Raw genomic sequence first — 57,671 nt, 5'->3', positions numbered from 1 at the left:
TGCACGGCGACCCGTGGGTCCAGTTGGCGGAATACGGCATCCACCCACGCAGTGCCGGCGATGACGGCGGCGTCGCGGGTAATGATGGTGGCCGTGGCCAGCCGTTCGGCCGGGATCAACTGTGCGGTGATGTCGCCGCTGCCGATGTCTTCCAGGAGCGCGCGGCGCACGTTGGCTTCGATTTCGGCGGTGAGGTCGGCTAGACGGAGGTTCGGCATATCAGGCTCCACAAACAAAGTGTCCCGATTATAGGGGCAGCGTGCGTTTGAACCCAGGCTCACCACTCATTTACAGCGCAATGTCAGAGTTTGCTGGCGCAACGGCACTCATTTGCAAGATAATCTCGCGCCTTGCAATTGGCGTCATAGCTTTGACGTCCTGGTGATAACCGGTTATCCACAGCCTTATTGGGCCTGTACCCGATCTTTCCCCAACGCTTTACCGCCGTTTCAGGAGGCCAGGATGCACAATGACGGAAAGGTGGTGCCAATCAATAAGGCACAAGCCACGCCATCGCCGCTCGCGCGCCTGCCGGTGGTGCTGCTGCAGGTTCGCGACAAGGCGGCGCAGCAGTTGCAGCAGGGTTTACAGGAACTGTTCGATAACGCCGACGACACCTTGTTCGAAATGGCCGACAAGGCCCGCAACAACGTGGACCACCATATCTTCTTTGAAGCCATGCGCGACCTGCGCCTCAAGCGCAAGAATTTCGAGCGTGTGTTCATGGAGCGGCTGTTCGAAGCCTTTGGCAACCTGAGGCTGGCGGGCCGTGGTGAACTTCAGTTGGTGCCGGTGGTGTCCTATGACGCGGCCTCAGGCACGTCCAAGGATGACCTGGAAAAAGCCGTCGCGCTTGAAGCCATGCTGGGCCGGGTGCGCCACCGCGACGGCCTGGCGCTGTCGCAACTCACGGCACGCCTGAGTGTCTTGCTCGGCAATCGCCTGGACGACTGTGAAAACCCCCTGGGTCCGGCGCTGCTGTGCGAGTTTTTCCTGCGTGCCGGGCGTAGCCTGGGCGTGGAGATCCGCGTCAAGCTGATCATGCTCAAGCTGTTTGAAAAGTACGTACTCAGTGATGCTGACCAACTGTACGGTGAAGCCAATCAGCTGCTGGTCGCGACCGGCGTGTTGCCGGAACTCAAGGCCGCGCCGTCCCGCCGCCCCTGTGGCCGTGCCGCCCGTGATCATCAGCGTGAAGAGGTATTGCCGAGCACCGACCAACACGTCGACGAAAATGGCCAGCAAGCCTTCAGCGCCTTGCAGGCGCTGTTGACCGTCGTGCGTGGTAGCGTGTCGCCTACCCTTGAAGCCAGTGCCGAACCCCAGCCTATCGCCACCCGCGACCTGCTGCGGCTGTTATCCCACTTGCAGCAGTACGTCCCGGAGCCGGAAGCCGAGGATGATTTCGACCTGTGTAACCAACTCGAGCAGTTGCTTACCCGTGTCAGCGTCAAGAGTGGCAAGTCGCGGGTGGTGGAGGATGCGGATGAAGATGTGATCAACCTGATCGCCCTGCTGTTCGAATTCATCCTCAATGACCGCGCAGTGCCGGACGCCTTCAAGGCCTTGATCGGCCGCCTGCAGATCCCGATGCTGAAAGTGGCGGTGCTGGACAAGAGTTTTTTCAGTCGCCCCGGTCATCCGGCGCGGCGCCTGTTGAATGAAATCGCTACCACCGCCATGGGCTGGAGTCCGGTCGATGACTTCCAGCGCGACAGCCTGTACCTGCGCATAGAGCAGGTGGTTCAGCGTTTACTCAATGATTTTGTTGAAGACCCGGCGATTTTTTCCCAATTGCTGACTGAATTCACTGCGTTCACCGCCGATGAGCGTCGTCGCAGCGAATTGCTTGAACAGCACACCCGCCATGCTGAAGAAGGGCGCGTGCGCACAGAAGCGGCGCGGGCACGGGTGGCCGAGGTACTGAATCGACGGATGCTGGGCAAGGTTTTGCCGCAGGCGGTGGTGCAGTTCCTGCAACAGGCCTGGAGCCAGGTGCTGTTGCTGGCCAGCCTCAAGCACGGCGAGCAGTCGGTGCAATGGCAAGCAGGGCTGCGCACCATGGATGAGCTGATCTGGAGTGTCAGCCTGCCGGCAGACACTGAAGCCGGGGTGCACTTGCTGGAGCAGTTGCCCGGGTTGCTCAAGGCACTGCGCGACGGGTTGACCAGCGCTGCATTCGACTCCTTCAGCACCCGTGATTTTTTTGTGCGCTTGCAGACCCTGCATGTCCGGCCGCCAGAGGGGGGCGATGGATGGCTCGAAGTGCGTGAACCCTTCGTGTTCAGCGTACTGCCGCTCGATCCCGTCGAGGGCCTGCCGGAGGATGATCCGGACCTGGCCAAGGTGCACCAATTGCGAGTCGGTGACTGGATCGTGTTCCAGCAGGGCCCGGCAGGCACCCTGCGGTGCAAGCTGACGGCGATCATGGCGCCGGCCAACACCTACGTTTTCGTCGGCCGTACCGGGCTCAAGGTTCTGGAGAAAAGTGCGGGCCAACTGGCAATGGCGCTCAAACGTGGCGCGCTGCATCACCTCGACGACGAGCCGCTGTTCGAGCGGGCGCTGGCGGCGGTGGTGGGCAAGCTGCGTCAACTCAATCGCGGCAAGTGATCGCAACCACGGGGTCGAACGCGGCATACTGGTCACACTTAGTCACGTTCAAGGATCCTGTATGCAGTTGGACCCCGCCAGCGGCTGGTGCCAGGGCATTCGCCATTGCCCTTCACCCAACTTCAACGAGCGCCCGGCAGGCGAAATCTCACTGTTGGTGGTGCATAACATCAGCCTGCCACCCGCGCAGTTCGCTACCGGCAAAGTGCAGGAGTTTTTCCAGAATCGCCTGGACGTCACGGAACATCCCTACTTTGAAGGGATTGCCGACCTACGGGTGTCTGCGCATTTTCTGATTGAGCGCGATGGCACCGTGACGCAGTTTGTGTCCTGTATAGACCGGGCCTGGCATGCCGGGGTCTCGTGCTTCGAAGGGCGTGAGACGTGCAATGACTTTTCCTTGGGGATAGAGCTTGAGGGCACGGATGATTTGCCGTTCACCAACCCCCAGTATGTATCGCTGATCGACCTGACACGGCAGTTGCTGGCAGCCTACCCAGGTATTACGCCGCAACGTATTTGTGGCCATAGCGACATCGCTCCGGGGCGCAAGACCGATCCCGGCCCCGCTTTTGATTGGGCGCGCTTTCGCAGCGCCCTGCAGGATGGAGGACACGCACGATGAGTTTTCTGGTGTTGGTGTTGGCCGTGTGGATCGAGAAGTTCTCGGCCCTGCGCCAGCGGTTGCAGCGTGATGGCGGCTGGTTGCGCGAATTGGCCAAGTTGGAGTCGAGCCCGCGCATGGGCAAGCAGCCGTGGCTGATTCTGGTCCTGCTGGTGTTGCTGCCGGTGGCGTTGCTGGCGTTGTTGCTGCTGGTGCTGGAACCGGTGGCCTATGGTTTGTTGGCGCTGCCGGTGCACTTGCTGGTGGTGATCTACAGCCTGGGCCGTGGCGATCTATTGGCTGGGCTGGGGCCATTTCGCGATGCCTGGCGCCGTGGTGACCTGCAGGCGGCCGAACATGTGGCCGAGCGTGACCTGAAGTTGGGCGCCGACAGCGGCGAGCAACTGTTGGAGCGCGTCCAGGGCCATCTGTTGTGGCAGGCCTACCAGAGCTTCTTTGCCGTGATTTTCTGGTACTTCCTGTTGGGGCCGGTCGCCGCGCTGGCCTATCGACTGCTGGCGCTCGCCAGTGAGCACAGCCAGAACCCTCTGGTGGCTGAGCGCGCCGGGCAGCTGCGTCACGCGTTCGACTGGCTGCCGGTGCGCCTGCTGGCGGCCAGTTTTGCGCTGGTGGGCAACTTCGTCGCGGTCAGCCGTGTCATGCTCCACGAGTTGCTGAGCTGGGACATCAGCGCCGCGCAATTGGTGGAAAAAGTCGGCCTGGTCGCCGCTGAAATCCCACCGCCCGTAGTGGGTGCAGACGGTATCAACAGCCTGGATCGCCTGTGGGAACTGCTGCTGCGTGCGGCGGTGCTGTGGTATGCCGGGTTTGCGATCTGGACCGTGCTCCCCTGATTCCTGTGGTGAGCGGGCTTGCCCCGCGACGGGCTGCGCAGCAGCCCCCTGCCACCCTCACTCGTTAACTTTACGTTACAAAACTCCCTTTCAAATTGAGCTATACAGACAGAGCGCCAAATAGTGGCTTTCTGCCGCCGCCCTGCGCCTGAATAAAAATAAAACAAAGGGGAGGTCACCTGTGAAGAGCTTGCTCTATCCCGCCGTCGCGCTGATGAACCGTCTTAGCTTCGGCCTGAAGTTCAGCCTGATCAGCGTGCTGTTCCTGCTGCCGATGCTGGCCACCAACTATTACCTGGTGCGTGATTCCTGGCGCGAATTCCAGGGCACCCGTGTCGAGCTGCAAAGCCTGGATTTGCTCGGCAGCAGCCTGGTCCTGCGCCGTGACCTGGAAACCCTCAATAACCAGGTGCAGATCAACGCAACGCTCGGTCAGTCCGGCAAGGCCGCTGACCTTGAGGGCAAGATCAGCGCCTTGGAGCAGAGCGTGCTCGCCCGTCTGCAAGGCCTCAACCCGATGGCTGCCGAACCTGAGCAAATCGCTGCCTTTGAAGGTAAGCGTGACGAACTGATCACGGCCTTCCAGGCCCAGCAACAGGAAAGCTCGCTGCAGAGCAAAAGTGCGTTGATCGGCAAGTTGCTCAACAAGGCACAGATGCTCAGCCAGATCATTGCCAGCCAGTCCGGCTTGAGCCGCGACCCCCAGAGTGACTTGCGCCAGCTCAGCGAGCTGATCACCAGTGTCACCCCGCAGGTCACCCAGACCCTGGGAGAAGGCCGGGCGATGGGGGCCTACTCCCTGGGCCAGGGTTTTCTCAACTCATCTTCCAGTACCCGCTTCGACGAACTGCTGCAACAGTTGGAAAAGCTCCAGGGCGAATACGCCTTGAAATTGCAGGACGTCCTGGGCTCCAGCAACGCCGCGCACGCGGCGCTCGACAGCCTGGCCAAGGCCAGCAACGCCAGCCTCAAGCACGGCAGTGAATTGTTTGAAGAGCAGGTGGTGATGGCCGAAACCCTTGACGCGCCGTGGCAGGGTTTCTATGACAGCGTCAGCCAATTGATGGAGCACACCTATCAGCTCGATGACGCCACCCTGACGTTCCTCGGGCAGCAGCTGGAGCAGCGCCTGGCGCAGAACCGTACGCACATGGTGGTGCTGGTCTCGGCGCTGACGGCGGTGTTTTTGCTGATCTTCTACCTGTATGCAGGGTTCTACGCGTCTACGCGCACCACGTTACGGCGCCTGGGGGCGATGATGGACAAGGTGGCCGCCGGCGACATGACCGTTACCTTTGTTGCCCAAAGCCGCGATGAGTTGGGCGACCTCGGCCAAGTGTTCAACGGCACCGTGGCGAAAATCCATGATTTGATCGAGCGCGTCGGGCATACCGTCAGCCAGGTCGAGTTGCAGGCCGGCCAAGTGGAAACGGTCTCGGCCCGGAGCAATCAGGCGGTCTCTGGCCAGCGCATGCAGATTGAGCAGGTGGCGACGGCCATGAACCAAATGTCCTCCACCGCCCAGGAAGTGGCGCGCAGTGCCGCGGCGGCGGTCAGCAGTGCCCACAGCGTCAACGATGAAACCGTCAATGGCCGTGGCCTGGTGCAATCCCAGCAGGGCAGCATTGCGCGGCTGGCCTCGGAGATCGACCAGTCGGTTAGGGTGATCAACCAGTTGGCCACCGACAGCCAGTCCATCAGCAGCGTCCTGGAGGTGATCAAGAGCATCGCCGAGCAGACCAACCTGCTGGCACTCAATGCGGCCATCGAGGCCGCACGGGCGGGTGAGCAGGGACGCGGCTTTGCCGTGGTGGCCGACGAGGTGCGAACCCTGGCCCGGCGGACCCAGCATTCCACCGAAGAAATCGAGCAAATGATCAGCCGCCTGCACAGCGGCGTGGCCGCAGCCGTGAAGGCCATGGGCACCAGCCATGAAATGGCCAGCGGCACTGTGGAACAGTCGGACAAGGTCCAGCAAGCCCTGGAAAATATCCTCGGTGCCGTGGGCATGATCGTCGATCAGAATCAGCAGATCGCCGCAGCGGTGGAGCAGCAGACCGCCGTCGCCCATGACATCGACCAGAATATCGTCGAAATCAATCGTGCCGGCGAGCATGCTGCCCAAGGCGCGCATCAGACTGAAGCGGCGAGCCGGCAGCTGTCGATACAGGTGATCGAGTTGAAGCAACTGATCGGGGCCTTTCGTGTGTAAGGCGGTGGTGTAGGATTGGTCTTGGGTTGGTGTAGTGCCTGTCCTGATTTCCTGAAGTACCTTTTTTGCGCGGGTGAATGAGTGAAAATTTGTGTCACTCAATCAAGGTCCAAGGGAGGCATGACAATGACCACTGCAGTCGGCGTCAAGGGGCACTGCGCCCATTGCGACATCACGTTCGAACTCAAGCCTTGGCAGTTAAATGCCATCGCCATTGAAGAACCCTTTGATTGCCCGTATTGCCAGCGCGTCCTGGAGCTGAACTGCCCCCGGCAGTTGCGACATTTCAAGGCGCTGGACCATTGGGCGCTGGTACGCCCGAGCATGGCCGTGCTGACGTGTGTGGTGCTGATCGTGGCGCTGGTGACGGAGTGGATTGGCCTGATCAGTGTGGTCGGGCAGCTCAACGTGTCATTGATGGTGCTGCTGGTGCACTTCCTGGTGCTGCGCTATGTCCGTCATCGGCAGCGAATGACCTTGAACCTGCAAGCGGTGACCCCGGTACTACCAATTGAACAGCTCGCACGCATTGCGTGTGCTCGCCTCGGCCAGCGCTAGGGGGCTGGTGCCCATGCGCTCGGCCAGGGCGGTGCAGATCGCCGGCAGGTGCTGCGGGCTGTTGCGCTGGCCCGGGTACATGGCCGGCGCCATGTCGGGGGCGTCGGTTTCCAGTACGACCGCGTTCAACGGCAGCTGTGCCAGCACTTTATGCATGCGCAGGGCCTGGGGCCATGTGGCTGCGCCGCCCAGGCCGAGCTTGAACCCGAGCTTGATGTATTCGTGGGCTTCTTCCCGGCTGCCGGCAAACGCGTGGATGATGCCGCCCCGTGGCAGGCGGATGCGCTTGAGCGTGGCGATCACGGCCGCGTGGCTGCGGCGTACGTGGAGCAGCGCCGGCAGTTGGAAGTCCACCGCCAGTTTGAGCTGGGCTTCGAACAGGCTTTGCTGGCCTTCGCGATCCAGCTGTTCAACAAAGTAATCCAGGCCGATCTCACCTACCGCGCAGAGCTGTCGATGGCCGTGGAGGCGGGTCAACCAGTCTCCCAACTCCGTCAGGTCGGCGGGCTTGTGCTCATCGAGGTACACCGGATGCAGGCCAAAGGCCGCGAACAAGCCGGCATCCGCCTGCACCAGATCCCACAGCCGCTGCCAGTTCTGCTGATACACCCCCAACACCACCATGCGCCGCACGCCCAACTCACGGCTGTGGGCGAGGACTTCCCGGCGATCGCTGTCGAAGTCCGGGAAGTCCAGGTGGGTGTGGGTGTCGATCAGCTCCACGCTCAGGCCTCGTGGATACGCTGCTTGAAGGTCCGGCCGATGGCGTGCACGCCCGGTTGGTACTGTTCTTCTTCAATGGCGGCCAGGGCCAGGCGCAGGGCGGTGTCGGCAATCAGCTGATGTTGCTGGGCCATGGCGTTGACCGGCAGCGGCAGGAAGTCCAGCAACTGGGTGTCACCAAACGTGCCCAGGCGCAGCGGGCGTGACTTGAGCGGGAAGTCATGCAGTGCGTCGAACACGCCTTGCAGCAGCACGTAGGACGTGGTCACCAAGGCGTCAGGCAAGTGCCCCAGTTGATGCAGAAGTTGCTCCATCAGCTGTCGGCCACAGTCGCGGCTGAAGGCTTCGCCGTGTTCGACGATGACCTCGCCGGTGAAACCGTCAAGCGCTTCACGGAAACCGGCCGCACGCTCCTGGCTGATGCTCAGCTCGGGCCGCGCGCCAATCAGCACGATCTGCTTGGGCAACGGTTGCAGCAAGCTGCTGGTCAGTTGCTGGCAGGCCTGGCGGTCGTCGCTGACCACCGAGCAGAACTGGTCCGCCCCCATCACCCGGTCGATGGCAATCACCGGCAAACCCTTGGCTTGCAGCTCGCGGTAACTGTCATCGCTGGCCGGCAGGCAACTGGCGACGAACAGCGCGTCGCAACGGCGGGCGCGGAACAGTTGCAGCAGTTGGCGCTCGCTCTCGGCTTCATCGTCTGAACTGGCGATCAGCAACTGATAGCCGCGGGCCCGTGCACCTTGCTCCAGCAGCTTGGCGATGCGTGCGTAACTGGGGTTTTCCAGATCCGGGAGGATGAACCCCAGGGTACGGGTATGCCGGCTGCGCAGCCCGGCGGCCTGGGGGTTGGGCGTAAAGCCATGGGCTTCAACCACGGCACGCACGCGCTCGACGGTCGCGCTGCTGATGCGTTGCTGTGCGGCTTTGCCATTGATGACATAGCTGGCGGTGGTCACGGACACACCGGCCAGACGTGCGATATCACTGAGTTTCAAACCGGGATTTCCTTGTTTTTTGGAGCTCGCCCCGACATTTTGTCCAATCGTAACCGATTCCTGCACACGACTAATGTCTCAGCTCAAGTGCCGAGTGGTCCTTCAAGGATGCGCAATTAACGCGTAACCTGCCATAAATTCTAGATTAAACGTTTCAGCCAGCGTATTTTTACGACGTTAGCTACTGAGTACCTACTGCCAATTGACTACTCAGTCAGCTGTCCCGGAACACCATTACACTGTTTTATTCAAAACAATACCTAGTGCGTCCATCGCACTAACTAGGAGAACGGCATGCTTGAGCTCACTGTAGAGCAGATTTCCATGGGCCAGGTGGCTGTGGATAAATCTGCTGCCCTGCACCTGCTCGCTGACAAACTGGTGGCTGATGGGCTGGTCGCCGAGGGGTATCTCAGCGGCTTGCAAGCCCGTGAAGCCCAAGGCTCGACCTTTCTTGGCCAAGGTATTGCCATCCCCCATGGCACCCCCGAAACCCGCGACCAGGTGTTTTCCACTGGCGTGCGCCTGTTGCAGTTCCCCGAAGGCGTGGACTGGGGCGATGGGCAGATTGTGTACCTGGCCATTGGTATTGCCGCCAAATCCGACGAACACCTGCGCCTGCTGCAACTGCTCACCCGCGCCCTCGGTGAAACCGACCTGGGCCAGGCGCTGCGTCGCGCCGGCACGGCTGAAGCCTTGCTGAAACTGCTGCAGGGCGCACCTCAGGAGCTGGCGCTGGACGCGCAGATGATCAGCCTGGGCGTGTCTGCCGATGACTTCGAAGAGCTTGTCTGGAGAGGCGCACGCCTGCTGCGCCAGGCCGATTGCGTCAGCAATGGGTTTGCCGCAGTGCTGCAACAGGTCGATGCGTTGCCCCTGGGTGATGGCCTGTGGTGGCTGCACAGCGAGCAGACGGTCAAGCGCCCGGGCCTGGCGTTTGTTACGCCCGACAAGCCCATGCGCTATCTCGGCCAGCCCCTTAACGGCCTGTTCTGCCTGGCCAGCCTGGGTGAAGCCCATCAGGCCTTGCTTGAACGCTTGTGCGCCTTGTTGATTGAAGGCCGTGGCCAGGAATTGGGGCGCGCCACCAGCAGCCGCGCGGTGCTCGAAGTGCTCGGCGGTGAGCTGCCACCTGACTGGCCCAGCGCCCGCATTACCCTGGCTAACGCCCACGGCCTGCACGCACGGCCGGCGAAGATCCTCGCGCAATTGGCCAAAAGTTTTGAAGGCGACATCCGCGTGCGCATCGTTGACGGCCCGGTAGGCGCCGTGTCGGTGAAGAGCCTGAGCAAGCTGCTGAGCCTTGGCGCCCGGCGTGGCCAGGTGCTGGAATTTGTTGCTGAACCGACGATTGCCGGCGATGCGTTGCCCGCGCTGCTGGCCGCCGTCGAAGAGGGCCTGGGCGAAGAGGTCGAGCCACTGCCGACCGTGAGCGCACAGCCCGAAGCCCTTGATATTGCGCCAGTGATCAGCGCGCCACAGGCCGGCAGCCAGCTCCAGGCCATCGCCGCGGCGCCGGGCATTGCCATTGGCCCTGCACATATCCAGATTCAACAGGTGTTCGATTACCCCTTGCGCGGCGAGTCCTCGGCCATTGAGCGCCAGCGCCTGCAAGATGCCCTGGCCGATGTGCGCCGGGATATCCAGGGCCTGATCGAACGCAGCCAGGCCAAAGCCATCCGCGAGATTTTCATCACCCACCAGGAAATGCTCGACGACCCGGAACTCACCGACGAAGTCGACACCCGTCTCAAGCAAGGTGAAAGCGCACAAGCGGCGTGGATGAGCGTGATCGAAGCCGCCGCCAAGCAGCAGGAATCGTTGCAGGATGCCTTGCTTGCCGAGCGCGCCGCCGACCTGCGCGACATCGGTCGCCGGGTGCTGGCGCAATTGTGCGGCGTTGAAACCGCCCAGGAACCGAGCGAGGCCTACATCCTGGTGATGGACGAAGTCGGCCCTTCCGACGTCGCGCGCCTGGACCCGGCCCGCGTCGCCGGCATCCTCACCGCCCGCGGCGGCGCGACGGCCCACAGCGCTATTGTCGCGCGGGCCCTCGGTATTCCCGCGTTGGTCGGTGCCGGCCCGGCGGTATTGCTGCTGGCCGCCGGCACGCCGTTGTTGCTGGATGGCCAGCGCGGTCGCCTGCATGTAGACCCCGATGCAGCCACCCTGCAACGTGCCACCGTCGAGCGCGATACCCGTGAGCAACGCTTGCAGGCCGCCTCGGCCCAGCGCCACGAACCGGCGCTGACCCGTGATGGTCACGCCGTGGAAGTGTTCGCCAATATCGGCGAAAGCGCCGGTGTGGCCAGCGCCGTGGAGCAGGGCGCCGAAGGCATTGGTTTGCTGCGCACCGAACTGATTTTCATGGCCCACCCCCAAGCCCCGGACGAAGCCACCCAGGAAGCCGAGTACCGCCGTGTGCTCGACGGCCTCGGTGGCCGCCCGCTGGTGGTGCGCACCCTCGATGTGGGCGGCGACAAACCGCTGCCGTATTGGCCGATTGCCGAGGAAGAAAACCCCTTCCTCGGCGTACGCGGTATTCGCCTGACCCTGCAACGCCCGCAGATCATGGAAGCGCAATTGCGCGCACTGCTGCGCTCGGCGGATAACCGCCCGTTGCGCATCATGTTCCCGATGGTCGGCAGCGTGGATGAATGGCGTGCCGCCCGCGACATGACCGAACGCCTGCGCCTGGAAATCCCGGTGGCCGACCTGCAACTGGGGATCATGATCGAAGTGCCGTCCGCCGCACTGTTGGCGCCGGTGCTGGCCAAGGAAGTGGACTTCTTCAGTGTCGGCACCAACGACCTGACCCAGTACACCCTGGCCATCGACCGTGGCCACCCGACCTTGTCGGCCCAGGCCGATGGCCTGCACCCGGCGGTATTGCAACTGATCGACATCACCGTGCGTGCGGCCCATGCCCATGGCAAATGGGTCGGCGTGTGCGGCGAACTGGCGGCGGACCCGCTGGCGGTGCCGGTGCTGGTCGGCCTGGGTGTGGATGAGTTGAGCGTGTCGGCCCGCAGCATTCCCGAAGTGAAGGCGCGGGTGCGTGAATTCAGTCTGAGCGAGGCCCAGGGCCTGGCGCAAAAAGCACTGGCGGTGGGTTCGCCCGCCGAAGTGCGTGCCCTTGTGGAGGCCGTGTAGATGGCAAGGATTCTGACCCTGACGCTGAACCCGGCGTTGGACCTGACGGTACGCCTGGCGCGCCTGGAACCGGGTGAAGTCAACCGCAGCGAAACCCTGCTCACCCATGCCGCCGGCAAGGGCGTGAATGTGGCGCAAGTCTTGGCCGACCTGGGCCATCAAGTGACCGTGGGCGGTTTTCTCGGCGAGGACAATCCCCAAGCCTTCGAGGCGCTGATTGCACAACGTGGTTTTGCCGACGCGTTTATCCGCGTGCCCGGCGAAACCCGCAGCAATATCAAGATTGCCGAGCAGGACGGCCGGGTCACCGACATCAATGCGCCGGGGCCGTTGGTCAGTGAGCAGGCGCAGCAAGCGTTGCTCGACCAATTGACGCGCATTGCGCCGGGCCATGATGCGGTGGTCGTCGCCGGCAGCTTGCCGTGTGGCGTCAGCCCGCAGTGGTTGCAGGGGCTGTTGGAACACCTGAAGCGTCTGGGCTTGAAAGTCGCCCTGGACACCAGCGGCGAGGCGCTGCGTGCCGGTCTCAAGGCGGCCCCGTGGTTGATCAAACCCAATACCGAAGAGCTCGCCGATGCCCTGGGCAATGCCACCAACGTCATCAGCCAACTGCATCAGCAGGGTGTTGAACATGTGGTCGTCTCCGACGGTGCCGCGGGCGTGAGCTGGTACAGCCGGGCCACCACCCTGCATGCCACGCCGCCCAAGGTGACGGTGGCCAGTACGGTAGGTGCCGGCGATTCGCTGCTGGCCGGGATGCTCCATGGTTTGCTTGAGTCTGAAGCGCCTGAACAAACCCTGCGTCGCGCCACGGCAATTGCCGCCATGGCGGTGACACAGATCGGTTTCGGCATCCGCGACGCCGCGCAGCTGGCGCGTCTTGAAAGCGGCGTCGCTGTACGCCCGCTGACAGAACAATAAGAGGGTTTGTCATGAAGTTAGCCATTGTTACTGCCTGCCCGAACGGCATGGTCACCAGTGTGCTGTGCGCCCGCTTGTTGGACGCCGCCGCTCAACGCCAGGGCTGGAGCACCAGCGTCGAGGTGGTGGATGTACAGCGCCCGGAGCGCCAGTTGTCCCAGGCCACCATCGACGCCGCCGAATGGGTGTTGCTGGTCAGCAGCACGGCGGTGGATATGCAGCGGTTTGTCGGCAAGCGGGTGTTCCAGAGCACACCGGCCCAGGCGCTGGCGGATGTCGAGGCGGTGTTGCGCCGGGGCGCTGAAGAAGCCCAAGAGTATGTCGTCAGCCAGGCAGCGGCTGCGTCGAAGCATGCCCCGTGCATCGTCGCGATTACCGCATGCCCGACCGGCGTGGCCCATACCTTCATGGCCGCCGAAGCCTTGCAACAGACCGCCAAGCGCCTGGGCTATGACTTGCAGGTCGAGACCCAGGGCTCGGTCGGTGCGCGTACGCCGTTGAGCCCCGAGGCCATCGCCAATGCCGACGTGGTGCTGCTGGCGGCCGACATCGAAGTGGCCACCGAGCGTTTCGCCGGCAAGAAGATCTACCGTTGCGGCACCGGTATTGCGCTCAAGCAATCCGAGGCCACCCTCAACAAGGCCCTGGCCGAAGGCGCGGTGGAAAGTGCGGGCAGCGGTGCCGTGGCCAAGAAAGAAAAAACCGGCGTCTACAAACACCTGCTGACCGGTGTGTCGTTCATGTTGCCGATGGTGGTGGCGGGCGGGTTGCTGATCGCCTTGTCGTTCGTGTTTGGCATTCATGCGTTTGAACAGGAAGGCACCCTGGCCGCTGCGCTGAAAACCGTCGGCGACCGCGCCTTTATGCTGATGGTGCCGTTGCTGGCGGGTTACATCGCTTACTCGATTGCCGACCGCCCGGGGATTGCTCCCGGCATGATCGGTGGTCTGTTGGCGGGCACGTTGGGAGCCGGTTTTATCGGCGGGATCTTCGCCGGGTTTCTCGCCGGTTATTGCGTCAAGCTGATCACCCGTGTGGTGAAGTTGCCGCAGAGCCTGGAAGCACTCAAGCCGATCCTGATCATTCCGCTGCTGGCAAGCCTGTTCACGGGCCTGGCGATGATCTACCTGGTGGGACCGCCGGTGGCGCGCATGCTCACGGGCCTGACCGATTTTCTCGCGACCATGGGCACCACCAATGCGGTGCTGCTGGGCATCCTGTTGGGCGGCATGATGTGTGTCGACCTGGGCGGGCCGATCAACAAGGCGGCGTATGCGTTTTCCGTCGGCTTGCTGGCGGCACAGAGCGGCGCACCGATGGCCGCGACCATGGCGGCGGGCATGGTGCCGCCAATCGGCATGGGCATCGCCACGTTCCTGGCGCGACGCAAGTTCGCCCAGACCGAACGCGAGGCCGGCAAGGCCGCGATGATCCTGGGCATGTGCTTTATCTCCGAGGGCGCGATCCCGTTTGCCGCCAAGGACCCGCTGCGCGTGATCCCGGCCAGCATCGCCGGTGGCGCGTTGACCGGGGCGCTGTCGATGTACTTCGGCTGCAAACTGGCGGCGCCCCACGGCGGCCTGTTTGTGCTGGTGATCCCGAATGCGATGAACCATGCGCTGCTGTACCTGCTGGCAATCGTTGCCGGTAGCCTGCTGACCGGTTTGGTGTATGCGCTGATCAAGCGTCCTGAAGTGGTGGAGCTTGCTGTCGCACCGGTGTCATAAGCGCATGCTTTAGTGGCCCTTTTGATACTCAAGAGGGCACCTGCATGAGCCACTTCGATCTCGGCCGTCGCCGTGTGATGCAAGCCGTCGGCGCCGGTCTGCTGCTGCCGGGCCTGGCCCCGGCGGTGATCGCGTCGATCAAGGACCGGCCGCAACTCACCGACGGCGTGCAGTCCGGCGACCTGCTCGGTGATCGCGCGATGATCTGGAGCCGCAGCGACCGCCCGGCGCGCATGGTGGTGGAGTGGGACACCCGCAGCGTGTTCAGCAACCCGCGCAAATTCGTCTCGTCCCTGGCCGACAACCGCACCGACTTTACCGCCCGCGTCGAACTCACCGGGCTGCCCGCCGACCAGGCGATTTTCTACCGCGTGCACTTTGAGGACGCCCAGACCGGCGTCGCCAGCGAGCCGTGGTTCGGCCACCTGCGCAGCGTGCCGCAACAACGCCGCGACATCCGGTTTGTGTGGAGCGGCGACACCGTCGGCCAAGGCTTTGGCATCAACCCGGACATCGGCGGTATGCGCATCTACGAAGCCATGCGCCTGCGCCTGCCGGACTTCTTTATCCACAGCGGCGACACCATCTACGCCGACGGCCCGGTGCCCGCGCAGTTGCCCACCGAGGGCGGGCGCATCTGGCGCAATATCACCACCGAAGCCAAGAGCAAGGTCGCCGAAACCCTCGACGAGTATCGCGGCAACTACCGCTACAACCTGCTGGACGAAAACGTGCGTCGCTTCAATGCCGAGGTGCCGCAGATCTGGCAGTGGGATGACCATGAAGTGGTGAATAACTGGTCGCCCGGCAAGCAACTTGACGAGCGCTACCAGACCAAGGACATCAACACCTTGGTGAGCCGCGCACGCCAGGCCTGGCTTGAGTATTCACCCATGCGCCGGCAAAGCGCAGACGGCGGCGGGCGGATTTATCGCACGCTCAGTTATGGCCCGTTGCTGGATGTATTCGTGCTCGACATGCGCAGCTATCGCGGCCCCAACGATGACAACCTGGGCGGTGAAAAACCCTTCCTCGGCCGCGAGCAGTTGGACTGGCTCAAGCGCGAACTCAAGGTCTCCCAGGCGCGGTGGAAGGTGATCGCCGCCGACATGCCCATCGGCCTCGGCGTGCCCGACGGCGAAGTCAGCCCCGGCGTGCCGCGCTGGGAAGCCATCGCCAATAATGATCCAGGCCCGGCGCAAGGCCGCGAGCTGGAAATCGCCGAATTACTCGGCTTTCTGCGCGCGCAAAAGGTACGCAACCATGTGTGGTTGACGGCGGATGTGCATTACTGCGCGGCCCATCACTACCACCCGGATCGGGCGGCGTTCCAGGATTTCGAGCCGTTCTGGGAGTTTGTCGCCGGGCCTCTGAATGCGGGCAGCTTCGGTCCGAATCCCTTGGATAAAACCTTTGGCCCTGAGGTGGTGTTCGAGAAGGCACCGCCTGCGCAGAACACCTCGCCGTTTGCCGGGTTTCAGTTTTTTGGCGAAGTGCAGATTGACGGGCAGACAGCGGAGTTGACCGTGATTTTGCGCGACCTGGACGGGGTCTCGGTATTCGAACAGAAGCTGCAACCGGTCTGACCTGAAATGCAATGCAATGCAAATGTGGGAGGGGGCTTGTCCTAATGCCAGTCAGTTAAGGAGGAACACTGTAACTGTGGTGAGCGGGCTTGCCCCGCGTTGGGCTGCGCAGCAGCCCCAAAACACAGCCCCGGACCTGCCTGGCACACTGCAGCGCTCTTATTGGGGCTGCTGCGCAGCCCAACGCGGGCGGTGCGACGATTCGACAAGCCCGCTCGCCACAGGTTACTGTTTGCCCGTTCTATCTCTTAACTGATCGGCATTAGGACAAGCCCCTTCCCACATTGGATCACATCAGTAGACATCCCGGCGGTAGCGCCCCTGTTCGATCAAGCGCTCCACTGCTTCACTCCCGAGGATGTCGACCAGCGCCTGGTCCACGCCCGTCGCCATCCCCTGCAAGCTGCCGCACACATAAATCGCCGCGCCGTCCACGAGCCATTTACGCAGGACATCGGCGGATTCACGCAGGCGATCCTGCACATAGATTTTCTCCTCCTGATCCCGGGAAAACGCCAGGTCCAGCAGGGCCAGGTCACCACTGGCCAGCCAGCCTTGCAGCTCGTCCCGGCACAGGTAGTCGTGGGCGATGGTGCGTTCGCCGAACAGCAGCCAGTTGCGCTGCTGGCCATCGGCAATGCGCGCCTTGAGCAAGCTGCGCAAACCGGCCAGGCCGGTGCCGTTACCCAGCAGGATCAATGGCACCGGCGCCTCCGGCAGGTGGAAGCCACTGTTACGGCGCAAGCGCAGGCTGATCGCCGAACCAATGGCCGCATGCTCGGTGAGCCAGCCCGAGCCCACACCCAGGCTGCCGTCGAGGTGGCGTTCCTGGCGCACGATCAATTCCAGCACGCCGTCGCTGGCGATCGAGGCGATGGAGTATTCGCGCATGCCCAGGGGCGCGAGCGCGTTCACCAGCGCTTGAGCGTGCAGGCCGACCAGGTGCGCCCGGTTGTCCGGCAGTTGGCGGGTCGCAAGGGCCTGGTTGAGTGTGTGTGGCAGGCCGTCGATCAGCACGCCGTCGGTGCCGATCAGCCCCAGGCCTTCGAGGAAGTGCTCGATGGCCCACGGGCAATTGCGCGGCAGGATTTCCACCAGGTCGCCGGCCAGCCAGTTTTGTTTCGATGGCGATGTGAGGCCCAGCAGGTAGACGTCCGAGCTGGCGCTGCCGGGGTTGAGCAGGGTGCGCTGGCTCAGCGTCCAGTTTTCATACTGGGCGGTCGGCCAGGCGGCGGCGGGTGCCTGGCCCGTCAGCTGTCCAAGCTGTTGTTGCCAGTGCAGCAGGGCGGCACTGTCGCCGCTGTCCACTTCCACCGGCGCGAACAGTGGGTTACCGCCCTGGTGGGTCAGCCAGAAATGCAGGCGCCGGGCAAAGCCACAGAAGTGTTGGTACTGGCGATCACCCAGGGCCAGTACCGAGTAGTTCAGGCCTTTGAGTGACAGATCCTGGCCGAGCACGCTGCGCTCGAAACTGCGGGCGCTGTCGGGCGCTTCGCCGTCGCCGAAGGTGCTGACTACGAACAGCGCATTTTCCGACTGGCGCAAGTCGTCCTGGCTGACACTGCCCAGAGGCTGCACCTTCACCGGCAGGCCGGCCGCCTGCAATTGCCCGGCGGTCTGCCAGGCCAGTTGCTCGGCAAACCCGCTCTGGCTGGCAAAGCCGATCAGCCAGGCCGGGGCATCACTGTGGTTGGTACTGAGGCCTTTGCGCGCGTCGCGCACCTGGCGCTTTTTGCGGCGACGGTCCAGGTACAGCAGCCAGCCGGTGATGAAGAACAGCGGCATGAGCAGCGAGCTGACAGTGAGGATAATGCGCCCCGCCAGGCCGAAATAACTGCCGGTGTGCAGCGCGTAGATGCTGGTGAGTAACTGCGACTTGAAAGTTTTGCCGGCGTACGTGTCATGGGATTTGACCTCGCCGGTGGCCGGGTCCAGGTTGATCTGGTTCAGTGCGCGGTCGTGGGGGGAGTCTTTGAGCAGGTAATAGACGATGGCGGGTTGCCCGGCGACGGCTGGCATGCGGATGTTATAGGCACTCAAGCCTGGGCCGGCGTTGCTGTAGATGCTGCTCCAGATCGCGTCGTAGTTGGCCACCGGTGCCGGGCCTGCGGGCGGTGGGCCGCGCTTGCGCATCCGTTCATTCTGCGGCGCGTCGGACAGCAGTTTGGTCAGGCCCTGGCTGTACCAGTCGTAGGACCAGGACAGGCCGGTCAGCGCCGCCAGCAGGTAGGCCAGCAGGCACCAGGTGCCGAACACCGAATGCAAATCCCAGTTGAAGCTGCGGCCCTTTTTGCGCCAGTCCAGCGTCAGCCAGGCACGCCAGTTGGCGACCTGGCGCGGCCAGCGCAGGTACAGGCCGGACAGGCAGAAGAACACCAGGATCAGCGTGCAGGCGCCGGTGATCTGCCGGCCGGTTTCGCCCATGGCCAGGAAGCGGTGCAGTTGCAGGATAAAACCGAGTACATCCTGGCCGACCGCGTCGCCCATGTAGTCGCCGGTGTAGGGGTCGAAATAGCGCATCTGGCCACGGCGCTCGCCCGGCGGCGGGGTGAAGAACACGCGGGCGGCATTGCCGCTTTCGCTTTCCACCCACAGCATGGACACGGCCTTGCCTTCGGTGGCTTCCAGCTTGCGCACCAGCTCGGCGGGCGGCAGCACGCCGGCTTCGCGTTTCTCCACGCTCAACACGCTCGGGTTGAGCGCCCGCAGAATCTCATCCTGAAACGAGACCGCAGCCCCGGTGATCCCCATCAAGGCCAGCACCAGCCCGGCAGTGATGCCGAAGAACCAGTGCAACTGGAACAGGGTTTTCTTCAACACGTCGGACCGCCTCGTCTATCTGAATATGTAGGGCACGGCGCGCATTATGCCGTGGGTTGTCGAGAAACATTCTGTTTGACATGCAAAAGCCCCACGCATCCGATGCGTGGGGCTTTGTGGGCTGCTGACCGTTTAGAAGTGGAAGCTTGTGGACAGCAGCGCCGTGCGGCCCGCCGCCTGGTTGGCGAAGTGCGAGGCGTAGGCTTTGTCGTAATAGGTCTTGTCTGTCAGGTTCTGCACGTTCAATTGCAGGTCGACGTTTTTGCTCAGCTTATAGCTGGCCATGGCGTCGTAGCGGGTGTAGGAGGGCACATACACGGTGTTGGCCGCATCGCCGTAAACCTGATCGACGTAGAACGCGCCACCGCCGATGGTCAGCTTCGGGGTCACGTTATATGTGGTCCACAGGCTGAACGAGTTCTCCGGCGTGTTGGGCATTTGGTTGCCTTTGTTGGAACCGGCCTGGACGACGCCCTGGCGGTTGCCGTTTTTGCCTGGGTCAACCAGTTCGGCTTTCAGGTAGCTGTAGCCGGCGAATACTTGCCACTGTTCGGTGATCTTGCCGCTGGCGGACAGTTCCAGGCCATCGACCCGCGACTCGCCTGCCGTTTCGTAGGTGTTGGAGTCCACCAGGATGCGGGTGTTTTTCTTCTCGGTACGGAACACTGCGGCAGACAGGGACAGGCGGTTGTGGAACAGGTCCCACTTGGTGCCCAGCTCGTAGTTGACGGTTTCTTCGGGCTTGAGGTCGCTGGTGTTGATGCCGGTAGGAATCGCATTGCTGTCGACTCCTTCGCCCACCAGTCCACCTGCCGGTGAGGCCGAGGTCGCGTAGGAGGTGTAGATGCTGCCGTTCTCCAAAGGCTTCCAGACCAGGCCGGCCTGCCAGTTGAAGAACTGGCTGTCGTCCTTGACCTTGCTGCGCGCCCTGACCGTCGAGGTCGGTACGGCGTTGGTGTTGGCTTCGGTGTCGAAGGTGTCGTAGCGCAGGCCGACGTTCAGCAGCCATTTCGGATCGAGTTCGATGGTGTCGAAGACGTAGGCGGCACGGCTGGTGGCCTTGGTGTTGGTGCCGTTGTAATTGCGCGCGATGCTGCCGGTCCAGGCGTCGTCCGGATTCGGGTTGCTCAGCGAGGTGCACTGTCCACCCCGGCCGCCGCCGGCCACGGTGCACGTCGGGTTGCTGTTCGGTGTGACGGTGTAACCGCTGACGCGGGTTTCTTCGCCGGTGAATTCCAGGCCGGTGGAGTAGCTGTGCTTGAAGCCAAGCGCCTGGAAATTGCCGAACAGATCTGTCTGGTTGGTGGTGGTCGTGGTGGTGGAGACGCGAGTGTTCGCGCGACGCCACACGGTGCCGAAACGGTTGACGTTGCGTTGGCTATCGTCCGGCTGCGTGAGCACGTAGTCCTGGCCGGTGCTGCCATGGCGCAGGGTGTTTTTCAGCGTCATGTCGTCGTTCAGGTCGTGCTCGATGGAGAACGTGCTGATGTCCGCGCGGGTCTTGCGGAAGTCGCGGTCCTTGAGACCGTAGAAGTTATTGCTGTCGCCGCCGTCGGTGGGTTTGTCGTGCACGTGAGTGGTGGCGGTCGAAGAGCTGTAGCCATACGGAATGCCCGAGTCCGGCAGGTCATTGCTTTCCATATGGTAGTAGCTGAGGTTGACGCGGGTCGGGGTGCCCAGGCCGAAGGTCAGCGATGGGGCCACGCCCCAGCGGTCGTAATTGACCGCGTCACGGCCAGCCACGTTCTGTTCGTGGCTCATCAGGTTCAGGCGGAACGCGGCGCTGTCGTCGAGGAACTGACGGTTCACGTCGAGTACATAGCGGCGGGTCTGGTCGGAACCGTAAGTGAAGCCGCCGTTGGTGAAGTCCCGGGCTTGCGGGGTCTTGCTCACCAGGTTGAGGCTGCCACCGGCCGAGCCACGACCGCCGAAGGAGGAGTTCGGGCCTTTGCTGACTTCGATGGACTCGATGTCGAAAATCTCACGGCTCTGGCCGCCGGTGTCGCGCACGCCGTCCAGGTAGGTGTCGCCCTGGGCGTCGAAACCACGGATGAATGGACGGTCGCCCTGCGGGTTGCCGCCCTCGCCGGCGCCGAAGGTAATCCCCGGTACGGTGCGCAGGGCATCCTGCAACGAGGTGGCGGCGGTGTCCTTGAGGACTTGTTGTGGCACCACGGTCACCGAGCGCGGCGTGTCTACCAGCGGCGCGGTGTATTTTTGCGACGAGGCTTTTTCGACCTGGTACGCGGTGTTGTCCTGTTCTTCGCCGGTGATGCTGGTGGCGCCGAGGGCGATGCTGTTGCGCTGGCCTTTTTGTTCAGTGTCTTCGGCCGCCTGCGCCAGATGGGCAACAGAGCTGGCGCTGAGCGCAACGCCGATGGCCGAAGCCAGCATACGGGGTGAGCCAACAGGTGTTTTTGTGGTGGTGCGCGACATGACGTGTCCTTTCCCCAAGGAGGTGAGGCGGCGGAATATAGGGCGAACAAGACTTTCTATCAATTGCGATACATTACTATTCGCACTGAATTTACATTCTTTACACTTTTGCCTTACGGTTTTTACGTTCTCGTTCGTCTCCGGCGTTTTACAGGGCGGATAAGAATCAATACCATTGGCGCCTCTTTGCCTACAGGTATTGCCCCATGCTGCTGCACATTCCCGGCCTGTTCTCTCGCGAGGAAGTGCAGCGCATCCGCCACGCCCTGGAAACCGCCGATTGGGCCGATGGCAAAATCACCGCCGGGCACCAGTCCGCCAAAGCCAAGCACAACCTGCAATTGCCCGAAGGCCACCCGCTGGCCAAGGAGATCGGCGCGGCAATGCTCGAACGGTTGTGGAAAAATCCTCTGTTTATGTCAGCGGCGTTACCGCACAAGGTCTTCCCGCCGCTGCTCAATTGCTACACGGCTGGTGGCAGCTTCGATTTCCATATCGACAATGCCGTGCGCCAGGCCAGGGGCAGCCATGAACGGGTGCGCACGGACCTGTCGTCCACGCTGTTCTTCAGCGACCCGGACGACTATGACGGCGGCGAACTGGAGATCCAGGACACTTTCGGCCTGCAGCGCGTGAAGTTGCCGGCCGGCGATATGGTGTTGTATCCAGGCTCCAGCCTGCACAAAGTCAACGCCGTGACCCGAGGTGCGCGCTATGCCGCGTTTTTCTGGACCCAAAGCCTGGTGCGCGAAGACAGCCAGCGCACCCTGCTGTTCGAGATGGACGGCGCCATCCAGCAATTGAGCCGTGATGTACCCGACCACCCTGGGTTGATCCAGCTCACCGGCACCTATCACAACCTGTTGCGTCGCTGGGTCGAGGTCTGACATGGGCTTTTTATTGCGCCGCGAAGAAGTGCTCAACGTTGAGCAATTGCAGGGCATGCTCGACGACTCGCCGGTGCGCGCGGCCCAGGCGATTTTGATCGCGGCCAAGGAGGGCGTGGTGGATGCCCAGGCCTTGCTCGGGCAAATCCTGCTGGAAGGCCGCGGTATTGCGCGCGATGAAGCGCTGGCGCTGCGGTGGTTCCAGATTGCGGCGCAGGGCGGGCATTTAATGGCGCGCAATATGGCCGGGCGTTGCCTGGAGCATGGCTGGGGGTGTGCCATCGACGAAGCGGCGGCTGCGCGGGAATACCGCTTGGCGGCAGACGCGGGATTGGATTGGGGCCAGTACAACTATGCCAATCTGCTGGCGACGGGCCGGGGTGTTGCCGAGAACCCGCAGCACGCGCTGGCCCTGTATCGGCAAGCCGCAGAACAGGGGCATGCCAAGTCGATGAACCTGCTGGGGCGCTACCTGGAAGACGCTCAGGTTTGCCCGAGGGACCTGGAGGCGGCTGTGGAGTGGTATCGACGCTCAGCCGAGGCCGGGGATTTTCGCGGGCAGTTCAGTTACGCGGCGGTGTTGGCCGACAGGGGCCAGGTCGAGGCGGCGCTGGAGTGGTTGCGCAAGGCGCTGGCGGGCGGAAATCTCAAGTTCCTGCGAACAGCCCACAAGGCCTTGGCGGCGGCGAGTGATCCGCGGGTTCGAGCGCTGGCCGAGGCCTTCCGCCAACGGGCCGCGAGCCTTGCCTGAGGCATAAAAAAACCCATGACATGTCATGGGCTTCTTGTGTGCGGCCGTCTTACACGTAGAACGACTTCAACGGCGGAAAGCCATTGAACTCAACCGCGCTGTAGCTGGTGGTATAGGCACCGGTCGACAGCCAGTACAAGCGATCACCGATCGCCAGGTTCAGCGGCAGGCCGTACTTGTAGTTTTCGTACATGATGTCGGCGCTGTCGCAGGTCGGGCCGGCGATGACCACTTCTTCCATCTCGCCTTTCTTCTCGGTCCAGATCGGGAACTTGATGGCTTCGTCCATGGTTTCGATCAGGCCGGAGAACTTGCCCACATCCGTGTACACCCAACGCTCGACGGCGGTACGGGATTTACGTGCAACCAATACCACTTCACTGACCAGGATGCCGGCGTTGGCGATCAGCGAACGGCCTGGCTCGAGGATGATTTCCGGCAGGTCATCGCCGAAGTCTTCCTTGAGGAAGCGGATGATTTCTTCGGCGTAGGTTTCCAGGCTGTTGGTGCGGGTGATGTAGTTGGCCGGGAAGCCGCCGCCCATGTTGATCAGCTTGAGGTGGATGCCGTCTTCTTCCTTCAGGCGCTCGAAGATCACCTTGACCTTGGCGATTGCCGCGTCCCACACGCTGATGTCGCGTTGCTGCGAGCCAACGTGGAACGAAATGCCGTAGGGCACCAGGCCGAGGTCACGAGCGAGGATCAGCAGGTCCATGGCCATGTCGGTCTGGCAGCCGAATTTGCGCGACAGAGGCCAGTCAGCCGTGGTCGAGCCTTCGGTGAGGATACGTACATACACTTTCGACCCCGGCGCGGCCTTGGCGATATTGCGCAGGTCGGCTTCGGAGTCGGTGGAGAACAGGCGCACGCCCTTCTCGTAGAAGTAGCGGATGTCCTTGGATTTCTTGATGGTGTTGCCGTAGCTGATACGGTCGGCGCTGACGCCGCGGTCCATGACCTTGTCCAGCTCGTAGATCGAGGCGATATCGAAGCTCGAGCCTTTGTCTTTCAACAGGTCGATGATCTCCACGGCCGGGTTGGCCTTGACCGCGTAATACACCTTGGCGAATTCGAAACCGGCGCGCAGGTCATCGTAGGCCTGGCTGATCATCGCGGTGTCGATCACCACGAACGGGGTTTCCTGTTTGTCGGCGAACGCCTTCATTTTGTCAAAAGTGGCGCGCGCGAAATAATCTTCGACGTTGATCGACATGCTGGGAACTCCTAAGGGCAAACTAAATTGATCAATGGGTGCAAATGAACGTCCTCCGTATCCCCACTTTGGTTCGCCTACTTCCCAAGGCATGTCGCCGAAAGCAAAAAGGCCATGGGAATAGTCGCTTCCCTTGGCCTTGCTGTCTCGTCGTCAGTACTTGAGCCGGATGGATCGTTTCCAGCATGGACGTTCGGCGCGAACTTTAGGACGTGAGGGGCCATAGATCAACTAAAAATGTCGCGTTTTTGCACGCGTTCGTCGCGCGATGGCGTGCAGCTACTTATGTAACCGACAGGTGTGACGGATTGATGTTCCCCAAAAGAGGAAATTTGAAGGCGTTTCAGCGCTTTCGAGGCGAAGGAGCAAGTGCCTTCGCCACGAAGGCTAACAGTGTGGGCCAGTCAGCCAACAACCCGTCAGAACGGAATCAGGCTGAAGCTATGGGTCTTCCTAATGTTTGGGTATTGAGTCGTGGAAACGGTAAATGAAACGTTGGTACTGATCTGTACATTCCTTACCGTCAGCGTACCGTTCAATTGCCCCGGACCTGATGTGAAGGTGGCCCCTGGTGTGCTTGTACTCCAGGTTGTGGTGACGTTTGGAATCGCGGTGCCGCGCTCGTCCACGAGCTGGGCAGCGATAGTCAATTTGAAGTCTTCGCCTCGTTTGACACGCTGTGGATCATCGATTCCACCGATGATCATTTCCGCTGGGGCCCGGGGTTTTTCCCCGGAGATTGGAGTGGCCGATTCTTTCGTACTCATAGGTAGCCTCGTAGGTTCAAGACGTTATGTGCAAGAGCGTTTCGATGTGTCGAGGGGTATTGGAACCTATTCCTAAATACTAGGAACCTGTGAGTTCTGACAGTCTTTAAGGCTTAGTTAGAATGAGATTTGCGCGGCTTATAGCGTCCTGACTCGGCTCATGCACTGCCGGGTTGTGGAAACCTCGAGCAGTGATGGGCCGTTTCAACGTGAATGGGTCTAACTGTGCGTCAGCTCAAGGCTGTTTCAGCCGGCGAAACGATACTGGTCTTGCCCCCACGGGACTTACCGGAACTCAGGTACTCGGCAATCGACTCCTGGGTCACTTCACCCAGGAACACCCGTTCCGCATCCATCACCGGCAACCACGAGCGGTTGAACTCGTACATGCGCGACAACAGGATGCGCAAATGCTCGTCATACGCCGCCGTGGCGTTGAACTCGCGCAGGTACTGGCCGCAAGTGCCGGTCTGACGGTGCAGGTCGCGACGTCGTACATAGCCCAGCGCTTTGTTCTCGGCACAGGTGACGACCACATAACGGCGGTCGGTTTCGTCCATCAGCTCCAGGGCCTCGGCCACCGGAGTTTCTGGGCTCACCGATGGGGCGTTGTCCGCCGCATCTTCAGCCTTCACCAGCAGCAGGCGCTTGAGGGTGCTGTCCTGGCCCACGAAGTTGCTGACGAACTCATCGGCTGGATGCGCCAGCAGGGTGTCCGGGTGGTCGATCTGCAGCAGCTTGCCAGCGCGGAAGATGGCGATCTTGTCACCCAGCTTGATGGCTTCGTCGATGTCGTGGCTGACCATGATCACGGTCTTGTTCAGCGCACGTTGCATCTCGAAGAACTCGTTCTGGATCATCTCGCGGTTGATCGGGTCGACCGCGCCGAACGGCTCATCCATCAGCAGCAGCGGGGCGTCGGCCGCCAGTGCGCGGATCACGCCGATCCGCTGTTGCTGGCCGCCCGACAGTTCACGCGGGTAGCGATGCAGGTACTGCTTGGGTTCCAGCTTGATCATGCTCATCAACTCGCGGGCGCGGTCGTGGCATTTCTGCTTGTCCCAACCCAGCAGCTTGGGCACGACCACGATGTTTTCCTCGATGGTCATGTTCGGGAACAGGCCGATCTGCTGGATCACATAGCCGATGTTGCGACGCAGGGTCACTTCATCGAGGTCGGTGGTGTCTTCGCCGTTGATCAGGATCTTGCCCGAGGTCGGCTTGATCAGGCGGTTGATCATTTTCAGCGTGGTGCTCTTGCCGCAGCCCGAAGGGCCGAGGAATACGCAAATCTCGCCTTCGTTGACGGTCAGGCTTACGTCGTTCACGGCCGAAACAGTTTTGCCGTTGCTTTGAAAAGTCTTGGTCAGGTTTTGAAGTTCGATCATTTGAGCAGTCCTTTTGGAGTCAGCGAGCGTTGCAGCCATTGCAGAAGCAGGTCGGCGAAGATGGCCAGGAGACTGACCAGCACGGCGCCGACGATCAGCATCGACATGTCGCTGCGGCTGATGGAAGCCAGAATAAGTACACCCAGGCCACCGGCACCGATGGTGGCGGCGATGGTCATGACGCCAATGTTCATCACCACGGCGGTACGCACGCCGGCGAGGATCACGGGCACGGCGATGGGCAGTTCGACCATGCGCAGGCGCTGGCCGAAGGTCATGCCGATGCCTTTGGCGGCTTCGCGAATGCCCGGTTCAACGCCGGTGAGGGCCAGGTAGGTGTTACGCATGATCGGCAGCAGGGAGTAGAGGAACACGGCGGTGATCGCCGGCATCGGCCCCAGGCCCTGGCCGAATTTGGAGTAGAACGGCAGCAGCAGGCCGAACAGGGCGATGGACGGTACGGTCAGCAGCACCGTGGCGCTGGCTTGCAGGGGGCCGGCGAGGGTCGGGAAGCGGGTCATCAGCACGCCGAGGGGCACGCCGACGACAATCGCCAGGATGACCGCGATACCGACCAGGGTGATGTGCTGCCAGGTCAGGTGCAGGACCTGGGCCCAATCAAGATGGGAAAAGGCGTTCAGGAATTCCATGTCTTCTCCTTCTTAGTTGATCGGATGTTGGCGCAGGAAATCGGCGGCAACAGCGGAGGGGCTTTCATGGTCGACGTCGACCCGCGCGTTCAGCTGACGCATGGTTTGGTCGTCGAACAGATTGGCCAGCGGCTTGAGCTCAGCAGCCAATTGCGGGTGCTTGTCGAGGTATTCCTGACGTACCACCGGCGCGGCGGTGTAGTCCGGGAAGTAGTGCATGTCATCCGCCAGCAGCTTGAGCTTGAAGGCGTTCAGACGACCGTCAGTGGTGTAGACCAGGCCCGCAAACACCTGGCCATTACGCAGGGCGGTGTAGACCAGACCGGCGTCCATCTGCCGGGTGTTTTTGCGCGTGAGGTTCATGTCGTACAGCTTGACCATGCCGGCCAGGCCGTCGGAGCGGTTGGCGAACTCGGTGTCCAGGGCCACCAGGCGGTGTTCCTTGGTATCTGCCGCCATGGCCTTGGTGAGGTCGCTGATGCTGTTGATCTCGGGATGTTCTTCAGCGACTTTCTCCGGCAGTGCCAGGGCGTAGGTGTTACTGAAGCGCGACGGCGACAGCCAGACCAGGCCTTTTTTCGCGTCGAGTTCTTTCACTCGGGCGTAGGACTGTTCGCTGTCGAGCTTCTCATCGACATGGTTGTAGGCCACGAGCGACACGCCGGTGTATTCCCAGATCAGGTCCAGTTGCCCGCTTTCCTGGGCACTGCGCGCCAGGTTGCTGCCCAGGCCGCCGGTCACCCGGGTGTCATAGCCCTTGGTGCGCAGGTACTGGGAGGTGATTTCGGCCAGCAGGGTCTGTTCGGTGAACACCCGCGCGCCAATGCGGATCACGGGTTTTTCGGCAGCTTGCGCAAAACCTGCAAACAGCAGGACGCAGCTCAGTATCAAGGTGATTTTTTTCATGTGTATTCCTTTGCCAAGCCTTAAGACGGACGCAACCCGCGTTCCAGCCAGAGGCGGCTGGCCATGGTCACCAGGCCGTCGAGCAGCAACGCCAGCAACGCGGTGCATGCGGCACCCAGCAGCAATTGCGGCTGATTGTTCAGGGCGATGCCGGGGAAAATCAGGCTGCCCAGGCTGTTGGCACCAATCAGGAACGCCAGCGGCGCGGTACCCACGTTGATCGCCAGGGCCACGCGCACACCGCCGATGATGATTGGCACGGCGTTGGGCAATTCGACGCGAAACAGCACCTGGCGCGGGGTCATGCCGATGCCGGTGGCGGCTTCTTTCAACGAGCCTTGAACGTTTTTGAGGCCTTCGTAGGTGTTGCGCACGATGGGCAACAAGGAGGCGAGGAACAGCGCGAAGATGGCCGGGCCACTGCCGATGCCGAGGACGCCGAGGGCGATGGCCAGTACGGCCAGGGGCGGGACGGTGTTGCCGATGTTGAAGATCTGCATGAAGCGTTCTGCGCGCCCGACCATGTTTGGTCGGCTAAGCAGGATACCGGCGGGGATGCCCACGACGAGGGCGGCCAGCATGGAGACTAGAACCAGGATCAAATGAGCTTGCAGGTAAAACAACAAATCGTCGCGGTACAGTTCGATCGTGTTGATGCCGATCCAGTGGACCAGCAGGGCCAGGAGAGCGACGACAACCACTCCTCCTATCAGCCCTTTGCCATAGCGAATAGCCACAGGCGGACTCCTTTTTTCTTTTGTCGGCGAACACATTTCCGAGCGGCAGTGCCATTCCTGGCTGTCGGCAAATGTGGTCGCGAAAAGCAGCTCGCCAATACCGGCAACGCGGTATCAAATCGAGCCATGAGCGCAGCCTCGTCAGGCTAACTTGCTGATTTTTCAGCCCCTGTTACGAGTGCGGTAGCAGGGGAGTGGACGTCTCTACCTTTTAAAAGGTTCCATACTTGGCAGCATTTAGCCACCCCCAATGGGGTGAACGGTGGTCCGGCACCTGCGGTTTGCGCTATACTCGCCGCCCTTTTTTGACTCACCTGCCAGGCGATTTCCCATGACCCACCAGGCCGCCGAAGTCGCGAAACGCCGCACTTTCGCCATTATTTCCCACCCCGATGCCGGTAAAACCACCATCACCGAGAAGCTCCTGCTGATGGGCAAGGCGATCGCAGTGGCCGGCACGGTGAAATCGCGCAAATCCGACCGCCATGCCACCTCTGACTGGATGGAAATGGAAAAACAACGGGGTATTTCCATTACCACGTCGGTCATGCAGTTCCCGTATCGCGACCACATGGTCAACCTGCTCGACACCCCGGGCCACGAAGACTTCTCCGAAGACACCTACCGCACCCTGACTGCGGTGGACTCGGCACTGATGGTCCTCGACGGCGGTAAAGGCGTCGAGCCACGTACCATTGCGCTGATGGACGTATGCCGGCTGCGCGACACGCCGATCGTCAGCTTCATCAACAAACTCGACCGCGACATCCGCGACCCGATCGAATTGCTGGATGAAATCGAAGCCGTCCTGAAGATCAAGGCCGCGCCGATCACCTGGCCAATCGGTTGCTATCGCGACTTCAAGGGCGTGTACCACCTGGCCGATGACTACATCATTGTCTACACCGCCGGCCATGGTCACGAACGTACCGATGTGAAAATCATCGAGAAGCTCGACTCCGACGAAGCCCGCGCCCACCTGGGTGACGAGTACGACCGCTTTGTCGACCAACTGGAACTGGTGCAGGGCGCCTGTCACGAGTTCAACCAGCAGGAATTCCTCGACGGCCAGCTGACCCCGGTGTTCTTCGGGACCGCCCTGGGCAACTTCGGTGTCGACCATGTGCTCGACGCTGTCGTGAACTGGGCGCCAAAGCCCCTTGCCCGTGTCGCCAACGAGCGCACCGTGGAACCGGTGGAAGAAAAATTCACCGGCTTCGTGTTCAAGATCCAGGCGAACATGGACCCCAAGCACCGCGACCGTATTGCTTTCATGCGCATCTGCTCGGGCCGCTACGAAAAAGGCATGAAGATGCGCCACGTGCGCACCGGCAAGGACGTGCGCATCGGCGACGCCCTGACGTTCTTCTCCTCCGAGCGTGAACAGCTCGAAGAGGCCTACGCCGGCGACATCATCGGCCTGCACAACCACGGCACCATCCAGATCGGCGACACCTTCACCGAAGGCGAAGCGCTGGGCTTCACCGGTATCCCGCATTTCGCCCCGGAACTGTTCCGCCGCGTGCGCCTGCGTGACCCGCTGAAATCCAAGCAATTGCGCCAAGGCCTGCAGCAACTGGCGGAAGAGGGCGCCACCCAGGTGTTCTTCCCCGAGCGCAGCAACGACATCATCCTCGGCGCCGTGGGTGTGCTGCAGTTCGATGTGGTCGCCAGCCGCTTGAAAGAGGAATACAAGGTCGAATGCTCCTACGAGCCGATCACCGTGTACTCCGCGCGCTGGATCGATTGCAGCGATAAGAAGAAGTTGGAAGAGTTCTCCAACAAGGCTGTGGAAAACCTTGCAGTCGACGGCGGTGGTCACCTGACCTACCTGGCCCCGACCCGGGTCAACCTGGCGCTGATGGAAGAGCGCTGGCCGGATGTGAAATTCCGCGCGACCCGCGAGCACCACTAAGGTCTGAGCGCCGAAAACAAAATGTGGTAGGGGGCTTGCCCCTCCCCACATTTTTTTCTCCACCAGCCGTTAGATTGGCGAGAACCCGGCATCGGGTCTAGCGTTTATCTACCGACTGCAAAGGAGATCACCGTGCGAAATGCTCAACGCGTCATTCCCCTGGTGTTGCTGGCCGTCCTGGGGCTGACGTCCCTTCCGGCACTGGCGGGCGCAGGAGCGCCGCAGTGGAAAGACACCGGCCCGGTCACCAAGAAAAAGCAGAACGAGGTCAACTCCGGCAGTTGGCAACCCCAGGCCCAGCCTGCGCCCAAGGAAGATGCAGAAAACCCCTATAACGAAGGGGAAGACAGCGAAACCTATGACGACGGCGACAGTTAACCGTGGCCAAAAGAAAGCCCCTCCCACCAAGCTGATGCGCAACCTGACGGGAAGGGCTGTAGAACGCTGTATCACTGCTTACACATTTTTAATCTGATGTTCCGTAGCAGCTGCCGAGCCTTGGCGAGGCTGCGTTCGCGGTGTGTCTGACATACCGCTGACGCAGCCTCGCCAAGGCTCGGCAGCTGCTACGTGGCAGATGTTTTACTCAAGCAACGAACTGCTCCGCGTAGTGGCAAGCCACCTGACGGTTATCCAGCGCGCGCAACTGCGGTTCCTCGCTGCTGCAACGTGCCGTCGCATACGGGCAACGCTTGTGGAACGCGCAGCCAGGCGGCGGGTTCAGTGGGTTGGGCAACTCGCCAACGATTTTGATCTTCGGTTTGTTCGGATCCGGATGAATGGTCGGGGTGGCCGAGAGGAGCGCCTGGGTGTACGGATGCAGGGGGCGGGCGTAGATGTCTTCCTTGGGGCCCACTTCCACCGGGCGACCGAGGTACATCACCATCACATCGTCGGCGACGTGCTGCACCACCGCCAGGTTGTGGGAGATGAACACGTAGGCGGTGTTGAATTCCTGCTGCAGGTCCATGAACAGGTTGAGCACCTGGGCCTGGATCGACACGTCCAGCGCCGAGGTGGGTTCATCCGCCACCAGCACTTTCGGTTGCAGCATCATCGCGCGCGCCAGGGCAATGCGCTGACGCTGGCCACCGGAGAACATGTGCGGGTAGCGCTGGTAATGCTCAGGGCGCAGGCCCACTTGCTTCATCATCGCCTGCACTTTCTCGCGGCGTTCGGCGGCGGACAGGTTGGTGTTGATCAGCAGCGGCTCGCCCAGTTGATCACCAACCTTCTGGCGTGGGTTCAACGAGGCATACGGGCTCTGGAACACCATCTGCACGTCTTTGCGCAATTGCTTGCGCTGGGCCTTGTCGGCACCGGCGACTTCCTGGCCGGCGATTTTCAACGAGCCCGAGGATGGCTCTTCAATCAGCGTCAGCGCACGGGCCAGGGTGGATTTGCCGCAACCTGACTCGCCTACAACCGCGAGGGTCTTGCCGGCTTCCAGTTCAAACGACACACCATTAAGCGCGCGTACCAGCGCATGGCCCTTGAACAGGCCACGGGACACTTCGTAATGCCGGGTCAGGTCGCGGGCAGTAAGAACGACGGCCATTACGCCACCTCCTGGTTCAAGGGGTAGAAGCAGCGCGCAAGGCTGTTGCTTTTCGGATCAAGGCTGGGCCGCTGGGCACGGCAGCTTTCCTGCACATACGGGCAGCGTGGCGACAGCAGGCAACCCTGCGGGCGGTCATAGCGGCCGGGCACGATACCCGGCAGCGTGGCCAGGCGCGTGGCGCCGAGGCTGTGCTCGGGGATTGCCTTGAGCAGCGCTTCGCTGTACGGGTGCGCCGGGATATCGAACAACTGCGGCACCTGGCCGACTTCCACGGCTTGTCCGGCGTACATCACGCACACGCGCTGGGCGGTTTCAGCCACCACTGCCAGGTCGTGGGTGATCAGTACCAGGCCCATGTTCTGCTCTTTTTGCAGGGCCAGGAGCAGGTCCATGATTTGCGCTTGAATGGTGACGTCCAACGCCGTGGTCGGTTCGTCGGCGATCAGCAGTTTCGGCTCGCCGGCAATCGCCATGGCGATTGCCACACGCTGGCTCATACCGCCGGACAACTGGTGCGGGTAGGCGTCCATACGGCTGGCGGCGCCTGGGATCTCGACTTTTTCCAACAGCTCGATGGCGCGCTTGCGGGCTTGCTTGCCGGACATTTTCAGGTGCAGGCGCAGCACTTCTTCGATCTGGAAACCCACGGTGTAGCTAGGGTTCAGCGCGGTCATCGGGTCCTGGAACACCATCGCCAGGTCTTTGCCGACGATCTGGCGGCGCTGGCGGTTGCTCAGCTTGAGCATGTCCTTGCCGTCGAAGTTCAGGGCGTCGGCGGTTACGATGCCAGGGTGCTCGATCAGCCCCATCAGCGCCATCATGGTCACGGATTTACCCGAGCCCGACTCGCCAACGATGGCCAGGACTTCGCCCTTGTCGACGGCAATATCGAGGCCATCGACCACCGGCACGGCGGTCTTGTCGCCGAAGCGGACGTTGAGATTCTTGATTTCTAACAGTGACATGGGAATCTCCTCAGGCGGCGTTCTTGAGTTTCGGGTCCAGCGCGTCGCGCAGGCCGTCACCCATCAAGTTGATTGCCAGCACGCTGAGCAAAATGGTCAGGCCAGGCAGGCTCACCACCCACCAGGCACGTTCGATGTAGTCACGGGCCGAAGCCAGCATGGTGCCCCACTCGGGGGTTGGCGGTTGTACGCCAAGGCCAAGGAAGCCCAGGGCCGCGGCATCGAGGATCGCCGAAGAGAAACTCAGGGTCGCCTGCACGATCAGCGGTGCCATGCAGTTAGGCAGAACGGTGATGAACATCAGGCGGGGCAGGCCGGCACCGGCGAGGCGGGCGGCAGTCACGTAGTCACGGTTCAGCTCGCCCATCACCGCAGCGCGGGTCAGACGTACGTAGGAAGGCAGCGACACGATGGCGATGGCGATCACGGTGTTGATCAGGCCAGGGCCGAGGATCGCGACAATGGCGACAGCCAGCAGCAGCGAGGGCAGGGCCAGCATGATGTCCATCAGGCGCATGATGGTCGGCCCGAGCAGGCGCGGGAAGAAGCCGGCGAACAGGCCCAGCAGGATGCCCGGGATCAGCGACATCACTACCGACGACAAGCCGATCAGCAACGAGAGGCGCGAGCCCTGGATCAGACGCGAGAGCAGGTCGCGGCCCAGCTCATCGGTGCCGAGCAGGAACTGGATCTGCCCGCCTTCCAGCCACGACGGTGGGGTCAGCAGGAAATCGCGGTATTGCTCGCTGGGGTTATGCGGTGCCACCCAGGGGGCGAAGATCGCGCAGAACACGATCAGCAACATGAACAGCAGGCCGGCAACCGCGCCCTTGTTCTTGGAAAAGGCTTGCCAGAATTCTTTGTACGGCGACGGGTACAGCAGGCTTTGATCGACTGCTGACACTTGAGTAGGTGTGGTCATGGTCATGATCTCAGCGCTGGTGACGGATGCGTGGGTTGGCGAAGCCGTAGAGGATGTCCACCACGAAATTCACCAGGATCACCAGACAGGCGATCAGCAGGATGCCGTTTTGCACCACCGGGTAGTCCCGCGCGCCGATGGCTTCGATCAGCCATTTGCCGATGCCGGGCCACGAGAAGATGGTTTCGGTCAGGACCGCACCGGCCAGCAGGGTGCCGACTTGCAGGCCGACCACGGTGAGTACCGGGATCAGCGCGTTACGCAGGCCGTGCACGAACACCACGCGCGCCGGCGACAGGCCCTTGGCCTTGGCGGTGCGGATGTAGTCTTCGCGCAGCACCTCGAGCATGGATGAACGGGTCATCCGCGCGATCACTGCCAACGGGATGGTGCCGAGCACGATGGCCGGCAGGATCAGGTGGTGCAGCGCATCCCAGAACGCGTCCGGCTCGTCAGCCAGCAGGGTGTCGATCAGCATGAAGCCGGTGCGCGGCTCGATGTCGTAGAGCAGGTCTATTCGCCCGGAAACCGGGGTCCAGCCCAGGCTCACCGAGAAGAACATGATCAGGATCAGGCCCCACCAGAAGATCGGCATCGAATAGCCCGCCAGGGAGATGCCCATCACCCCATGGTCGAACAGGGATCCTCGCTTGAGTGCCGCGATCACCCCGGCCAACAGGCCCAGGACGCCGGCGAACAGCAGGGCGGCCATGGACAGTTCCAGGGTCGCCGGGAAGAGGGCGGTGAACTCGGTCCACACGCTGGTGCGGGTACGCAGGGATTCGCCAAGGTCGCCGTGGGCGAGCTTGCCGACGTAGTCCAGGTATTGCGCGTACAGCGGCTTGTTAAGGCCAAGGCGTTCCATTGCCTGTGCGTGCATCTCGGGGTCGACGCGCCGCTCGCCCATCATGACTTCGACAGGGTCGCCAGGGATCATGCGTATCAACGCAAACGTGAGCAACGTGATGCCGAAAAACGTGGGGATCAATAACCCCAGTCGGCGGGCAATAAAACTAAACATCTTGTGGTGTACCTCAATCAGCCGGTTAGGCAGGTTCGGCACCGTCCTGGTGGGCGGTGCCGAGCGTTTCTCTTATTTACTTCACCTGGGTGGTGGCGAAGTTATTGTTCGTCAGAGGGCTTTGGGTATAACCCTCGACGTTCTTGCGCATGGCGGTGAACATTTTCGGGTACGCCATGGGAATCCACGGTTGGTCCTTGTCGAAAACCTCCAGGGCTTGTTGATAGAGTGCGGCCCGCTGCTGGGGTTCAGCGTCGGCGCGGGCCTTATCGATCAAGTCCTGAAACTCTTTGTTACACCAGCGGGCGTAGTTTTCGCCGTTTTTCGCTGCATCGCAACTCAGGTTCGGCGTAAGGAAGTTATCCGGATCGCCGTTGTCACCGGCCCAGCCGGCGGAAACCATGTCGTGCTCGCCGGCTTTGGCGCGCTTGAGCATCTCGCCCCATTCCATGACCTTGATGTTCACTTTCAGGCCGATCTGCGCCAGATCCGCCTGCATGCGCTGGGCGCCGAGCATCGGGTTGGGGTTGGTCGGGCCACCGCCGTTACGGGTAAACAGGGTGAACTCGGTGCCTTCCGGTACACCGGCTTCCTTGAGCAGGGCACGGGCCTTGTCCAGGTCGCGTTCAGGGTTTTTCAGCTTATCGTTGAAGCCCAGCAGGGTCGGCGGATACGGCCCGGTGGCGTCCACGGCGTTGCCTTTGCCATACAGGGATTCGTTGTAGCCTTTCTTGTCGAACGCGATGTTGATCGCGTGACGCACCCGCGCGTCGCTCATGTACTTGTGGGTGGTGTTCAGGGCGGTGTATGCGGTGGTCATCGCCGCCAGTTCGGCGACCTTCAGGTTTGGGTCTTTCTTGATGCTGGGAAGGTCGTCGGGCTTGGGATACAGCGCGATCTGGCATTCGTTGGCCTTGAGCTTCTGCAGGCGCACGTTGTTGTCGACCGCAATGGCCAGGATCAACGGATCGGCCGGAGGCTTGCCACGGAAGTACTCCGGGTTGGCCTTGAAGCGCACCTGAGCGTCCTTCTGGTAGCGTGTGAAAATGAACGGGCCGGTGCCGATCGGCTTGCTGTTGAGCTCTTCGGTCTTGCCGGCGGCGAGTAGCTTGTCGGCGTATTCGGCGGAGTGGATGGCGGTGAACGGCATCGCGACATCGGCCAGGAACGGTGCCTCAGGGCGGGTCAGAGTGAAGACCACGGTATGGTCATCGGTCTTCTCCACGCTCTTGAGCAGTTCCTTGAAGCCCATGCTTTCAAAGTACGGGTAGCCCACGCTGGATTTGTTGTGCCACGGGTGTTTCGGGTCCAGTTGGCGCTGAAAGCTCCAGAGCACGTCGTCGGCATTCATGTTGCGCGTGGGTTTGAAGTAGTCGGTGGTGTGGAACTTGACGTCGTCGCGCAGATGAAAGGTATAGGTCAGGCCGTCGTCACTGATTTCCCAGGAAGTGGCGAGCGCTGGCACGATCTCGGTGGTGCCGGGCTTGAAGTCCACCAGGCGGTTGAACATGGTTTCGGCGGCGGCATCGGCGGTGACGGCCGTGGTGTACAGGACCGGGTCAAAACCCTCCGGGCTGGCTTCGGTGCAGACCACCAGGGGTTTGGCCGATACGCCGATAGCCACGCTTAACAGCGCAGCGGCAACGGCAGCTTGTAGCGGGAGCATTTTCATTCAGAGCCCTCTGCAATCGATGGGACCAGACAAGCGTAGACGGCAGGCTCGTCCTGAGCCTGCCGTCTACCTGGTGCTAGTTAAAGAATGTTGAACGGGATGGTGGTGACCAGGCGGAACTCTTTGATGCTGCCGTCGGACTGGAACTCGCTGCCGCGGTGCTCAACGTAGGTTGCTCGCACAGTGGTGGCCTTGAGCGCGCCGCTCTGGATCGCATAAGAGGCGCCTACACCGTATTCCTGGTGTTTTTCGCCGTCTTGTTTCTGGATGCCGTCGTAGGCGAACTTGGCACGGCCATTGTTGCCGGTGTAGTGGGTACCGTCGATGTCCCAGCCGCGGGCCGAGTAGGCGTTGAACTTCAAGCCTGGCACACCGTATTCGGCCATGTTGATGGCGTAGGCGATCTGGAAGGACTTCTCGTTCGGGCCGTTGAAGTCCGAGGTCAGGGAGTTAGCCAGGTAGATGCCGTTGGTTTCGTGCAGGTAGTCGAAGTACTCGTTGCCGTTCACTTGCTGGTACGCGAAGGTCAGGCTGTGTGCCTGGTGAGCCAGGCCCAGGGACAGGGAGTAGGTATCGTTGTCGATTTCCCCCATCTCTTTTTTGCCTTCATCGACAGTTTTGTAGTAGTTGAAACCGGTGGTCAGTGCCAGTTGCTGGGCGTCGCCCAACTCGTGGGTTGCGCCGAAGTAGTACTGGTTCCAGAAGTCTTTTACGTTGGCGGCGAAGAAGCTGGTTTTCAGGCTTTTCAACGGCTGGTAGTTCACGCCCAGGGTCGATACCTTGTCGGTTTCCTGGGTGCCGTTGCCGTATTCGCTACGGAATTTCGACAGGCTTTGTTCGGTACGTGGCGAAACGCGATCGAAGATACCGCCCTGGAACGACAGGTTGCTGAACTCTTCGCTATTGAAGCTCACACCTTCGAAGCTCGATGGCAAAGCACGGTTGCCGATGGTGTCGACGATGCCGCTGCTGAAGTTCTGGCGACCTGCGGTCAAGGTTGTGTTGGACACGCGGAACTGCACGTTGGCCAGGCCTAGTTTGCTCCATTGATCGACTGCATCACCGTTGGAATCGGCCAGGGTGCGGTTGGAACCGCCTTTGATATCACGCTTGCTGCGGTCCAGGACCAGGGCGTTGTACACCGCCAATTCGGTCTTGACGCCTACAGTGCCCTGGGTGAAGCCCGAGCTGGCGTTGATGATGGTGCCCTGTACCCAGTTGGTGCGGTTACGGTCGGTACGGGTTACGCCGTGTTTCTCGTATTCGAAGGTGCCGCCACGGTATTTGCTTTCATGGGAGTACCAGTTACGGGTGGTGCCGCCCAGGCTGAAATCTTCGACAAAACCTTTGGCCTCGCTTTGGGCGCTGGTCCCGGCCAGGGTGGTTGGAACAAAATCCTGGCTTGCGGATTCAGCATAGGCGGTGGCCGTGATGCTGCTGATGGCCAAGGCCAGAAGCGCTGTGCTGCTCAGTTTCATGGGTTGAAGCTCCTTTGGTTCTCTTTTTAATGCCGGTCTTTTTTGGTGATCCGGCTATTGGGTGTGTAACTCGATCAAGCTGTTGCAAACGTTTGCTGTAGGAAAAATCCCAACAAAAGGCTGCGCGTTTGCGAGAGAGCCAACTTCGCTCCCTGCAATCCGGTTATTTTCTTATGGGGTAATGCTGACGCCCGAGAACACGTTGCGGCCGAACGGGCTTACTTTGAAGCCTTCGACTTTGGCGCTTAACGGCTGGTTGACCGTCGAGTGGGCGACGGGTGTGATCGGCACCTGCTGCTTGAGCAGTTGTTGCGCCTGTTTGTACAGAACAGTCCTTTGTTCGCGGTCGGTCACGACCTTGGCTTGCTTGATCAGCTTGTCGTACGCCGGGTCACACCACATGGAGTAGTTGTTCCCGCCGATGGCGTCGCAGCTGTAGAGGGTGCCCAGCCAGTTGTCCGGATCGCCGTTGTCGCCGGTCCAGCCGATCAGGCTGACATCGTGCTCACCGTTCTTGGTGCGCTTGATGTATTCGCCCCACTCGTAGCTGACGATCTTGACCTTGAGGCCGATCCTGGCCCAGTCGCTTTGCAGCATCTCGGCCATCAGCTTGGCGTTGGGGTTGTACGGCCGTTGCACCGGCATCGCCCACAGGGTGATCTCGGTACCTTCCTTCACGCCGGCGGCCTTGAGCAGTTCCTTGGCTTTTTCCGGGTTGTAGGCGGCGTCCTTGATGCTGTCGTCGTAGGACCATTGGGTCGGCGGCATGGCATTGACTGCCAACTGCCCCGCGCCCTGGTACACGGCGTTCAAGATGCTCTGCTTGTTCACCGCCATGTCCAGCGCCTGGCGCACTTCGAGCTGGTCGAACGGCTTGTGGCGCACGTTGTAGGCGATGTAGCCCAAGTTGAAGCCCGGCTTGGTCAGCAATTGCAGGTTCGGGTCGGCCTTGAGCGCGTCGACGTCGGCCGGGCGCGGGTGCAGGGTGACCTGGCATTCGCCGGCCTTGAGTTTTTGCACGCGTACCGAGGCGTCGGTGTTGATGGCAAAAATCAGTTGGTCCAGCTTGACCTTGCTCGGGTCCCAGTACTGTTTGTTGCCCACATAGCGGATCTGCGAGTCTTTCTGATAGCGCTGGAAGACAAAGGGACCAGTGCCGATCGGCTTCTGGTTGATGTCGCTGGGCTTGCCTTCCTTGAGCAACTGCTCGGCGTATTCGGCCGACAGGATGGCGGCAAAGCTCATGGCGATGTTCTGCACGAACGCAGCGTCGACCGAGTTCAGCGTCATCACCACGGTATGCGGGTCGGTTTTCTCGACCTTGGCGATGTTCTTGTTCAGGCTCATCCCGTTGAAATACGGAAACTCGGTGGGGTAGGCCTTGCGAAACGGGTGGTCGGGGTCAAGCATGCGATTGAAGGTGAACAGCACGTCGTCGGCGTTGAAATCCCGCGTCGGCTTGAATTCCTTGTTGCTGTGGAATTTCACCCCTTCACGCAGGTGAAAGGTGTAGGTCAGGCCGTCTTCGGAAATATCCCACTTGGTCGCCAGTCCAGGTACGACGTTGGTCGCTCCCTTTTCAAACTCAACCAGGCGGTTGTACAGCGGCTCGGCCACATCGTTATCGGTGGCGGTGGTGTACTGCGCGGTGTCGAACCCTGCCGGGCTGCCTTCAGAGCAGAACACCAGGCTCTTCTTGTCGGCCGCCTGGCCCATCGTGGCTACAGCCAGCAGGCTGGTGCCAAAAATTGCGGATAGAACGGTGGTATGGCGCATGACGATCCCGATCCTTGTTTGTAGTTGTCATCAGCAAGCAATCACCCTGGCGTAGTGCCAGGGGGACATTACTGATCCCACACACAGCAAGTGCCTTTCCCAGGTTGGAGCCTCTGCTGTCCTACGACGGTATGGGTCGCGGACTGCGCAGTAAATGCGCCAAATTGGACTGACCTTGTAGGCAAAAGAGCTACTTGTCGCAGTTCGCAGCTGTAGGAAGCGGCGATTGCGAGCGTGGTCTATTTCCTACGGTCGAGGCGGATGCAATAACGGCGACGTTATGAAACGTCGCCGTCATTGGTCCTTACTTGCCGCTTACGCTCACGCCATAGAAGGAGTTCAGGCCAAACGGGCTGATCTTGAAGTCCTGTACGGTGTTGCGCATGGGTTGATACACCGTCGAGTGCGCGATAGGTGTCATCGGGACTGCATCTTTGAGGATATGTTGCGCCTGCTTATACAGCTCGGTGCGTTTGGCGACGTCCGACGTAGCCTTGGCTTCTTTCACGACGCCGTCGAATTTCTTGTCGCACCACTTGGAGAAGTTGTTACCGGCCAGGGAGTCGCAGCCGAACAGCACGTTCAGCCAGTTGTCCGGGTCACCATTGTCGCCGCTCCAGCCAATGATCATGGCCTGGTTCTCGCCGCCTTTGGAGCGCTTGATGTACTCGCCCCACTCGTAGCTGGTGATCTTGACCTTCAGGCCGATCTTGGACCAGTCGTTTTGCAGCATTTCGGCCATCAGCTTGGCGTTCGGGTTGTACGGACGCTGAACCGGCATCGCCCACAGAACGATCTCGGTACCTTCCTTGACACCCGCTTCCTTGAGCAGCGCCTTGGCTTTCTCGGGATCGTACTTGGCGTCCTTGATGGTGGTGTCGTAGGACCATTGGGTTGGCGGCATGGCGTTGACCGCCAGTTGGCCTGCACCCTGGTAGACGGAGTCGATGATCTGCTGCTTGTTCACCGACATGTCCAGCGCCTGGCGTACGCGCAGGTCAGCCAGTGGGTTGGGCTGGTCGCTGCCCTTGACCTTGTCCATGACGTTGTAGGCGACATAGCCCAGGTTGAAGCCGGCCTGGTGCGGCAGTTTCAGGTCCTTGTCTTCACCCAGCGCCTTGAGGTCGGCCGGACGTGGGAACAAGGTGATCTGGCACTCGTTTTTCTTCAGCTTCTGGATACGCACCGACGGATCGGTGGTGATGGCGAAGATCAGGTTATCGATCTTCACGTCCTCAGGTTTCCAGTAGTCCTTGTTACCGGTGTAGCGAATGTTCGAGTCTTTCTGGTAGCTCTTGAATACGAACGGGCCAGTGCCGATTGGCTTCTGGTTGATGTCCTGAGGCGTGCCATTCTTCAGCAACTGGGCGGCATATTCGGCCGACTGGATCGACGCGAAGCTCATCGCCAGGTTCTGGATGAACGCGGCGTCCACGGTGCCAAGGGTGAACTTGACGGTGTGGGCATCGACCTTCTCGATGTTCTTGATGTTGGTGTCCATCCCCATGTCCGTGAAGTACGGGAACTCGGTGGGGTAGGCCTTACGGAATGGATCGTCTTTGTTGATCATCCGGTTGAAGGTGAACAGGACGTCGTCAGCCGAGAATTCACGAGTCGGCTTGAAGTACGGGGTGGTATGGAACTTGACGCCTTCGCGCAGGTGGAAGGTGTAGGTCAGGCCATCCGGGGACACGTCCCAGCTGGTGGCCAGGCCAGGAACAACGGCGGTGCCGCCTCGTTCAAACTGGCTCAGGCGGTTGAACATGGTTTCGGCCGAGGCATCGAAGTCTGTTCCGGTGGTGTACTGGCCTGGGTCGAAACCGGCCGGGCTCCCTTCGGAGCAGAACACCAGGTTAGTCGCCGCTTGGGCGAATGGGGCCGCGGCCATAAGGCCAGCGCTCACTAATAACGGAAGGACTGCGTGTTTAAGCATGTTGGCCTCATGATTTGTTGTCATTTTTGGTGGTGAGGGCGACCTCGTGAGTCGGCCTGCGGATACTTATGCAGGCGCCATACCCATTGCAAGATGCTGAACCGTTGCAAGGCGGAAAGAGTGGTACGAACGTACAGGAATGTCGCAATTATGAAAGTTTTGACATATTTGAGCTTATTTATAGGTTTTTTTCGGTGCAGGAGGTGCACCAGGAAGGGTCAACCGAGGCGTCTGGCGCACTCGGTTGGGGCATTGCTGTTACTTATCTAGACTCACGCCGTAGAACGGTGTCAGCCCAAAGGGGCTGATCTTGAAGTCCTTCACTTCCTTGCGCAGGGGTTGGAAAACCGTCGAGTTTGCAATAGGTGTTATAGGTACTTGTTCTTTAAGGATTTTCTGTGCCTGCTGATACCACTTGATGCGTTGCTCGCGGTCGCTGCTGACCTTGGCCTGCTGCACCAGTTTGTCGTACGCCGGGTTACACCATTTGGCGTAGTTGCTGCCCTTGACCGCGGCACAACTGTAGAGCACGCCGAGCCAGTTATCCGGGTCGCCGTTGTCGCCGGTCCAGCCATAAATCATCGCATCGTGCTCGCCATTTTTGGCGCGCTTGATGTATTCGCCCCACTCATAGCTGACGATATTGGCCTTGATGCCGACTTTTTCCCAATCCTGCTGGATCATCTGGGCCGACATGCGCGCGTTCGGGTTGGAAGCGCGCTGGACGGTCATTGCCCACAGGTTGATGGTGGTGCCCGGTGCAACCCCTGCTTCTTTTAGTAGCGCGCGGGCCTTGGTCGGATCGTGCGGGGCATCCTTGATGGAGGGGTCATAAGACCACTGCGCCGGTGGCAGTGCGTTCTGCGCCAATTGTCCGGCGCCCTGGTACACCGCCTTGATGATCGCCGGCTTGTCGATGGCCATGTCCAGGGCCTGGCGGACCTTGAGCTGGTCCAGCGGTGGGTGGGTCACGTTGTAGGCCAGGAAGCCCAGGTTGAAACCGGCTTGCTGCAGCACGCGCAGGTTGGGGTCCTGCTTCATCACCTCGATATCCGACGGGCGCGGGTAGCCGCTGACCTGGCATTCGCCGGCCTTGAGTTTTTGCAGGCGCGACGCAGCGTCCGGGGTGATGGCGAACACCAGGTTGTCGAGTTTCACATCCTCGGGCTTCCAGTACTGTTTATTGGCCACGTAGCGAATCTGCGAGTCCTTCTGGTAGCGCTTGAACACAAACGGCCCGGTGCCCACCGGCTTCTGGTTGATGTCTTCGGCCTTGCCTTCTTTCATTAGCTGGGCGGCATACTCGGCCGATTGCACGGAGGCGAAACTCATGGCCAGGTTCTGCACGAACGAGGCATCGACGTTGTTCAGGTTGAAACGCACGGTGTGCCCGTCGAGTTTGTCGACGCTCTTGATCGTGGTGTTCAGGCCCATGTCGGTGAAGTACGGCGATTCGGAAGGGTAGGCCTTGCGGAACGGGCTCTCGGCATCCAGCAGGCGATTGAAGGTAAACAGCACGTCATCCGCATTGAAGTCGCGGGTCGGCGTGAAGAAATCGGTGGTGTGGAACTTGACCCCGTCGCGCAGGTGGAAGGTGTAGGTCAGACCATCCTTGGACACCTCCCAGCTTGTGGCCAGGCCCGGTTCGACTTCAGTGCCGCCACGCTTGAATTGGGTCAGGCGGTTGAACACGGTTTCGGCGGACGCATCGAAGTCGGTGCCGCTGGTGTACTGGCTGGGGTCGAAGCCGGCGGGGCTGGCTTCGGAGCAGTAGACCAGGGTACTGGCCGCGTGGGCCGTCGGCATGAAGGCCAGCAGGCCGGCGGCGAGAAGCAGTGGTTTGAAGGCGATTCTTTCCATGGAGACCTCTGAAGTGGCAGTGAGGTAACGCTGCCCGAACGAAAACGGCGGTAACCGAGGTTACCGCCGTTCTGGTTTTTGAGGTAGCCGCAGGGCTAGTTCTGGTCGGTGATAATCGACGTCCTCAGGGTGAATGGCGCGCTTTTATCGATGGCGTATGGATTTGCCGCTTCTTCCAGGTCGTTGCTTTCTCGAATGTGGAACGTTCGCCCCGTGGCGGCGGCGGTATTGGGAATGGGGGCAGCATCTTTGTCCAGATCGAGCAATGTCATTTGGGCTCCGACGGTGACCTGCGCCTCTTTAGTTGTCGGGTCATAGGTGACGATGTAATGGGTGTCCTTGCCTTTGAAACCGACGTGTTCTTGGAGTTGATTCATTTTCAGCTCCACCGATGCTGGGGCGACACTGCCCTGATGAGCGACTTCGGATATGCGCGAGCGCATGTTCGCGTCGGGGATTGCCTCCTCGAACTGCTGCAAGCGCCTACGCAGTGTTTCGCCATCGGCAGTTCCTGTGGCATCCAGTTCAAAAGTGGTGTGCCCTTCGGGCTGCTTTATCCGAACGGTATAACGGTCACGGTTCAGGTCTTTTATAAAGTTTGGCGAATAGTCAGTTGAGCCATATTCGTTGGGTTGCGCCCTTTCGTCGGGGAAAACTTCGAAGCTGTTTTCCTCGACGGTCCAGGACACCGTGAGTTTTCTTTTGAGGACTCCCGCCTCTTCAAGGTTGTTCACCGATTGCTGGTAGGCAGTGTTGCTGTTGTATTTAAAGATCTCATCAAACTTATCGGCACCACTGGTCTTGGGGTCGCCCAGGATTTCGAAGCCGTCTGAAAGTTTTGGCTCTACTTTGAGGTCGTTGCTGGGGTTCGGCGAAGGCTCGCGCTGCCACGGCCACTTGGCTCCGCCATCGGTTTTCATGCGGACCCAGTCGCCCTCGCCGTTAGCGTGCACCGTCATTACCGGCTTACCCGTACCGGGGTCAATGATCTGTACATAGTCATTGCTCAGTTTGAAGTCGCCTTTTATCTCAAACACCTGGCGAATACCTGTCTCGTCGGTATAGCGAATAAACCATTGGTCCAGGCCGGTTGTTGCATCCTTGACCTGGTAAATGCCCTTCGCGTTGCGTACGGCCCTTTCAATGAGCTGCTCACCGTTCGGTACACCATATTGGGTAATGTTGCCCGCTTGGCTGGGCTGCAGGCGGTTACTGCCAGGCAGGGCTCGTGGGCGTTCAATCCACGGGGACTCGTCTGGGGTGGGCGTGAGCGGTTTTTCTCCAGGGGGAATGAAGGGGTCTTCAGCCGAGCCACTGGCGCCCACCGAGAACAGCGTATTCAGCAAGCCATCGAATGCCTTCGATGCACCGTCATTGCGTTCGGCCAGGGTATCGCCGGAGGCTTGTTTTTCCGCCCCAAGCGCCAATTCGGTCAACCCGGTAGCCACAGCGGCGACGGCCACCGGGGCGGCAATAGGCGCCAGCTTTGCCAGCAGGCCCGCCGCCACGGTGATGTCGTTAAGCCAAGTGTCCCGCGTCACCTCGCTGTTGGACTTGATCATTACGTCGGCATCACTGGTCATGCGCTCTTTACTGGCGGACGTCATCGCAGAGAAGACGTCACCCTTGAGGTGTGAGCCGTCACCATTGAACGTCGGGTCTGTCAGTTTTCCATTGGCGAGTTTTTCGAAAGTGCTGTCCAGACCTTCGGTTTTGCTGCCCACGTTGGTAAACCACAATACGGGCATAAACACTTTCGCCAGTTTTTCAATAGTGCCGTGCTCGTGGTCCTGGCGGGCGATCAGTGGGAAATGAGTCATCAAGGATTCGCGCTTTTTCGGGTCCTTGGTTTGGTCGATCACCCATTGATCCAGTTTTTCCAGGGAATCGAACCGCAGAAATGCGGGTTCCGAGCCAGGGATGTAGAGGACCTGGCGGCCACCGTCGGCAGCGCTGAAGCGCACAATATCGTTGGACAAGAAGCCTTTGATATTGAAGGCGTGGGCCTGGACCGCACCTTTTACAGGGGCCTCGGCCTTGAGCTGTTCGACGTTGATCGGTGCATTTTCGTCGAGCGGAAGATTGGACGCCGCGCCCATGACCAAGCGGTAGTCCTCCCGCGTGAACCGATACTCGGGCGCTTGCAGCGCTTGCTCGGCCGGCGGCCTGGCGGCGGCTGTCTTCAGTTGTTTTCGGGCCTGGTAGGCAAACTCGCCTTTGATCGCCGTCTGGTAGTCATTGCTGTGGGTGTTCCAGAAGTCGTCGATTTTTTGTGTCATGACCGATTGGAAGTCGGTTTTCCAACTCGTATGCATAAGCACCGAAGGGGCCAGCGGGAATTGGTTATGCGCACCGTACCCCCCGGTTTCACTTTTACCGGGGCCGTCTATATATAAACCGGCTTGCGAGTCCAGATTGCCGGGGACCCAGTCGTTTTCAGAGAAGTTTTTCAGCAGTGCATCCGGCAGGCGCAGAGAGGCGGTCGGCTCCTCGCCCTTATGCTCCCAGCCGGTAGCTGTTGAAGCGCTTTGCGAGCCATTGAAACGGTTCAAGTAAAGTGTATCGGCATCCACATGTTTGCCCGTCAGGTTGAAAATGACGGACTCCGCCCATTGTTTTGCTTGTGCACGTACGTTTGGCAGTGTCTCGGCAACCTCCACTGCCAGATGCTTGTAGGCCAATGCCTGAGGTGCATGGGTGTAGAACGTTTCGGCACTGAGCTTGAGTTGTTCAAGGGCTTGCGCCGAGCGCTGGTTGGCTGGGCGTACGGGATCATCCGGCGGGATGGGGTCGAAGGCTTTGTTGTGTTCCAGTCGCCTGATTTGTGTCCGCGCCTCGGCCAGTGATGTGGGAAGGCGCTCACCCTGGAAGTTGGCTACCAGCCCTGCGCGTACTTGAATGTAGTCTTCGCCAAAGCGTACCTGCAACTTCTCAACAGTTCCCGGCGCAATGATTTTGGCCGCCTCAAGAAGCGGGCGGCTGACTTGGCCCCAACCGGAGTTGTCCGTGAGGGAGAACGTTTTCATGTTTCCGTCCGCCATGGCAGTCAGAGTGCCCGTGCGGGGGTTGACGGTTAAAAGCGTGTTCTGGTCGATCTTCTGGTCGCGCATCCAACCTTGAACCACTGGGTGCTGCAACTGCGCCCGATAGACTTCGAGCCACTGGCCCAAATTGCTCTCGGGGGGGACTTTTATAAGCCCGGGATTGTTGCCCAGTACTTTGCTTTGCACCGCTGCCAGGTATTCGTTAAGCAGCGCTGTTTCGTGAGGGGAGGTGGACGGGCCAGGCGTATCTTGTGACGCCCGCGTGACGGCTGATTCGCTGTTGTTTATCGGCCCGCTTGAAACAGGGTCGATGTATTGCCGAATAGGGGAGGTGGTTTTGCTTGAAGGTGCGTACATGGTTTCAGTTCTCGTGAAGTGAATAAGTACTGCCACAGCACTCCCTGTTAGCGTGGGCACTCTTTGCGTAACGAAAACCGGGTGCTTGATTCCGCCGAATATGCCGCTGGATATGACGAGGTCGTGTGGAACAAGCGCAAAAAAAGGCGCAAGCCGTGAGGGCTGCGCCTTTGTTTTGTCGAAACCGGGGTTATTGCAACACTTCGATCACCCCATCGGCACTCATGCTCACCTGGCTGGTACCGGCTTCTACTTCTGGTGCCGGCGCCGAATCCATCATGGCGGCTTTCATCATCATCCCTCCACGTGCATAGGGCTGTGGATAACCATTGGTGTTGAAGTTCAGGTTGACGATCTTGTAGCCCTTGCCGCCCAGCGCATCGGTGGCCAGTTGCGCGCGTGCTTTAAACGCGGCGACCGCGTCCTTGAGCAGGGCGTCTTCGCTGGCCTTGCGCGTGGTGTCGGCGATGGCGAAGTCCATGTTTTCCATTTTCAGGGTATTGAGCAACTCGCCGGTGAGTTTGGACAGCGCCGGGAAGTCCGCGCTTTCCAGGCGCAGTTCGGCGCGCTCGCGCCAGCCGGTGATCTTCTGGTTCTTGTTGTCGTAGATCGGGTAGCTGTTACGGCTGCCCTGGCGCAAGATCACGCCTTGGACTTCGCGCGCCTGGCCCAGGGCCGTGTTCATGGTGGTGGTGATTTCGGCGGCGAGCTTGGCCGGGTCGGTGTTCTGGGACTCGGTGTAGAGGGTGACGATCATCTTGTCGCGGGCCACTTCCTGGCTGACCTCGGCGCGCAGGGAAATCTGGTTGTAATTCAGTGCATCGGCGGCCAGTGCCGGAAGGCTGGCCAGGGCGCTGGCGCTGAGGGTGAGAACAACTGCACTGCGAGTGAAACGAGACATGGAAGCTCCTTAGGGTGTTCGTATCGGTATGACTGTAGACGGTGGTGTCGGGTTCTTCGGGTTTACGAATTAGAAAAAAAGCTTCAAGCGGCAAGCTGCAAGTTAGCGGCGAAGAGGTTTCTTGCAGCTTTTGACTTGGGGCTTGCTGCTGCGGCGCCCATGCGTCAAAGAGCCACACACCCAATGCCCGAGGCGCCGCTTCGTTTATACTCCTGCCGATCCGCCTGCAGCGCTCATCGGGAGAGCTCATGCTCGCCGCCGTAAAACTGACTTCCGCCACCCGCCAGAACCTCTGGCGCCTGACGTTCATTCGTACCCTGGTACTGGCCGCGCAGGCTGGTTCGGTCGGGCTCGCCTATTGGTTCGACCTGCTGCCGCTGCCGTGGCTGCAATTGGGCGTGACCTTGGGTTTCTCCATCGTGCTGTGTGTGTTTACCGCCATTCGGTTGCGCACCACCTGGCCGGTGACGGAGCTGGAATACGCCCTGCAATTGGCCTGCGACCTCTTTATCCACAGTGTGTTGCTGTATTTCTCCGGCGGTTCCACCAACCCGTTCGTGTCTTATTACCTGGTGCCACTGACCATCGCTGCGGTGACCTTGCCGTGGCGCTACTCGGTGGTGCTGTCGGGTATCGCCCTGACCCTGTACACCCTGCTGCTGGCGCGGTTCTATCCGTTGCAAACGTTCCCCATCGCCCGCGAAAACCTGCAGATCTACGGGATGTGGCTGAGCTTTGCCCTGTCTGCCGCCGTGATCACTTTTTTTGCTGCGCGCATGGCCGAAGAGCTGCGCCGCCAGGAAGAACTGCGCGCCATTCGCCGCGAAGAAGGCCTGCGTGACCAGCAACTGCTCGCCGTCGCCACCCAGGCTGCTGGCGCGGCTCACGAATTGGGCACGCCGCTGGCGACCATGAGCGTGCTGCTCAACGAAATGACCCAGGACCATCACGACCCGGCGCTGCAAGAGGATCTCGGCGTGCTGCGCGAACAGGTCAAGCAATGCAAGCAAACCTTGCAGCAACTGGTACGCGCGGCTGAAGCCAATCGCCGCCTGGCGGTCGAGATGCAGGACGTGACCCAGTGGCTCGACGAAGCCCTGAACCGCTGGCACCTGATGCGCCCCGAAGCCAGCTACCGTTTCCATCTGCTGGGGCAGGGGACCGTGCCGCGCCTGGCGCCACCGCCGGACCTGACTCAAGCTTTGCTCAACCTGCTGAACAACGCCGCCGACGCCTGCCCCGAAGGCCTGGAAGTCCGGCTGGATTGGGATGTGGATGACCTGACGATCAGCATTCGCGACCATGGTGCAGGCGTGCCGCTGGCCATCGCCGAGCAGATCGGCAAACCTTTCTTTACCACCAAGGGCAAAGGCTTCGGCCTGGGCCTGTTTTTGAGCAAGGCCAGCGTGACCCGCGCGGGCGGCTCAGTGAAGCTCTATAGTCATGAGGAAGGCGGTACGCTCACCGAGCTGCGCCTGCCCCGTGTCGCACGAGGAGATATCGATGAGTGACGAGATCCAAGTCGAAGGCGAAGAACTGCCGCACCTGTTGCTGGTAGATGATGACGCCACGTTTACCCGCGTGATGGCGCGCGCCATGAGCCGTCGCGGTTTTCGCGTGAGCACTGCCGGCTCCGCCGAAGAAGGCCTGGCCATCGCCCAGGCCGACTTGCCGGACTACGCCGCGCTCGACCTGAAAATGGATGGCGACTCCGGCCTGGTGCTGTTGCCCAAGCTGCTGGAACTCGACCCGGAAATGCGTGTGGTGATCCTCACCGGTTACTCCAGCATCGCCACTGCCGTCGAAGCCATCAAGCGCGGTGCCTGCAACTACCTGTGCAAGCCGGCGGATGCCGATGACGTACTGGCTGCGTTGCTGTCCGAGCACGCCGACCTCGACACCCTGGTGCCGGAAAACCCGATGTCGGTGGACCGCCTGCAGTGGGAACACATCCAGCGCGTCCTCACCGAACACGAAGGCAATATCTCCGCCACTGCCCGCGCCCTGGGCATGCACCGGCGCACCCTGCAACGCAAACTGCAGAAGCGTCCGGTACGCCGCTGAACCTAAGCTGAACAGCCTGCTTCAGGCCGCACGGAACCCTGAACCGATCACCTATGATCGGTTCAAACGCCTGCCTTCCTCCCTACGAGCCTGAACGATGAATCAGAACGCTGAGTACTCTGCGGTCAATGACGCTGTGCGTGGGCAATTTTTTCGCCGAACCTGGGCGATGATCACGCCTTATTGGCAAAGTGAAGAGAAGGGCAAGGCCTGGTTGTTGCTCGCCGTGGTGATTGGCCTGTCGCTGTTCAGCGTGGCCATTTCCGTGTGGCTCAACCACTGGTACAAGGACTTCTACAACGCCCTGGAAAACAAGGACACCGCCGCCTTCTGGCAACAGATCGTTTACTTCTGCGGTATCGCCACGGTGGCGATTCTCGGCGCGGTCTACCGTCTCTACCTCACTCAGATGCTGACCATTCGCTGGCGTGCATGGCTCACCGAAAAGTATTTTGCCCGCTGGCTTGGCAACAAGAACTACTACCAGCTGGAGCAGGGCGGCTACACCGATAACCCGGACCAGCGGATTTCCGAAGACCTCAACAGCTTTACCCTCAACACCCTGAGTCTTGGCCTTGGGCTGCTGCGCAATGTGGTCAGCCTGGTGTCGTTCTCCATCATCCTGTGGGGCGTGTCGGGCAGTATTGAAGTGTTCGGTATCACCATCCCCGGCTACATGTTCTGGTGTGCATTGGTCTATGCCGGTGTCGGCAGTTGGCTGACCCATCTGATCGGTCGTCGTTTGATCGGCTTGAGCAACCAGCAGCAACGCTTCGAAGCGGACTTGCGTTTCTCCATGGTGCGGGTGCGGGAGAATGCCGAGAGCATCGCCCTGTACAACGGCGAACCTAATGAGCATCAGCGGTTGAGCGCGCGGTTCGGGAAGGTCTGGCATAACTACTGGGACATCATGAAGGTGTCCAAGCGCCTGACGTTCTTCACTGCCGGCTATGAACAGATTGCGATCGTCTTTGCGTTTATCGTGGCTGCCCCGCGCTACTTTTCCGGCAAGATCGAACTGGGCGAACTGATGCAAATCAACTCGGCGTTCGGCAACGTGCAGGGCAACTTCAGCTGGTTTATCAGCGCGTACGCCGACCTGGCCGGCTGGCGCGCGACCAGCGATCGTCTACTGAGTTTTCAGCAGGCCATGCGTGAAAACGAGCAACGCCCAGCTGCCATCGACGTCAGCGCAGAGGGCGAGCGTCTTGTGGTGCAAGGGCTGGGCTTGAACCTGGTGGATGGTCGCCACCTGCTGACCGACGCCAACATGATCGTTGAGCCGGGCCAGCGCGTCATGCTCAGCGGCCGTTCCGGCAGCGGCAAAAGTACCTTGCTGCGCGCCATGGGACATCTCTGGCCGGCTGGTCACGGCAGCATTCGCCTGCCGGCCAGGCGTTACCTGTTCCTGCCGCAGAAGCCCTATCTGCCGATCGGCACACTCAAGGCGGTGTTGAGTTATCCACAGGACGACAGCGTCTATTCGGCAGAACGTTATGCACAGGTCCTGGAAACCTGTCGCCTGCCGCACCTGGTGGGGCGCCTGGATGAAGCCAACCATTGGCAACGCATGCTCTCGCCCGGCGAGCAACAGCGCCTGGCCTTTGCCCGAGCCTTGTTGTTCGCGCCGCAATGGCTCTATATGGACGAAGCGACATCGGCCATGGATGAAGAGGATGAGGCGACGTTGTATCAGGCGTTGATTGATGAGCTGCCGGGGTTGAGCATTGTCAGCGTCGGCCATCGCAGCAGCCTCAAGCGCTTCCATGGGCGGCATGTGCGGATCGAGGGTGGGTGGCTTCAAGAGCAACCTGTGGCCTGAGGCCGGACATTGGTCAATGTGGGAGAGGGCAAGCCCCCCTCCCGCAAGAGCGAGGCCAACAAAAAGCCCGGTTGATCAGCGATCAACCGGGCTTTTCTATTGCTTGAAAATAACTTACTTCTTCAAGCCGTAATGCTCATCCAGCATGCCTGGGGCGTTTGGCGTTTTTGGCGCGTAGTCCCGTGGCGGCTCCTGGTTTTCCCGGGGGGGAGTCAGGCGTTCCCGTGGAGTTTGCGGTGCATCGGAATGCAGCGCGGCCAGCAGGCGCTGGCGGGTGATGTCGTCGAGGGCCAGGCGGTTTGCGCCATCGGCGAGGTGATCCTGTACTTCCTGGTAGCTCTGGGTGAGTTTCTTGACCAGGGTCGCGGTGCTGTTGAAGTGGGTAACAACCTCGTTCTGATAACTGTCAAAACGTTCCTGAATGTCATCCAACTGACGCTGCGTGCGGTTAGGCGCGGCATTCGGCAGCAGGCGGGCAACCAGGAATCCAATGGCGACACCGGCAACCAAGGCGAGAGTCGGCAACAACCAAACTAAGAGCGAGTGTTCCACGAGTCCTTCCTCTATAAACGGCTTTGCTTTACGTTAACGGCTCAAACCTGCGCTGTATACCGCGATTAAGCTCGCAATGATGCCATGCACAGACTTTTAGCTAGACGAGTCGACCCTTTGAGAGGTCACGGAGTTCATTCCTTGCTCATGCGTGAAACCCCCGTTTTGATCGATGGCCCGGTAGGCCAATTGGAAGCCCTGTACCTGGATCACCCCGAGCCACGTGGCCTGGCGCTGATCTGCCACCCTAATCCGGTGCAGGGCGGGACCATGCTCAATAAAGTCGTTTCGACCCTGCAACGCACGGCTCGCGATGCCGGGTTGATTACTTTGCGTTTCAATTACCGTGGCGTCGGCGCGAGTGCCGGCACCCACGACATGAGCACCGGTGAAGTGGACGATGCCGAAGCGGCTGCCACCTGGCTGCGTGAAAAGCACCCCGACCTGCCGATCACCCTGCTCGGTTTTTCCTTTGGCGGCTACGTGGCAGCCAGCCTCGGCGGCCGCTTGGAAGCCAAAGGCGAAAAGCTCGCGCACCTGTTCATGGTCGCCGCGGCGGTGATGCGCCTGCGCGATACCGATGTGCTGCCCCACAGCTGCCCGTTGACCCTGATCCAGCCGGAAACCGACGAAGTGGTCGACCCGCAAACCGTCTACGACTGGTCCGCCGCCTTGAAACGCCCCCATGAGCTGCTGAAAGTGGCAGAATGCGGGCACTTTTTTCATGGCAAGCTCACCGATCTCAAGGATCTGGTGCTGCCGCGCCTCTCGAATTGATAGCAGTCTGATAAGCGATTACCCATGACGACTCGTACCCGTATCCTCACCGGCATCACCACCACCGGCACGCCGCACCTGGGCAACTACGCTGGTGCGATCCGCCCGGCGATCCTGGCCAGCCAGGATGCCAATGCCGACTCCTTCTACTTCCTGGCCGACTACCACGCCCTGATCAAATGCGATGACCCGCAGCGCATCCAGCGCTCGCGTATGGAAATCGCCGCGACCTGGCTGGCCGGTGGCCTGGATGTGAACCGGGTGACCTTCTATCGTCAGTCCGACATCCCGGAAATCCCCGAGCTGACCTGGCTGCTGACCTGCGTCGCCGCCAAGGGGCTGCTCAACCGCGCCCATGCCTACAAGGCCTCGGTGGACAAGAACGTGGAGACCGGCGAAGACCCGGATGCGGGCATCACCATGGGCCTGTACAGCTACCCGGTGCTGATGGCGGCGGACATCCTGATGTTCAACGCGCACAAAGTGCCGGTGGGCCGCGACCAGATCCAGCACGTGGAAATGGCCCGCGACATCGGCCAGCGCTTCAATCACCTGTTCGGCAACGGTAAAGAATTCTTCACCATGCCCGAGGCGTTGATCGAGGAAAGCGTTGCCACCTTGCCGGGCCTGGATGGCCGCAAGATGTCCAAGAGCTACGACAACACCATCCCGTTGTTCACCAGCGCCAAGGACATGAAAGACGCCATCTCGCGCATCGTCACCGACTCGCGCGCCCCTGGCGAAGCCAAGGACCCGGATAACTCACACCTGTTCACCCTGTACCAGGCGTTTGCGAGCAAGGCCCAGGAAGAAGAATTCCGCGCCGAACTGCTGCAAGGCCTGGGCTGGGGCGAGGCGAAGAACCGTCTGTTCCAGCTGCTTGATGGTCAGCTCGGCGAAGCGCGCGAGCGTTACCACCAGTTGATGTCGCGCCCTTCGGACATGGAAGACCTGTTGCAGGTCGGCGCCAGGAAAGCCCGTGCCGTCGCCGCGCCATTCCTGGCCGAGTTGCGTGAAGCGGTGGGCCTGCGTTCGTTCGTCGAACAGGCAGCAGCGCCGGTCGCGGTCAAGAAGAAGGCCGCGAAGGCCGCGCGTTTCGTGAGCTTCCGTGAAGACGACGGCAGCTTCCGCTTCCGTTTGTTGGCCGCCGATGGCGAGCAATTGCTGCTGTCGCGCAATTTTGCCGATGGTAAAGCGGCCGGCGCAGTCACCAAGCAACTGCAAAGTGGTGCTGCGCTGGACGTACGCAGCGAGGCCCTGAGCTTCAGCGTATGGCTGGACGGTGCCGCAGTGGCCGACAGCGCCGAGTTCGCCGATGCCGCATCCCGTGATGCCGCCATTGCAGCCCTGCGCATTGCGTTGACCCCAATCGAGGATTAACCCGACCAAGGGTTGATTGCCATTATCCAGGGCCGTCGTTACAGTGACGGCCCGTTTTTGTTGCCTTGCTAACGAAATTATGACGCCCCTAGAACGATACCAAGCTGATCTGAAACGCCCTGAATTCTTCCATGACGCGGCCCAGGAAACGGCGGTGCGTCATTTGCAGCGCCTGTACGACGACCTGGTTGCGGCCTCGCAAAGCAAGCCGGGGATGCTCAGCAAGCTGTTCGGCAAGAAAGACCACACGCCGGTCAAGGGCCTGTATTTCTGGGGCGGCGTAGGCCGGGGCAAGACCTACCTGGTCGATACGTTCTTTGAAGCGCTGCCGTTCAAGGAAAAGGTACGGACACACTTCCACCGCTTCATGAAGCGCGTGCACGAAGAGATGAAGACCTTGCCGGGCGAGAAAAACCCGCTGACCATCATCGCCAAGCGTTTCTCCGATGAAGCGCGGGTCATTTGCTTCGATGAGTTCTTCGTCTCCGATATCACCGATGCCATGATCCTCGGCACCCTGATGGAAGAGCTGTTCAAGAACGGCGTGACCCTGGTCGCGACCTCGAACATCGTGCCCGACGGCCTGTACAAGGACGGCCTGCAGCGCGCGCGCTTCCTGCCGGCCATTGCGCTGATCAAGCAGAACACCGAGATCGTCAACGTCGACAGCGGCGTCGACTACCGTCTGCGTCACCTCGAACAGGCGGAGTTGTTCCATTTTCCGCTGAACGAAGCGGCGCACGAAAGCCTGCGCAAAAGCTTCCGCGCCCTCACGCCGGAATGCACCCAGGCGGTGGAAAACGACAAGCTGATGATCGAGAACCGCGAAATCATCGCCCTGCGTACCTGCGATGACGTGGCCTGGTTCGAATTCCGCCAACTGTGCGACGGCCCACGCAGTCAGAACGACTACATCGAACTGGGCAAGATCTTCCACGCAGTGATCCTCAGCGGCGTGGAGCAGATGAGCGTCACCACCGACGACATCGCACGACGGTTTATCAACATGGTCGACGAGTTCTACGACCGTAACGTCAAGTTGATCATCTCGGCCGAAGTCGAGCTCAAGGATCTTTATACCGGTGGCCGCTTGAATTTCGAGTTCCAACGCACCCTGAGCCGCTTGCTGGAAATGCAGTCCCACGAGTTCCTGTCGCGCGGTCACAAACCTTAAGATCAATGCAGATCAAATGTGGGAGGGGGCTTGCTCCCGATCGCGGAGTGTCAGTCACTGTAGAAGTTGACAGATCCATCGCAATCGGGAGCAAGCCCCCTCCCACATTTACCCTGTGTATACCCCTATTTTATGCGGCTTGCTGAAACTGTTGCCGATATTGGTTCGGTGACAGCTCCGTGTGCTGCCTGAACAACCGCGCAAAGAAACTCGCATCGTCGTAACCCACCTCATAACTGATGGTCTTGATGCTCTTGCGGCTGCCCGAGAGCAGGCCCTTGGCCGTCTCGATACGCAGCCGTTGCAGGTAATGCAGCGGCTTGTCGCCGGTGGCGGTCTGGAAGCGGCGCATGAAGTTGCGGATGCTCATGCCGTGTTCCCGGGCGACGTCTTCGAAGCGGAATTTGTCGGCGAAGTGCTCTTCGAGCCAATGCTGGATCTGCAGGATGATCACGTCCTGGTGCAGCTTCTGGCCGCCAAAACCGATACGTCCCGGCGAGTAGCTGCGCTGCACTTCGTAGAGGATGTCGCGGGCCACGGCCTGGGCGATGTTGGCGCCGCAGAAGCGTTCGATCAGGTAGATATACAGGTCGCACGCCGAGGTGGTGCCGCCGGCGCAATACAGGTTGTCGGCGTCGGTGAGGTGCTTGTCCTGGTTGAGCTGGACCTTGGGGAAGCGTTCGCCGAACGCGTTGAAGAAACGCCAGTAGGTGGTCGCCTCCTTGCCATCGAGCAGGCCGGCTTCGGCCAGCCAGAACACCCCGGTGGCTTCGCCGCAGAGTACCGCGCCCCGTGCATGCTGTTCGCGCAGCCACGGCAGCACTTGCGGGTAGCGCGCGCACAGGGCATCGAAGTCATCCCAGAAGGCTGGTAGCACGATAATGTCGGCGTCTTCCAGGCCGCCGTCCACCGGCATGATCACGTCACTGAAGCTGCGCACCGATTTTCCGTCGGGGCTCACCAGGCGTGTTTCGAACGCTGGGGTCAGGCCCAGGCCTTGCTGTTTGCCATAACGCAGGCTGGCGAGATGGAAGAAGTCCTTGGCTTGCATCAGGGTCGAAGCGAATACCCGATCAATGGCCAAAATGCTGACGCGCCGCAATGGCGTGGAGATTTGGTTAGACATAATTTCATTTATTCTTATAGGGGAAAGTGGTCACCAGACGGCTGGATCGTCTTATTTTTTGTCGCATGTGTCCAGTGTCCTGTGACGCCATCGGGGCATAGGCTCTGTGGGCTCGTCCTTGTCCGACAATCCACGCAGGTGACCCATGATTCCGAGAACCTTGTTCAGCCCGGAGCACGAACTCTTCCGCCAGAGCGTGCGCACCTTTCTTGAAAAAGACGCTGCACCGTTTCACGGGCAATGGGAGAAGCAGGGCTACATCGACCGTAACCTGTGGAGCAAGGCGGGGGAGGCGGGAATGCTGTGTTCCCATCTGCCGGAGGAATACGGCGGGCTGGGCGCGGACTTTCTCTACAGCGCAGTAGTGATCGAAGAGATCAGTCGCCTGGGCCTGACCGGCATCGGCTTTTCCCTGCATTCGGACATTGTCGCGCCCTACATCCTGCATTACGGCAGTGAAGCGCTGAAGCACAAGTACCTGCCCAAGTTGATCTCCGGTGAGATGGTCACGGCCATCGCCATGACCGAGCCGGGTGCCGGGTCCGACTTGCAAGGGGTCAAGACCACCGCGGTGCTGGACGGTGATGAGTATGTGATCAATGGCTCCAAGACCTTTATCACCAACGGGTACCTGGCTGAGCTGGTGATCGTGGTCGCCAAGACCGATCCCAAGGCCGGTGCCAAGGGCACCAGCCTGTTTTTGGTGGAGTCCGATACGCCCGGCTTCGCCAAGGGCAAGCGCCTGGAGAAGGTCGGCATGAAGGCCCAGGACACCTCGGAGCTGTTCTTCCAGGACGTGCGGGTGCCCAAGGAAAACCTGCTGGGCCAGGCCGGCATGGGCTTCGCCTACTTGATGCAGGAATTGCC

At 60.8% G+C, this 57,671-nt stretch carries 44 protein-coding genes and 1 pseudogene (2 of these 45 cut by a window edge); 21 read left to right on the top strand and 24 right to left on the bottom strand.

What is annotated here, in order from left to right:
- Positions 1-218, bottom strand: the beginning of a protein-coding gene (gene nadC, locus PspCFBP13509_RS20385) for a carboxylating nicotinate-nucleotide diphosphorylase (protein ID WP_137212608.1). The gene continues 631 nt to the left of window position 1, outside the view; only the first 218 of its 849 coding nucleotides appear in the window; its start codon is at positions 216-218; its stop codon lies off the left edge, out of view.
- A 244-nt stretch (positions 219-462) separates the two neighbouring features.
- On the opposite strand from nadC, the gene PspCFBP13509_RS20380 reads away from it, so the two are divergent.
- From PspCFBP13509_RS20380 to PspCFBP13509_RS20360, 6 genes and pseudogenes are all read left to right on the top strand, one after another.
- A complete protein-coding gene (locus tag PspCFBP13509_RS20380) occupies positions 463-2,613 on the top strand; it encodes a DUF1631 domain-containing protein (RefSeq protein WP_137212607.1) in 2,151 nt (716 codons plus the stop codon).
- Between the two features lie 61 nt (positions 2,614-2,674).
- On the top strand, positions 2,675-3,238 hold the full coding sequence (gene ampD / locus PspCFBP13509_RS20375) for a 1,6-anhydro-N-acetylmuramyl-L-alanine amidase AmpD (protein ID WP_065924088.1): 564 nt from the start codon (positions 2,675-2,677) through the stop codon (positions 3,236-3,238).
- Complete coding sequence (gene ampE, locus PspCFBP13509_RS20370) at positions 3,235-4,071, top strand: regulatory signaling modulator protein AmpE (protein WP_137212606.1); 837 nt, start codon at positions 3,235-3,237, stop codon at positions 4,069-4,071. The genes ampD and ampE overlap by 4 nt, the downstream gene beginning before the upstream one ends.
- 214 nt (positions 4,072-4,285) lie before the next feature.
- A pseudogene (locus tag PspCFBP13509_RS32225) lies at positions 4,286-5,425 on the top strand (HAMP domain-containing protein); the annotation flags it as partial.
- 117 nt (positions 5,426-5,542) lie between these two features.
- Entirely contained in the window at positions 5,543-6,283 is a 741-nt protein-coding gene (locus PspCFBP13509_RS32220; RefSeq protein WP_370737678.1) for a methyl-accepting chemotaxis protein, read from the top strand.
- 126 nt (positions 6,284-6,409) lie between these two features.
- On the top strand, positions 6,410-6,841 hold the full coding sequence (locus PspCFBP13509_RS20360; RefSeq protein ID WP_065924091.1) for a hypothetical protein: 432 nt from the start codon (positions 6,410-6,412) through the stop codon (positions 6,839-6,841).
- Here PspCFBP13509_RS20360 and PspCFBP13509_RS20355 read toward each other — a convergent pair.
- Positions 6,788-7,564 carry a TatD family hydrolase gene (locus PspCFBP13509_RS20355; RefSeq protein WP_137212605.1) on the bottom strand — a complete coding sequence of 259 codons (777 nt, stop codon included), beginning with the start codon at positions 7,562-7,564 and terminating at the stop codon, positions 6,788-6,790. The genes PspCFBP13509_RS20360 and PspCFBP13509_RS20355 overlap by 54 nt on opposite strands.
- A gap of 2 nt (positions 7,565-7,566) precedes the next feature.
- A complete protein-coding gene (cra, locus tag PspCFBP13509_RS20350) occupies positions 7,567-8,562 on the bottom strand; it encodes a catabolite repressor/activator (protein ID WP_065924093.1) in 996 nt (331 codons plus the stop codon).
- 294 nt (positions 8,563-8,856) lie between these two features.
- Between cra and ptsP the strand changes: the two genes are divergently transcribed.
- Genes ptsP through PspCFBP13509_RS20330 form a run of 4 tightly spaced genes read left to right on the top strand, consistent with a single transcriptional unit; the run spans position 8,857 to position 15,949 of the window.
- On the top strand, positions 8,857-11,715 hold the full coding sequence (gene ptsP, locus PspCFBP13509_RS20345; RefSeq protein ID WP_137212604.1) for a phosphoenolpyruvate--protein phosphotransferase: 2,859 nt from the start codon (positions 8,857-8,859) through the stop codon (positions 11,713-11,715).
- A complete protein-coding gene (gene pfkB, locus PspCFBP13509_RS20340) occupies positions 11,716-12,636 on the top strand; it encodes a 1-phosphofructokinase (RefSeq protein ID WP_065924095.1) in 921 nt (306 codons plus the stop codon).
- An 11-nt stretch (positions 12,637-12,647) separates the two neighbouring features.
- On the top strand, positions 12,648-14,363 hold the full coding sequence (locus tag PspCFBP13509_RS20335) for a PTS fructose-like transporter subunit IIB (protein WP_137212603.1): 1,716 nt from the start codon (positions 12,648-12,650) through the stop codon (positions 14,361-14,363).
- A 44-nt stretch (positions 14,364-14,407) separates the two neighbouring features.
- Positions 14,408-15,949: an alkaline phosphatase D family protein gene (locus PspCFBP13509_RS20330; RefSeq protein ID WP_137212602.1), complete on the top strand. Its 1,542-nt coding sequence runs from the start codon at positions 14,408-14,410 to the stop codon at positions 15,947-15,949.
- Between the two features lie 294 nt (positions 15,950-16,243).
- On the opposite strand, the gene PspCFBP13509_RS20325 is transcribed toward PspCFBP13509_RS20330, so the two are convergent.
- Both PspCFBP13509_RS20325 and PspCFBP13509_RS20320 read right to left on the bottom strand, forming a co-directional pair.
- On the bottom strand, positions 16,244-18,769 hold the full coding sequence (locus tag PspCFBP13509_RS20325; RefSeq protein ID WP_137212601.1) for a PepSY domain-containing protein: 2,526 nt from the start codon (positions 18,767-18,769) through the stop codon (positions 16,244-16,246).
- A gap of 132 nt (positions 18,770-18,901) precedes the next feature.
- Complete coding sequence (locus tag PspCFBP13509_RS20320; RefSeq protein WP_137212600.1) at positions 18,902-21,205, bottom strand: TonB-dependent receptor; 2,304 nt, start codon at positions 21,203-21,205, stop codon at positions 18,902-18,904.
- Positions 21,206-21,411: 206 nt separating this feature from the next.
- On the opposite strand from PspCFBP13509_RS20320, the gene PspCFBP13509_RS20315 reads away from it, so the two are divergent.
- Together PspCFBP13509_RS20315 and PspCFBP13509_RS20310 are read left to right on the top strand one after the other, a co-directional pair.
- Complete coding sequence (locus tag PspCFBP13509_RS20315; protein WP_065947104.1) at positions 21,412-22,092, top strand: Fe2+-dependent dioxygenase; 681 nt, start codon at positions 21,412-21,414, stop codon at positions 22,090-22,092.
- 1 nt (position 22,093) lies between these two features.
- Positions 22,094-22,843 carry a tetratricopeptide repeat protein gene (locus tag PspCFBP13509_RS20310; protein WP_137212599.1) on the top strand — a complete coding sequence of 250 codons (750 nt, stop codon included), beginning with the start codon at positions 22,094-22,096 and terminating at the stop codon, positions 22,841-22,843.
- 49 nt (positions 22,844-22,892) lie between these two features.
- Here PspCFBP13509_RS20310 and PspCFBP13509_RS20305 read toward each other — a convergent pair whose 3' ends face one another.
- From PspCFBP13509_RS20305 to PspCFBP13509_RS20280, 6 genes are all read right to left on the bottom strand, one after another.
- Entirely contained in the window at positions 22,893-24,056 is a 1,164-nt protein-coding gene (locus tag PspCFBP13509_RS20305; RefSeq protein ID WP_014716890.1) for a type III PLP-dependent enzyme, read from the bottom strand.
- A gap of 419 nt (positions 24,057-24,475) precedes the next feature.
- Positions 24,476-24,823 (bottom strand): hypothetical protein, encoded by a 348-nt coding sequence (locus PspCFBP13509_RS20300; protein ID WP_137212598.1) that lies wholly within the window; start codon positions 24,821-24,823, stop codon positions 24,476-24,478.
- A gap of 230 nt (positions 24,824-25,053) precedes the next feature.
- Complete coding sequence (locus tag PspCFBP13509_RS20295; protein ID WP_137212597.1) at positions 25,054-26,211, bottom strand: osmoprotectant ABC transporter ATP-binding protein OsmV; 1,158 nt, start codon at positions 26,209-26,211, stop codon at positions 25,054-25,056.
- On the bottom strand, positions 26,208-26,861 hold the full coding sequence (locus PspCFBP13509_RS20290) for an ABC transporter permease (RefSeq protein ID WP_027604864.1): 654 nt from the start codon (positions 26,859-26,861) through the stop codon (positions 26,208-26,210). Before PspCFBP13509_RS20290 ends, PspCFBP13509_RS20295 begins: the two co-directional genes overlap by 4 nt.
- Positions 26,862-26,873: 12 nt before the next feature.
- Entirely contained in the window at positions 26,874-27,767 is an 894-nt protein-coding gene (locus PspCFBP13509_RS20285) for a glycine betaine ABC transporter substrate-binding protein (protein ID WP_137212596.1), read from the bottom strand.
- A 20-nt stretch (positions 27,768-27,787) separates the two neighbouring features.
- The gene (locus tag PspCFBP13509_RS20280; RefSeq protein ID WP_244653856.1) at positions 27,788-28,540 is read right to left on the bottom strand and encodes an ABC transporter permease; all 753 of its coding nucleotides are present in this window, start codon (positions 28,538-28,540) and stop codon (positions 27,788-27,790) included.
- Positions 28,541-28,835: 295 nt separating this feature from the next.
- Here PspCFBP13509_RS20280 and PspCFBP13509_RS20275 point away from each other — a divergent pair, with 295 nt between their 5' ends.
- Both PspCFBP13509_RS20275 and PspCFBP13509_RS20270 read left to right on the top strand, forming a co-directional pair.
- Complete coding sequence (locus tag PspCFBP13509_RS20275; protein ID WP_137212595.1) at positions 28,836-30,419, top strand: peptide chain release factor 3; 1,584 nt, start codon at positions 28,836-28,838, stop codon at positions 30,417-30,419.
- A 132-nt stretch (positions 30,420-30,551) separates the two neighbouring features.
- Positions 30,552-30,797, top strand: a complete 246-nt coding sequence (locus PspCFBP13509_RS20270) for a hypothetical protein (RefSeq protein ID WP_065924323.1) — start codon at positions 30,552-30,554, stop codon at positions 30,795-30,797.
- Positions 30,798-31,005: 208 nt separating this feature from the next.
- Here PspCFBP13509_RS20270 and PspCFBP13509_RS20265 read toward each other — a convergent pair whose 3' ends face one another.
- From PspCFBP13509_RS20265 to PspCFBP13509_RS20215, 11 genes are all read right to left on the bottom strand, one after another.
- Positions 31,006-31,977, bottom strand: coding sequence for a peptide ABC transporter ATP-binding protein (locus PspCFBP13509_RS20265; RefSeq protein ID WP_017138288.1), 972 nt, complete (start codon positions 31,975-31,977; stop codon positions 31,006-31,008).
- The gene (locus tag PspCFBP13509_RS20260) at positions 31,977-32,945 is read right to left on the bottom strand and encodes an ABC transporter ATP-binding protein (protein ID WP_137212594.1); all 969 of its coding nucleotides are present in this window, start codon (positions 32,943-32,945) and stop codon (positions 31,977-31,979) included. Before PspCFBP13509_RS20260 ends, PspCFBP13509_RS20265 begins: the two co-directional genes overlap by 1 nt.
- A gap of 10 nt (positions 32,946-32,955) precedes the next feature.
- Complete coding sequence (locus PspCFBP13509_RS20255; protein ID WP_027604858.1) at positions 32,956-33,867, bottom strand: ABC transporter permease subunit; 912 nt, start codon at positions 33,865-33,867, stop codon at positions 32,956-32,958.
- 10 nt (positions 33,868-33,877) lie between these two features.
- Complete coding sequence (locus tag PspCFBP13509_RS20250) at positions 33,878-34,888, bottom strand: ABC transporter permease subunit (RefSeq protein ID WP_137212592.1); 1,011 nt, start codon at positions 34,886-34,888, stop codon at positions 33,878-33,880.
- Between the two features lie 76 nt (positions 34,889-34,964).
- Positions 34,965-36,560, bottom strand: a complete 1,596-nt coding sequence (locus PspCFBP13509_RS20245) for an ABC transporter substrate-binding protein (RefSeq protein ID WP_027604857.1) — start codon at positions 36,558-36,560, stop codon at positions 34,965-34,967.
- Positions 36,561-36,640: 80 nt separating this feature from the next.
- The gene (locus PspCFBP13509_RS20240) at positions 36,641-38,038 is read right to left on the bottom strand and encodes an OprD family outer membrane porin (RefSeq protein WP_137212591.1); all 1,398 of its coding nucleotides are present in this window, start codon (positions 38,036-38,038) and stop codon (positions 36,641-36,643) included.
- A 171-nt stretch (positions 38,039-38,209) separates the two neighbouring features.
- Complete coding sequence (locus tag PspCFBP13509_RS20235) at positions 38,210-39,754, bottom strand: ABC transporter substrate-binding protein (RefSeq protein ID WP_370671244.1); 1,545 nt, start codon at positions 39,752-39,754, stop codon at positions 38,210-38,212.
- A 364-nt stretch (positions 39,755-40,118) separates the two neighbouring features.
- Positions 40,119-41,747 carry an ABC transporter substrate-binding protein gene (locus PspCFBP13509_RS20230; protein ID WP_027604854.1) on the bottom strand — a complete coding sequence of 543 codons (1,629 nt, stop codon included), beginning with the start codon at positions 41,745-41,747 and terminating at the stop codon, positions 40,119-40,121.
- Positions 41,748-42,005: 258 nt separating this feature from the next.
- A complete protein-coding gene (locus PspCFBP13509_RS20225; RefSeq protein ID WP_065924318.1) occupies positions 42,006-43,607 on the bottom strand; it encodes an ABC transporter substrate-binding protein in 1,602 nt (533 codons plus the stop codon).
- A 95-nt stretch (positions 43,608-43,702) separates the two neighbouring features.
- Positions 43,703-47,008: a dermonecrotic toxin domain-containing protein gene (locus PspCFBP13509_RS20220; protein ID WP_242001085.1), complete on the bottom strand. Its 3,306-nt coding sequence runs from the start codon at positions 47,006-47,008 to the stop codon at positions 43,703-43,705.
- A gap of 190 nt (positions 47,009-47,198) precedes the next feature.
- Positions 47,199-47,909, bottom strand: coding sequence for an SIMPL domain-containing protein (locus tag PspCFBP13509_RS20215; protein ID WP_065924316.1), 711 nt, complete (start codon positions 47,907-47,909; stop codon positions 47,199-47,201).
- A 248-nt stretch (positions 47,910-48,157) separates the two neighbouring features.
- Between PspCFBP13509_RS20215 and PspCFBP13509_RS20210 the strand changes: the two genes are divergently transcribed.
- The 3 genes from PspCFBP13509_RS20210 (at position 48,158) to PspCFBP13509_RS20200 (ending at position 51,795) form a co-directional block, all read left to right on the top strand.
- Positions 48,158-49,420 (top strand): ATP-binding protein, encoded by a 1,263-nt coding sequence (locus PspCFBP13509_RS20210; RefSeq protein ID WP_027604851.1) that lies wholly within the window; start codon positions 48,158-48,160, stop codon positions 49,418-49,420.
- Entirely contained in the window at positions 49,413-49,973 is a 561-nt protein-coding gene (locus PspCFBP13509_RS20205) for a response regulator transcription factor (RefSeq protein ID WP_010565532.1), read from the top strand. Before PspCFBP13509_RS20210 ends, PspCFBP13509_RS20205 begins: the two co-directional genes overlap by 8 nt.
- Before the next feature lie 97 nt (positions 49,974-50,070).
- Complete coding sequence (locus PspCFBP13509_RS20200; protein ID WP_065947109.1) at positions 50,071-51,795, top strand: ABC transporter ATP-binding protein/permease; 1,725 nt, start codon at positions 50,071-50,073, stop codon at positions 51,793-51,795.
- 114 nt (positions 51,796-51,909) lie between these two features.
- Here the strand turns inward: PspCFBP13509_RS20200 and PspCFBP13509_RS20195 are convergent, their stop codons facing one another.
- A complete protein-coding gene (locus tag PspCFBP13509_RS20195) occupies positions 51,910-52,347 on the bottom strand; it encodes a YhcB family protein (RefSeq protein ID WP_003171734.1) in 438 nt (145 codons plus the stop codon).
- A 147-nt stretch (positions 52,348-52,494) separates the two neighbouring features.
- On the opposite strand from PspCFBP13509_RS20195, the gene PspCFBP13509_RS20190 reads away from it, so the two are divergent.
- The 3 genes from PspCFBP13509_RS20190 to zapE all read left to right on the top strand — a co-directional run bounded on the left by PspCFBP13509_RS20190 (position 52,495) and on the right by zapE (position 55,678).
- Entirely contained in the window at positions 52,495-53,124 is a 630-nt protein-coding gene (locus PspCFBP13509_RS20190) for an alpha/beta hydrolase (protein ID WP_065924314.1), read from the top strand.
- A gap of 24 nt (positions 53,125-53,148) precedes the next feature.
- Entirely contained in the window at positions 53,149-54,504 is a 1,356-nt protein-coding gene (locus PspCFBP13509_RS20185; protein WP_065924313.1) for a tryptophan--tRNA ligase, read from the top strand.
- Positions 54,505-54,583: 79 nt separating this feature from the next.
- On the top strand, positions 54,584-55,678 hold the full coding sequence (zapE, locus tag PspCFBP13509_RS20180; RefSeq protein ID WP_053131627.1) for a cell division protein ZapE: 1,095 nt from the start codon (positions 54,584-54,586) through the stop codon (positions 55,676-55,678).
- 130 nt (positions 55,679-55,808) lie between these two features.
- Here the strand turns inward: zapE and PspCFBP13509_RS20175 are convergent, their stop codons facing one another.
- A complete protein-coding gene (locus tag PspCFBP13509_RS20175; RefSeq protein ID WP_169899207.1) occupies positions 55,809-56,729 on the bottom strand; it encodes a GlxA family transcriptional regulator in 921 nt (306 codons plus the stop codon).
- Between the two features lie 220 nt (positions 56,730-56,949).
- On the opposite strand from PspCFBP13509_RS20175, the gene PspCFBP13509_RS20170 reads away from it, so the two are divergent.
- Positions 56,950-57,671, top strand: the 5' portion of a protein-coding gene (locus tag PspCFBP13509_RS20170) for an acyl-CoA dehydrogenase family protein (protein ID WP_065924312.1). Its footprint extends 415 nt past the window's final position; only the first 722 of its 1,137 coding nucleotides appear in the window; its start codon is at positions 56,950-56,952; its stop codon lies off the right edge, out of view.

This window comes from Pseudomonas sp. CFBP13509 (assembly GCF_005233485.1).
Taxonomy (GTDB): Bacteria; Pseudomonadota; Gammaproteobacteria; order Pseudomonadales; family Pseudomonadaceae; genus Aquipseudomonas; species Aquipseudomonas marginalis.
Note: the sequence above shows the minus strand (reverse complement) of the source record. Positions and strands in the feature narration are given on the sequence as shown.

Excerpts from the sequence above, each read along its gene's own strand:
- PspCFBP13509_RS20380 (WP_137212607.1), top strand. The coding sequence starts at position 463 with ATGCACAATGACGGAAAGGTGGTGCCAATCAATAAGGCACAAGCCACG.
- ampD (WP_065924088.1), top strand. The coding sequence starts at position 2,675 with ATGCAGTTGGACCCCGCCAGCGGCTGGTGCCAGGGCATTCGCCATTGC.
- ampE (WP_137212606.1), top strand. The coding sequence starts at position 3,235 with ATGAGTTTTCTGGTGTTGGTGTTGGCCGTGTGGATCGAGAAGTTCTCG.
- PspCFBP13509_RS32220 (WP_370737678.1), top strand. The coding sequence starts at position 5,543 with ATGCAGATTGAGCAGGTGGCGACGGCCATGAACCAAATGTCCTCCACC.
- PspCFBP13509_RS20360 (WP_065924091.1), top strand. The coding sequence starts at position 6,410 with ATGACCACTGCAGTCGGCGTCAAGGGGCACTGCGCCCATTGCGACATC.
- ptsP (WP_137212604.1), top strand. The coding sequence starts at position 8,857 with ATGCTTGAGCTCACTGTAGAGCAGATTTCCATGGGCCAGGTGGCTGTG.
- pfkB (WP_065924095.1), top strand. The coding sequence starts at position 11,716 with ATGGCAAGGATTCTGACCCTGACGCTGAACCCGGCGTTGGACCTGACG.
- PspCFBP13509_RS20335 (WP_137212603.1), top strand. The coding sequence starts at position 12,648 with ATGAAGTTAGCCATTGTTACTGCCTGCCCGAACGGCATGGTCACCAGT.
- PspCFBP13509_RS20330 (WP_137212602.1), top strand. The coding sequence starts at position 14,408 with ATGAGCCACTTCGATCTCGGCCGTCGCCGTGTGATGCAAGCCGTCGGC.
- PspCFBP13509_RS20320 (WP_137212600.1), bottom strand. The coding sequence starts at position 21,205 with ATGTCGCGCACCACCACAAAAACACCTGTTGGCTCACCCCGTATGCTG.
- PspCFBP13509_RS20315 (WP_065947104.1), top strand. The coding sequence starts at position 21,412 with ATGCTGCTGCACATTCCCGGCCTGTTCTCTCGCGAGGAAGTGCAGCGC.
- PspCFBP13509_RS20310 (WP_137212599.1), top strand. The coding sequence starts at position 22,094 with ATGGGCTTTTTATTGCGCCGCGAAGAAGTGCTCAACGTTGAGCAATTG.
- PspCFBP13509_RS20305 (WP_014716890.1), bottom strand. The coding sequence starts at position 24,056 with ATGTCGATCAACGTCGAAGATTATTTCGCGCGCGCCACTTTTGACAAA.
- PspCFBP13509_RS20300 (WP_137212598.1), bottom strand. The coding sequence starts at position 24,823 with ATGAGTACGAAAGAATCGGCCACTCCAATCTCCGGGGAAAAACCCCGG.
- PspCFBP13509_RS20295 (WP_137212597.1), bottom strand. The coding sequence starts at position 26,211 with ATGATCGAACTTCAAAACCTGACCAAGACTTTTCAAAGCAACGGCAAA.
- PspCFBP13509_RS20290 (WP_027604864.1), bottom strand. The coding sequence starts at position 26,861 with ATGGAATTCCTGAACGCCTTTTCCCATCTTGATTGGGCCCAGGTCCTG.
- PspCFBP13509_RS20285 (WP_137212596.1), bottom strand. The coding sequence starts at position 27,767 with ATGAAAAAAATCACCTTGATACTGAGCTGCGTCCTGCTGTTTGCAGGT.
- PspCFBP13509_RS20280 (WP_244653856.1), bottom strand. The coding sequence starts at position 28,540 with ATGTGTTCGCCGACAAAAGAAAAAAGGAGTCCGCCTGTGGCTATTCGC.
- PspCFBP13509_RS20275 (WP_137212595.1), top strand. The coding sequence starts at position 28,836 with ATGACCCACCAGGCCGCCGAAGTCGCGAAACGCCGCACTTTCGCCATT.
- PspCFBP13509_RS20265 (WP_017138288.1), bottom strand. The coding sequence starts at position 31,977 with ATGGCCGTCGTTCTTACTGCCCGCGACCTGACCCGGCATTACGAAGTG.
- PspCFBP13509_RS20260 (WP_137212594.1), bottom strand. The coding sequence starts at position 32,945 with ATGTCACTGTTAGAAATCAAGAATCTCAACGTCCGCTTCGGCGACAAG.
- PspCFBP13509_RS20255 (WP_027604858.1), bottom strand. The coding sequence starts at position 33,867 with ATGACCACACCTACTCAAGTGTCAGCAGTCGATCAAAGCCTGCTGTAC.
- PspCFBP13509_RS20250 (WP_137212592.1), bottom strand. The coding sequence starts at position 34,888 with ATGTTTAGTTTTATTGCCCGCCGACTGGGGTTATTGATCCCCACGTTT.
- PspCFBP13509_RS20245 (WP_027604857.1), bottom strand. The coding sequence starts at position 36,560 with ATGAAAATGCTCCCGCTACAAGCTGCCGTTGCCGCTGCGCTGTTAAGC.
- PspCFBP13509_RS20240 (WP_137212591.1), bottom strand. The coding sequence starts at position 38,038 with ATGAAACTGAGCAGCACAGCGCTTCTGGCCTTGGCCATCAGCAGCATC.
- PspCFBP13509_RS20235 (WP_370671244.1), bottom strand. The coding sequence starts at position 39,754 with ATGGGCCAGGCGGCCGACAAGAAGAGCCTGGTGTTCTGCTCTGAAGGC.
- PspCFBP13509_RS20230 (WP_027604854.1), bottom strand. The coding sequence starts at position 41,747 with ATGCTTAAACACGCAGTCCTTCCGTTATTAGTGAGCGCTGGCCTTATG.
- PspCFBP13509_RS20225 (WP_065924318.1), bottom strand. The coding sequence starts at position 43,607 with ATGGAAAGAATCGCCTTCAAACCACTGCTTCTCGCCGCCGGCCTGCTG.
- PspCFBP13509_RS20220 (WP_242001085.1), bottom strand. The coding sequence starts at position 47,008 with ATGTACGCACCTTCAAGCAAAACCACCTCCCCTATTCGGCAATACATC.
- PspCFBP13509_RS20215 (WP_065924316.1), bottom strand. The coding sequence starts at position 47,909 with ATGTCTCGTTTCACTCGCAGTGCAGTTGTTCTCACCCTCAGCGCCAGC.
- PspCFBP13509_RS20210 (WP_027604851.1), top strand. The coding sequence starts at position 48,158 with ATGCTCGCCGCCGTAAAACTGACTTCCGCCACCCGCCAGAACCTCTGG.
- PspCFBP13509_RS20205 (WP_010565532.1), top strand. The coding sequence starts at position 49,413 with ATGAGTGACGAGATCCAAGTCGAAGGCGAAGAACTGCCGCACCTGTTG.
- PspCFBP13509_RS20200 (WP_065947109.1), top strand. The coding sequence starts at position 50,071 with ATGAATCAGAACGCTGAGTACTCTGCGGTCAATGACGCTGTGCGTGGG.
- PspCFBP13509_RS20190 (WP_065924314.1), top strand. The coding sequence starts at position 52,495 with ATGCGTGAAACCCCCGTTTTGATCGATGGCCCGGTAGGCCAATTGGAA.
- PspCFBP13509_RS20185 (WP_065924313.1), top strand. The coding sequence starts at position 53,149 with ATGACGACTCGTACCCGTATCCTCACCGGCATCACCACCACCGGCACG.
- zapE (WP_053131627.1), top strand. The coding sequence starts at position 54,584 with ATGACGCCCCTAGAACGATACCAAGCTGATCTGAAACGCCCTGAATTC.
- PspCFBP13509_RS20175 (WP_169899207.1), bottom strand. The coding sequence starts at position 56,729 with ATGCAAGCCAAGGACTTCTTCCATCTCGCCAGCCTGCGTTATGGCAAA.